Consider the following 53,701-nt stretch of genomic DNA (forward strand, 5'->3'; position numbering starts at 1 on the left):
GCTCATGACCACGTCACCACTGGCGAGGAATTGCATCGGCTGCGCGCCGGACTCCCACCACTGGATCGACGGCTTGATCTCGTCGAGCTTCTTGAAGGCGCGGTCCACGCCCTCCTTCGTCGCCAGCACCTTGTACAGGTCTTCCTTTTTGACGCCGTCAGCCAGCAGGGCGATCTCCAGGGTGTACTTGGCGCCCTTGCGCAGGGAACGCTTGCCGGGGAATTTCTGGGTGTCCCAGAAGTCCTGCCAGCCGGTCGGACCGTTGGCGAGGCGCTTGCCGTCGTAGACCATGGCCATCGACCAGACCAGCAGGCCAGCGCCGCAGTCGGAGAGGGTGCCAGGTACATAATCCTCGGCCTTGCCGAGGATCGACGGGTCCAGATGCTCGAACAGGCCTTCGTCGCAGCCGCGCAGCAGCTCCGGGCCCTCCACCTGGACGACGTCCCAGTTGACGCCGCCGGTGTCGACCATGGCCTTGATCTTGCCCATTTCGCCGTTGTACTCGCCGGCGATCACCTTCATCCCTTCCTTTTTCTCGAAGGGTTTGTAGAAGGCTTCGGTCTGTACGTCCTTGCTGATACCGCCGAAGGAGATCACGGTCAGGTCAGCGGCCATGGCGCCGGACGCCACGCCCATGAGCAGGGCTCCCAGAATCGGGTTTTTCATTTCCACCTCTTGGCATTGTTGTTGGCAGATGGTTCAAGCACGCAGGCGCCTGGTCTCTGCGGACCGGGGCACGATAACAGGGTCAGGTGCGGTAGACGGCCTCACCGTCCTCGATCAGGCGCAGCGCCGACTCCCAGGCCAGCAGGTGCAGACCGTCGGTCAACGCCTCCTCTTCCTGTACGGCAACGCGCTCGCACACGGCGTGCGGCGGATAACGCAGCTGGCGGCCGCCGGCCAGGGCCTGGACCTGCGCCTGGCAGGCGCGTTCGAGGAAGTAGATCTGGTTGAAGGCCTCGGCGATACAGCGCCCGGTAGCCAGCAGGCCGTGGTTGCGCAGGATCATCACCATATGACTGCCCAGGTCGTTGACCAGGCGCGAGCGCTCGCCCGGGTCCAGGGCGATGCCTTCGTAGTCGTGGTAACCCAGGCGGTTGTAGAACTTCAGCGCGTGCTGGCTGATCGGCAACAAGCCGTCTTCCTGGGCAGATACCGCGATGCCGGCAGCCGTGTGGGTGTGGATCACGCAGGCCACGTCTTCGCGGGCGGCGTGCACGGCGGAATGGATGTTGAAACCGGCGCGGTTGACGCTTTTCGGGCCGAAGCGCGGGTCGATGACGTCACCGGCGTGGTCGACCTTGACCAGGTCGGAGGCACGCATTTCGTGGAACAGCACGCCGTAGCGGTTGATCAGGTAGTGCCCCGGCTCGCCCGGCACCCGCGCCGAGATGTGGGTGTCGATGTGATCGGTCCAGCGGAAGTGCGCGATCAGCCGATACAGCGCGGCGAGGTCGCAGCGCGCCTGCCACTCTTCGGCGGAAATGCTCGACGGATCGATGTTGTAAGCTGTGTCACGCATGACGGGCGGTCCTTGTTGTTCTTTCAGGCGGTGCGGCAGTTTGCCGCTTCACGTGACCGAGTGTGCTGGTCACGCCCGGCCCGCACCATGCACAGGGACAACGCAGAAATTGCAGTGCTGTTATGGTCCGAGGACCTGTACAGATCGCCCATCGCTCACCCACACAAGAATCGGACCTTCGGATGCTGTTGCTCGACCCCACCTCGGACATTCCCCTGGTCACCCAGATCGTCGACGGCATCGCCCAGGCCATCGACGAGCAGCGCCTGCGCTCCGGCGCCAAGCTGCCCTCGATCCGCAAGTTCGCCCAGGCCAATGGCGTCAGCCACTTCACCGTGGTCGAGGCCTATGATCGGCTGGTGGCGCGCGGCTGCCTGAACGCGGTGCCCAATGCCGGTTTCTACGTGCGCGGCCCGGCAGTCGAGGACAGCGCCGGCGATGAGGCACCCACCGAATTCGACTTCGATGCGCACCTGCTGCTGCACAAGGTCTTCCAGCCGCTGGGCATGGAAATCCGTCCCGGTGTCGGCCTGCTGCCCGAGCACTGGCTTGACGGCGAAGGCTTGCAGCGAGGCCTGCGCAGCCTGGCGCGGGAAGAGCCGACCCAGTTCGGCAACTACGGCCACAGCAAGGGCAACCTGAAACTGCGCGGCAAGCTGGCGGACCGTCTGGCGGACGCCGGCGTCAGCGCCAGCCCCGAGCAGATCCTGCTGACCGCCGGCGCCAGCCAGGCACTGGACCTCACCGTGCGCTACCTGGTGCAACGCGGCGACCCGGTGCTGGTCGATGAGCCCGGCTACCACAACCTGTTCCTCAATCTGCGCCTGCAGGGCGCGCAGTTGCTGGGCGTGCCCCGCAGCGCCGATGGGCTGGACCTGGATCGTCTGGAGCAACTGGCCCGCGAGTACCGGCCCAAGGTCTACTTCACCCAGGCGCGCCTGCAGAGCCCCACCGGCGGCAGCCTGTCACTGGCGGCAGCACACCGCCTGCTGCAGCTGGCGGAGAAATACGATTTCCTCATCGTCGAGAACGACATCTATGCCGACCTGGACCCCGCCGGCCAACTGCTGCTCGCCAACCTCGATCAACTGGCGCGGGTGATCTACATCGGCAGCCTGTCCAAGGTCATCGCCCCGGCGCTGCGCACCGGTTTCATCGCCGCGCACCCCGAGCTGATCGAGGAACTGGTTCCGCTGAAAATGGTCAGTGGCCTGACCAGCTCGGAGCTCACCGAAACCCTGGCCCTGGACATCCTCCTGCAAGGCCGCCACCGCAAGCACGTGCGCCAGTTGCGCGACCAGCTCGGCGAAGCCCATGACAGCGTGGCGCGACGCCTGGAAGCCGCCGGCCTGGAAATCTTCCACGAACCCCGCGCTGGCCTGTTCCTCTGGGCCCGCCACCGCGCGGTGGATGACGCCACCCTGCTCGCCAGCCGCGCCAAGGAGGCGAAGATCCTGCTGTTCCCCGGCCAGTTGTTCATGCCCGATGGCCGCAGCGTGCCGTGGATGCGCTTCAACGTCGCGCACTCGCTGGATGAGCGGCTGTATGCCTTTCTCTCGAAACAAGGCTGAGGGCGGTCACAAAACTCTCGGCCACCGAGTCCAAGGAAGAAGAGCCGGAATTTCGCCGGCCACGTCAGGAGGACACCGTGAAATTCCCAGCCATCGACAACGAACACCTGCAACGCGCCCAGCGCGGCGAACCCGCCGCCCTCGATGCCTTGCTGCTGGCCCTGCAAGCGCCGGTCTACAACCTCGCCCTGCGTATGCTCGGCCGTCGTGAAGACGCCCAGGACGCCAGCCAGGAAATCCTCCTGCGCATCACCACGCACCTGGCCAGTTTCCGTGGCGACAGCCAGTTCTCCACCTGGGCCTTCCGCATCGCCAGCAACGCGCTGCTGACCGCGCGCACCAAGGTTCGCGAGACGCCCACCGTGTCGCTGGAAGCCCTGGCGGAAAAGCTCGACCTCGGCCTGCGCCTGGCCCAGGCCAACGAGCGCCCGCTGGAGCCGGCCGACAAGCTCGCCGCCGAACGCATCGCACTCGCCTGCACCCAGGGCATGCTGATGTGCCTGGAACGCGAGCAGCGCCTGGCCTACGTGCTGGACATCGCCTTTGGCCTGGATTCGGAAACCGCCGCTGCCGTGCTCGAGATCGAGCCGGCGACCTACCGCAAGCGCCTGTCGCGGGCTCGCCAGCGGCTGGATGAGTTCATGCACCAGCACTGCGGTCTGGTCAACGCCCAGGCCGCCTGCTCCTGCGAGCGCCAGGCGCTGGCATTACCGCCTGACGGCACCGATACCCGCCAGGCCAGGAGCGAGTTGCTCGCCCTCACCCGCCTCGCGGATGCGGCAGCAGTGTTCCGCGCGCACCCGGACTACCAGGTACCGCAACGGGTGATCGAAACCGTCCGCGCCGTGCTGCAGCAGCACACTGGAGGCTGGCAATGAACGCGGTCGCCGATCTGGGTTATCCCGAGGGTTTTCAGCCGCTGCAACGCCGCAACCCGCTGCTGGACCTGCTCGGTCCATTCCTGGTGCGTGGCGAAGGCGAATCGCTGGAACTGGGCCTGCTGCTGGACGAACGCCACACCAACAGCCGCGGCGGCGTGCACGGCGGCATTCTCGCCACCCTGGCCGACATCGGCATGGGCTATGCGGTGGCCTTCTCCAGCCAACCACCGCAACCGCTGGTCACCGCCAGCCTGACCCTGGACTACGTGTCCAGCGCCCAGGTCGGCGACTGGTTGAGCATCCGCCTGCTGCACAGCCGGCGCGGCAGGCAGATGGCATTCGCCAACGCGCTGCTGTCGGTAGGCGACAAGGTGGTGGCCCAGGCCAGCGCGGTGTTCGCCGTACCAGCACAACGTTGATCCTGCAGATATCGCCAGCCGCCGCGTGAGGCCGTAGACTTGCCGCCCATCAGCAACCGCCAGCAAGAGATCGACTATGGGCGCCCAGTGGAAAGCCAAACATAAAGAAGTCGCCGCCAACGCCAAGGGCCGCGTGTTCGGCAAACTGTCGAAGGAAATCATGATCGCCGCGCGAAATGGCGCCGACCCGGACATGAACCCGAAACTGCGTCTGGTCGTCGAGCAGGCCAAGAAGGCCTCGATGCCCCGCGATACCCTGGAGCGCGCCATCAAGAAAGGCGCCGGCCTGCTGGACGGCGCCGCCACCTTCGAGCGCGTGGTCTACGAAGGCTTCGCCCCGCACCGCGTACCGGTGATCGTCGAATGCCTGACTGACAACGTGAACCGCACCATCGCGGAAATCCGCGTGCTGTTCCGCAAGGGCCAGCTGGGCGCTTCCGGCTCGGTGTCCTGGGACTTCGATTACCTGGGCCTGGTCGAGGCCACCCCGGCCAGCGCTGACGCCGACCCGGAACTGGCCGCCATCGAAGCTGGCGCCCAGGACTTCGAGCCGGGCGAAGAAGAAGGCGACACCTTGTTCCTCACCGACTCCACCGACCTGGACGCCGTCTGCCGCGCCCTGCCCGAGCACGGCTTCACCGTCGCCTCGGCCAAGCTCGGCTACAAGGCGAAGAACCCGGTAAGTCTGTCCGACGCGGAACTGGAAGAAGTCGAAGCCTTCCTCGATGCCCTGGACGGCAACGACGACGTGCAGAACCTCTACGTCGGCCTGGCGTAACCCGCCGTTGCAAGGGGCTGGGCCATGCCCTGCCCCTTGCTGCCGCGTCAGTACAGCCCGGTCGCGCTCCCCGGCTCGAAGACCGGAGTCTGATTGGCGTGGATCATGTTGTAGCTCAGCATGAACGCCACGCCGCCCTCGCTGCCCAGCGCCTGGCTGACCCAGCCGATCGGGTTATTGAACAGCGAGTCGTCCGGGTTGAGCACGCCGATGGCCGCCGTGTCCGGATCGTTGTCCCAGGTGACGTCACCCCAGTGCCAGCCCAACCCCTCCACGTACTGCCGGCCGAGCAAGGCTCCGAGCGCGAAGACCGCGTCATCGGCCACCTCGCGCTGTTGCTCCTTGGCATCGCGGACGTACTGGGTGATTGCCGCGACCACCGCGTCGGGTGGCAACTCCGGTGCCAGTTGCAGTAGTACCAGGGCCTGCTGTTGCAGGTCTTCCAGTTGTTGCTCCAGTTCCGCCGACAGCGGAATGATTTCAGCCATGCTTCCTTCTCCTGAAACGGTTCTCGCGCTCTCCTGGCGAGTCCCTGTCACTGTGAAACTTTCATTCGGCAACGCTCACGCGGAGCGTCCCATCAGGACATCCTGGCTCCCTTCGGCCTTCTCCCGCAGGAAATCCCAGGTGGTGCGCATGCGCGCGATGTCCTTGAGTTCGGTCGGCATCAGCATCCAGAAGGTCCGCACGAACTCGATCTCCCCCGCCAGGACCGGCTGCAGCGACGAGTCCTCGGCTGCCGCGAACGCCGGCAGGATTGCCAGCCCGGCGCCCTCTGCCACCGCACGCTGCTGCGCCAGGATGCTGGTGCAGCGCAGCGCCATGTGCAGCGGCCGGCCGATCTCGTCGAGGTACTGCAGCTCCTTGCTGTAGAGCAGGTCGTCGACATAGCCCACCAGGGCATGGTCGCGCAGGTCATCGCGAGTTCCGATCGGCCCGCGCTCGGCGAGGTAATCCTTCGAGGCATAGAGGCGCAGCACGTAGTCGGTCAGCCGGGTAATGATGTAGGGCCCGCGACCGGGGCGCTCCAGGGTGATGACGATATCCGCCTCGTGGCGCGACAGCTGCAGCGCGCGCGGCACCGCCAGCAAGTCCACGCCCAGGTGTGGGTGACGCTGGTTCAGCTCCACCAGCTGCGAGGTCAGCAGCGTCGAGCCGTAACCCTCGGTTGCGCCGATACGTACCTTGCCGGAGAGATTGTCTTCGGTGCCGGCCAGGCGCTTCTCGATCACCTTGCAGGCACTTTCCATCGCCTCGGCCTGGGGCAGCAGTCCGTGGCCGGCCTCGGTCAGCCGATAGCCGGCGGGTTCGCGCACCAGCAGTTGGGCGCCGATGCTCTTCTCCAGCGCCTGCAGCCGGCGGGCGACAGTGGTGTGGTCCACCCCCAGGCGCCGCGCGGCGACGGTGAGCTTGCCGGCACGGGAAAGCTCGAGGAAGAAACGCAGATTGTCCCAGTCCATTGACTCACCCGTGCGCGCTATATCTGCAAAAATGCAGACCATACTTGCACATCACCGCATTGAGAACATCAAAAATGCACTGTTAGGATCGGACCACACAAGAACAAAGCCTTCAGGCTGGGAGAACCCCGATGACTGCACCTGCCGTCCCGACCGTCAAACTCTTCCTCGATGGCAAGCCCGTCGAGTCCACCACCTCCGAATGGCGCGACGTGATCAACCCTGCCACCCAGGAAGTCCTCGCCCGCGTGCCCTTCGCCACGCCCGAGGAAGTCGAGCGCGCAGTGGCCAGCGCCAAGGCTGCATTCAGGACCTGGAAGAAGACCCCCATCGGCGCCCGCGCGCGCATCTTCCTCAAGTACCAGCAACTGATCCGCGAGAACATGAAGGAACTGGCGGCTATCCTCACCGCCGAACAGGGCAAGACCCTGCCGGATGCCGAAGGCGACGTGTTCCGCGGCCTGGAAGTAGTCGAGCACGCCTCGGCCATTGGCAACCTGCAACTGGGCGAGCTGGCCAACAACGTGGCTGGCGGCGTGGATACCTTCACCATCCTGCAACCCATCGGTGTCTGCGCCGGCATCACCCCCTTCAACTTCCCGGCGATGATCCCGCTGTGGATGTTCCCGATGGCCATCGCCACCGGCAACACCTTCGTCCTCAAGCCCTCCGAGCAGGACCCGATGGTGACCATGCGCCTGGTCGAACTGGCCCATGAAGCCGGTGTGCCGCCGGGCGTGCTCAACGTCATCCATGGCGGCCCGGACGTGGTCAACGCGATCTGCGATCACCCGGACATCAAGGCAGTCTCCTTCGTCGGCTCGACCCGCGTCGGCACTCACGTCTATAACCGCGCATCCCTGGCCGGAAAGCGCGTGCAGTGCATGATGGGCGCGAAAAACCACGCGGTGGTGCTGCCCGACGCCAACAAGGAACAGACCCTCAACGCCATTGCCGGCGCAGCCTTCGGCGCCGCCGGGCAGCGCTGCATGGCGGTATCGGTGGCAATCCTGGTGGGCGAAGCCAACCAGTGGATTCCCGACTTGGTGGCCAAGGCGCAGACCCTCAAGGTCAGCGGCGGCACCGAAGCCAATACCGACGTCGGCCCGCTGGTTTCCTGCGCGGCGCTGGACCGCGTCAGCGGCCTGATCGAGCGCGGCACCCAGGAGGGCGCCAAGCTGGAGCTGGACGGTCGTAATCCGCAGGTGGCCGGCTACGGCAAGGGCAACTTCGTCGGCCCGACCGTTTTCTCCGGCGTTACTCCGCAAATGACCATCTACCGCGAGGAAATCTTCGGCCCGGTGCTCTGCGTGGTGTCGGTGAAGACCTTCGATGAGGCCATCGAGCTGATCAACGCCAACCCCAATGGCAACGGCACTGCGCTGTTCACCCGTTCCGGCGCCGCCGCCCGCCACTTCAAGGAAGAGATCGACGTCGGCCAGGTGGGCATCAACGTGCCGATCCCGGTACCGGTACCGCTGTTCTCCTTCACCGGCTCGCGCGGCTCGAAGCTGGGCGACCTGGGCCCGTACGGCAAGCAGGTGGTGCAGTTCTACACCCAGACCAAGACCGTCACCGAGCGCTGGTTCGACGAGAACGAGGTCGGCGGTGCGGTGAACACCACCATCAACCTCAAGTAAGCCCTGCCCGCCCGCCTGCCCCGAGCCGGCCCGGACTCAGCATGGATGCTGGTCCAGGTTCGGCACCACGCGGGCGGGCACCTCCTTTTGCGCCTGATCGATCGGGCGCCCCGAACAAGAAGAAGAGGACCACCCCATGCGCATCGGCTTCATCGGACTCGGCAACATGGGCGGCCCCATGGCCGCCAACCTGCTCAAGGCCGGCTTCGACCTGAGTGTCTTCGATCTCTCCTCCAAGGCCGTGGAAGCGGCCGTCACCCTTGGCGCCCGCGCCCTGGCATCCCCCGCCGAAGTGGCGCGCGACGATGTCGAGGTGATCATCACCATGCTGCCCGCCGCCGCCCACGTGAAGCAGGTTTACCTCGGCGACGACGGCCTGCTGGCCAACGTGCAGCCCGGCGTCTTGCTGATCGATTCGTCCACCATCGATCCACTGAACGCCCGCGAGGTCAGCGCCGCTGCGCACGCCCACGGCAACCCGATGCTGGACGCGCCGGTTTCCGGCGGCACCGCCGGTGCGGCAGCCGGCACCCTGACCTTCATGGTCGGCGGCGAGCAGACCGACTTCGAGCGCGCCCGCCCGGTGCTCGCGGCCATGGGCAAGAACCTCGTGCACTGTGGCGGTGCCGGCAACGGCCAGGTAGCCAAGGTGGCAAACAACCTGCTGCTGGGCATCTCGATGATCGGCGTGGCGGAAGCCATGTCGCTGGGTGTGAAGCTGGGCATGGATGCGGAGGTGCTGGCCGGTATCATCAATACCTCCAGCGGCCGCTGCTGGGCCTCGGAGGTGAACAATCCACTCACCGGCGCACCAGCCGCGCGAGGTTACAGTGGCGGCTTCGGCACCGACCTGATGCTCAAGGACCTGGGCCTGGCCAGCGAGGCGGCGCGGCAGATTCGCCATCCGGTGCTGCTTGGCGCCCTCGCGCAGCAGCTGTTCCAGACCTTCAGCAACCAGGGCAATGGCCAGTTGGACTTCTCGGCCATCGTGAAGCTCTACGAACAGAACTAAGCCGCTCTCCAGCGGGCGCTTTTCGTAGGAGCGAGCTTGCTCGCGAACCTCCTCGCTGCGGGGCTGTTCGCGAGCAAGCTCGCTCCTACAAAGGTCGCCCTCTGCAACGCGCCTTCAGGGCGCCTATCTCGGCTATCATGCGCGCTCCGCCCCACCGGATGCCGCCCGATGATCCTCCGCCCACAAACCCCGACACTCTGGGTCCTTCTGTTCTCGCTCAAGGGGTCGATCATCCCGGCCATCTGGCGCAAGGTGCTCTACACGGTGCTGCTCAGCTCGCTGGTGGTGGCCACCCACGGCACGCTCTACCACTACAAGGTGATCATCACCTCCACGCCCTTCACCCTCTGGGGGCTGACGCTGGCGATCTTCCTCGGCTTTCGCAACAACGTCGCCTACCAGCGCTTCTGGGAGGCGCGCACGCTCTGGGGCGAACTGCTGATCGTGACCCGCAACCTGGCGCGGCAGACCCGCTCGCTGCTGCCCGATCTCGATGCGCAAAGCCGCCGCCAGCTCTGCAAGCCGCTGATCGCCTTCGGCTACACGCTACGCGACCAGTTGCGCGGCACCGTGCAAGGCGCCGACGTGAAGCGCGTGCTGGGCGAGGACGCTGCAACCTTCGCCAACTGCCGCAATCCGGCCAACGCGTTGCTGGCGGAGCTGGGCCAGCGCTTCGCCGACCAGAGCCGCGCGGCGGGCGCCAGCGACATCACCCTGGCTGCCATCGACCAGCAGATGACCCGCCTGTCCTACGTGCTGGGCGGCTGCGAGCGCATCAGCAACACGCCGATCCCCTATCCCTACATCCTGATGCTGCACCGCATCGTGCACGTCTACTGCTTCCTGCTGCCCTTCTGCCTGGTGGACAGCATCGGCTGGTTCACCCCGCTGGCGGTGTGCGTACTGGCCTACACCTTCTTCGGCCTGGACGCCCTGGGCGATCAGATCGCCGATCCGTTCGATACCCAACCCAACGATCTGCCGCTGGATGCCATGAGCCGCAACCTGGAAATCACCGTGCTGGAGATCCTCGGTGATACCGACCTGCCTGAACCGCTGAAGCCAGTGGACGGCCTGCTGCTCTGATCCAGCCTTGAGGATTATTCGATGAACCACCTGAAAGACGTGCCGCTGAACAAGGCCTACCTGCTGCTCAACCACGGCCCGAGCACCCTCGTCACCAGCGAGCACGAAGGCGTCGCCAACGTCATGGCCGCTGCCTGGGTCATGCCGCTGGACTTCGATCCGCCCAAACTGATGCTGGTACTGGACCGCAACACCTGGTCACGCCATCTGGTAGAAGGCTCGGGCGCATTCGTCATCCAGCTGCCGACGCGCCAGCAGGCTGAGCTGACCCTGGCAGTGGGTTCGAGCAACGGCGGCGAAGGCGACAAGTTCGAGCAACTGGACATCCGCACCGCCCGCGCGAAGCTGGTCGAGGCGCCGATCGTCGAGGGCTGCGTGGCCTACCTGGAATGCAAGGTCATCAGCGAGCCGAACAACCAGGAGAAGTACGACCTGTTCATCGCCGAGGTGGTTGCCGCTTACGCCGATGAGCGCGCGTTCTCCAATGGCCGCTGGCATTTCCCCAGCGCCGAGTTGCGCACCATTCACTACCAGGCGGGCGGCGCCTTCTTCGCCACCGGCGAGGCGTTCCAGGTCAGTCGCGGCTGACCGGCTGCCAGGCTGCCGGCGCCGAACCCAGTTCGGAGGCCGGCAACTCCCAGTACAGTGGCGAGCCCGCGACCTGCAGTGGCGGACGCAAGCGCTGCGCATGCCCCCAGGGCGTTGTCTCGATGCCCGAAGACAGATCGGCAGCTGTCTCGGCCGCCAGCTCCGGCGAACCCACTGATGAAACTCCCGCCTCCAGCAGGCATTGCGCCGTACGTGCCAACGAGAGGCGCCAACGGCTCCCGCGGCCACTACGCCGACGTTCGGCCAATCCGCGCAATGCGGCCGCTGCAATCAGGTAGCCGGTGGCGTGATCGAGCGCCTGCACCGGCAGCGGTACCGGCTTGTCCTCGCCCCGCCAGATGCGCCCGGCTTCGGCGATGCCGCTGCTCATCTGCACCAGGCTGTCGAACCCGCGCCTTTGGCTCCAGGGGCCCGACCACCCATAGGCATTCAGGCTGACATCCACCAGGCCCGGTGCAATGCTCCGGCGAACATCGGCGCCCAATCCCAGGCGCTCCAGGGCATCGGCCCGATAGCCGTGCACCAGCACGTCGGCGCTGGCGAGCAGCGCCTGAAAGCGCTCGCGAGCTGCTGGTTGACGCAGGTCCAGCCGCGCGCAGTGCTTGCCCAGGGTGACTTCCGGGACCACGCCAGGCTCGTCCCAGTCCGGTGGGTCGATGCGCAGAACCTCAGCGCCGAATCCAGCAAGGAATCGCGTGGCGATGGGCCCCGCCAGCACGCGGGTCAGGTCCAGCACACGCAATCCGGCCAACGGGCGCTCGCGGTCGATCTCGATGTCCAGGGAAGCCGCGGACACCAGCTGAAGATCACGCAACACCAGCGGTTCGCGGGCAACCGCGATACCCTGCGGGTGCTGCTTCCAGGCATCCCAGGAGCGCATCTCGGCTGCACAGCCGCCTTCCTTCACGATAGCCAGTTCCAGTTCGCCCTTGTCCCAGTTCGCCACGGCCTCTGCGACCCGATCACGATCATTGTCTGCCCCAAGCACCCGAAGGGCGGCGGCGCGGTGATGCGGAGCATTGGTGTGCAGACGAATCCAGCCGTCGCGGGCACGGTAGTTACCGGCGATGGCATCCCACAGGTCAGGGGGCGCCCAGCCCTGGGCGCGCAAGGAGGTGGAGAACCACAAGGAGGCCAGGCGGCGATCCACGACCAACGATGCGGCGGCGCCGGGCTCAGGCTCCAGCCACTCGCCCAGCGCCAAGCCGGCGCTGGCTATGCTGGCGGCGGCCAGTTCGGTGACGAAGAAAGCCGAAGGCAGAGAGCCTTCGCTGCGAAAGGCCAGATGACTCAGGCGCTCAGCCTGGCCACCAAGGGACGTCCAAAGTCGCTCCGCAAGAACCCGCTGCATCTCTATCTCCGCCTTCTCCGTGGAGCTTCACCTTAGCCGCGCAGCGTCAGGCGGGCGAGCCGACCTTGGTCGACAGGCAATAAAAAGCCCGCAATCAAGCGGGCCTTTCGATGGGGAGCTAGTCCTTTAGCTGATTTTCATCCTCTGCCCCCAGGTGTGAAAAAAACGTGAAGAGCGGAGCCGCCGAAACATTTTGTTGGAGATCACCTGTAGTTGAGGCTGGTGCTCAGCTCGAGTAATCCAGCGCGGTCCAGACACGGCTGAGCCCGTCGCTTATCTGGCAGCTCGACAGATCTTCCGCTTCCCCCCGCGAAGACAGGCGCACGGTGGAGTCGCCCTCACCTTCGGTCAGCCACTGCAGGCGCCCGCAATTGGGCGTGTCAATCACATAGCTGGCGGCGATCGCCGAACGATCCTTCGGCAGACGGATGGCATCGCGGACCGTACCGCGCTCTTCGATGCGCTTGCCGTCGGCGACCAGCACCGCCCAGGCCTCCTTGCCCTCGATGATGAGGTAGGCGCCATTGGCGCGCGGAACGTCCGCCTGAGGCTGGGCACAGCCCGCCAGCATCGCCACACCTGCGCAAAGCATCAGTTTCTGCAGCATCGCCATCGCTCCTGTTCGTCGAGAGGTGCCCGCCAGGCCAGTGGCGGCGGGCACTTCAGGGTTTCTGTCAGACCGTGAGAGGGATACTAGGAGAAAATACTGTTCATGCATACAGTATTTTGCGAAAATTTTTTAAACCTCGACGAAAGGCCACAGTCCATTGGCTACGTCGATCACCTCGGATCACAGGGCATGGGCCTGATACCCATTGAGGAGCAAGCGATGGTGAGCATCCATCAGCTGAAATACACCGTGAACCACATGGCCATCGAGGAAGTCAGCGAGGCCGTTTCGGAACTGCTGCTGGAGGGGTTGGTCACAGAAGGCAAGACGCCCTTCAGCCGCACCCACTTCAACGTGTGCTTCGCGGAAATCGAGGCCCTGATGCAGCGCGCCGGCTATCACCGCGCGCTGGATGTGGTGGGCTACCAGGGCCAGGCCTACGCCATGTTCGATCCCAGCCGCTGGGACGCCGTGGAAGTCCTGCGCTGGCTGAAGGAGTACGTCGAGGAGTCGAAGGCGCTCAGCACCGCCTGACAGCGCGGGTCTTTTCGCAGGTCGTGGTTGCGGGAGCAGCGACTTGCGAAGGCCTACCTGGCGCACTAATGTCCCATGCACTTTTTCCCGCTTGCCGAATCAAGGACGATTCCATGAGCGACTCTTCCTCCGACGACAGCTGGCTCTGGGCCTACCGCAAACTCCGTAGCTGGGATGTAGGCCGGGTCAGCTCAGCGTTTCTCGCCACACTCTTCCACTGGCGCGGCGACACCGGGCTGTTCTATAGCCATGGCGGCCTGCGCAAGTCCCGCCTGACCCGCGACGACCTGATCGACTGATCCAGCCTACTGCTGCTGGTAATAGCCACTGCCACGCGGATAGACCGCGCCGTTGGGGTATTCGATGCTCTGGCGGATGCCGCCGCTGCCTTGATCGATGATCACCGTGCCCGAGCGCGTCTCGCCATAGCTGCGCGGCACCTGGACACCGCCATAACCGTCATTGCGCTGCCAGCTGGAGGAGCTCTCCACGCTGCCGCTCGCGCCTGGGCTGATGTAGATGCGCTGGATCGCCGGCGGCGATTGCTGCCACTGAGGCTGGCTCTGGTTGCGCTGCCGGGACTGCCCGTCCTGCGTGGAAAACTGCTGCGCGTAGAGGGGCATCGCCAGGGCACAACAGACAATGACCCCGAGGCTTCTGAGACCAATCATGACGATCTCCCGAATGAGGGAAAGGCTCCAGCTTACCAAGCCTTGTCTCTCGGCGCAGGGCAATGCGATCACGCAATACAAATCCATATGTATCAAATAGTTATGAATTCTTTGTAACGTTAAATATACGAATCTCACCCACCCAGGTGCCACCTAGCGGCCCAACCCCACGCCAGGGACTCATCCCTTGCTGGAACAACCGGATAGCGTCGACTCTTAAAGCTTTTTGTATAATATTTTATTCTTTAAAAACAATCAGATAGACAACACATATAAACCTTTACGCGAACTAATGGAGGCCTGTTGCGAAGCATTCCCAGCAGGCACCTGGCGCAGCAGCTCAACCAGTGCCTCCAGCCTTAAATACCCCCCTTGCCATTCCATTGCCACGATTGGCATTTCTTTCTCAATCAGTAAGATGCAGCGACTTTCGTAAGGAACGCCTCATGTTCGGACGCTGCCTGACCCTGCTGCTGATCCTCGCAATCCCCACCGTTGCCTCCGCTGCTGCCCCACGCACCTTCGAGGAAGCCAAGAAGGTCGGGCGCAAGCTGTACGCCCGCCAGTCGGTGGAGTTCTATTGCGGCTGCCGCTACAGCGGCACCAAGGTCGATCTGAAGAGCTGCGGCTACACCCCGCGCAAGAATGCCAACCGGGCTTCGCGCATCGAGTGGGAGCACATTGTCCCCGCCTGGGTGATCGGCCATCAGCGCCAGTGCTGGCAAAGTGGCGGGCGCAAGAACTGCTCGCGCAATGACCGGGTGTACCAGAGAGCCGAGGCCGACCTGCACAACCTGGTGCCGAGCATCGGCGAGGTCAACGGCGACCGCGCCAACTACAGCTTCGGTTGGCTGCAGCAGAAACCTTCGCAGTACGGTGCCTGCCCGATGGTGGTGGACTTCAAGGCACGCAAGGCCATGCCCCGCGCGCAGATTCGCGGCATGATCGCCCGCACCTACTTCTATATGAGCGACCGCTACGGCCTGAAGCTGTCCAAACAGGACCGCCAACTGTTCACCGCCTGGAGCAAGCAGTACCCGGTGGAAGCCTGGGAACGCCAGCGCAACCAGATGGTTGGCTGCGTGATGGGCTGGGGCAATCCTTACGTCGGCCCGATCGAGACCGACCGCTGCCCGACGCCGAAAGTGGCCAGGCGCTGAAGCCTCGCGACAGCCGCCAACGCCAGCAGTAGACTCCGACAGCCGTCCAGCTGGACGAGCCCACCTTTCTCTGTCTGGAGTAAGCAGCATGTCCCTCTCGATCTACCAGGCTTCCGTTCCCGTCTTCATCCGTATGCTCGGCAACCTCTCGGCGATTCTCGCCAAGGCTGCCGCCCATGCCGAAGCCAAGTCCATCGACCCTTCTGTCCTTATCAACGCCCGCCTCGCCCCGGACATGTTTGCCCTGGCTCGCCAGGTGCAGATCGCCACCGACTCCGCCAAGGGCGCTGGTGCGCGCCTGGCCGGCGTGGAAGTGCCGAGCTACGCCGATGACGAAACCACCTTCGCCGAGTTGCAGGCGCGCATTGCGAAGACCGTTGCGTTCCTCAAGACGCTCAAGCCCGAGCAGTTCGAAGGCGCTGAAAACCGCACCATCGAGCTGAAGCTTCGCACCCGCGAAGTCAGCTTCAAGGGCTCGGACTTCCTGCTGGGCTTCGTCAACCCGAACTTCTATTTCCATATCACTACGGCCTACGACATCCTCCGCCACAACGGCGTGGAAGTTGGCAAGATGGACTATCTGGGCGGCGTCTGATCGCTCCGGGCGCCGGGCTCCGGCGCCCTTCAACCGCGCGACAGCGGCAGCGTGGTGGTGGACTTGATCTCCGAGAGCGCCACGATGGAGTTGATCTCCTGAACCCCCGGCACCTGGGACAGCCGTTCGAAGAAGAAACGCTCGTACGCCTCCACATCTTCGGTGACGATACGCAGCATGAAGTCCACGGCCCCCATCAGGACATGGCACTCCAGCACCTCGGGAAACGCTTCCATGGCCTGGGCGAAATCCGTCAGGTGATTGCGCCCGTGGGCGTTGAGCTTCACCTGGGCAAATATCTGGGTGTTCAAGCCGATTTTCTTGCGATCCAGCAGGGTTACCTGCTTGCGGATCACACCCTCTTCCTTCAGACGCTGAATCCGTCGCCAGCACGGTGACTGGGACAGACCGATACGTTCGGCGATCTCTGCCGTGGACAGCGTCGCCTCCTCCTGCAGCAGGGCGAGGATCTTGCGGTCGTGAGCATCCAGTGAAATAGGCATAGATAATTCGTCTTGTGCAAATTTAGAGAATCATTAATGCACACCTAAACGCCTAGCGGCTAAAAACAGGCAAATAAATCCCCGGCATGGGCCGCAGAATACTCCTCACTTCTCCTGCATCGGCCTGCCGTCATGACACTCCCCGCTCTCCATCTCGTGGAACTTCCCCTGGATCAACAGGACCGCCCGGTTCCCACCGAAGCAGCTGCCGACGTGCGCTACCTGATCCGGGCTGAGATCGACGCCGATATCCTTTGCCGACTGCTGAACCAGTTCGCGCTCCAGGGCCACGTACCGGCCGAGGTCGAATCCTCACGCCGAGAGGACTGGCTGGATATCGCCCTGAGGGTCAACACCTTGCCGCGCTACCGCGCCGAGGTAATCGCCCAGCGCATGCGCGGTATGGTCAGCGTGCGTTCCGTGGATCTACACGTACAGGGCTCCGAAGCTGTCCTTTCAGCGACATAAGCTGACTCTCTGGCGTTAGCCGGCACATCCATCCGGGCTTAGAGTGCGAACCTGACCCTAGCGGTCTTTCACACACAACAACGATGAGAGATGTGCCCATGGCTCGCCCACGCCTGCTCCCCGACAACTTCACCCTGGCGCTGATCGCCACCGTGACCGTTGCCAGCCTGCTGCCTTGCGAAGGCACCGCTGCCGTGATCTTCGGCTGGATCACCAACCTGGGCATCGCGCTGCTGTTCTTCCTGCATGGTGCGAAGCTTTCGCGCCAGGCGATCGTCGCCGGCGCCACCCACTGGCGCCTGCACCTGCTGATCTTCTCCTGCACCTTCATCCTCTTCCCCCTGCTCGGCCTGGCACTCAAGCCGGCGCTGTCGCCCCTGGTAACCCCGGACCTGTACCTGGGCATGCTCTACCTCTGCGCCCTGCCCGCCACCGTACAATCCGCAATTGCCTTCACTTCGCTGGCAAGAGGCAACATCCCAGCGGCCATTTGCAGCGCATCAGCCTCCAGCCTGCTGGGCGTGTTCGTCACTCCGCTGCTCGTGCAACTGCTGATCGGCGCCCATGGCGATACCGGGATGTCGACGCTGGATGCCATCGGCAAGATCACCCTGCAACTGCTGGTGCCCTTCGTCGCCGGCCAACTGCTGCGCCCGTGGATCGGCGCCTGGGTGGAACGCCACAAGCCAGTGCTGCGCTATGTGGACCAGGGCTCGATCCTGCTGGTGGTCTACACCGCCTTCAGCGCGGCGGTCATCCAGGGGCTGTGGCATCAAGTTCCGCTACCGGCGCTGGCCGGCCTGGTCGTGGCCTGCTGCGTGCTCCTGGCACTGGCCCTGATCGCTACCAACCTGTTGGGACGCTGGCTGGGCTTCCCCCTGGAGGACCGCATCACCATCATCTTCTGCGGCTCGAAGAAGAGCCTGGCCACCGGCGTACCGATGGCCTCGGTGCTGTTCGCCAGCAGTACCGTTGGCGTGATCCTGCTGCCGCTGATGCTGTTCCACCAGATCCAGTTGATGGTCTGTGCCGTGCTTGCCCAGCGCTATTCGCAGCGCCAGGAAGAGGGTCACGCTTCGCTGGAGCGCAGTCACTGACGGCCACCTCCGTGCGAATGACGCCCACAAAAAAGCCGGTGCAGATGCACCGGCTTTTTTGTTGCAGCCCTCGCCGTCAGGCGCCGACGGGGGTCCGCATGGTGACGAATTCTTCGGCGGCCGTCGGATGGATGCCGATGGTTTCATCGAACACCCGCTTGGTCGCCCCGGCTTTCAGCGCAATGGCGATGCCCTGGAGCATCTCCCCGGCGTCCGGACCGACCATGTGGCAGCCCAGCACCTTGTCACTGTCGGCATCGACGATCAGCTTCATCAGGGTTCTCTCCTGGCACTCGGTGAGCGTCAGCTTCATCGGCCGGAAGCGGCTCTCGAAGACTTTTACCTTGTGTCCGGCGCTGCGTGCTTCGTCCTCGGTAAGACCAACGGTACCAATGTTCGGCAGGCTGAATACCGCCGTGGGGATCAGCTTGTAGTCAACCGGACGGTACTCCTCCGGGCGGAACAGCTTGCGCGCCAGCGCCATGCCTTCCGCCAGTGCCACAGGGGTCAGCTGCACGCGACCGATCACATCGCCAATGGCGTGGATCGACGGCTCGCTCGTACCATAAGCCTCATCCACCTTCACGTAGCCACGCTCATCCAGTGCCACGGAGACGTTCTCCAGGCCCAGGTTATCCAGCTGCGGGCGGCGGCCAGTGGCGTAGAACACGCAATCCGCCTCCAGCACGCGACCATCCTTGAGGGTCGCGGCCAGGGTGCCGTCGGCCTGTTTGTCGATGCGCGAGATGTCACTGTTGAATTGCAGGTCCAGCCCCTTCCTGGCCAGCTCATCGCGCAGGTGCTCACGCACGCTGCGATCAAAGCCACGCAGGAACAGATCCTTGCGGTACAGCAGGGAAGTTTGTGCGCCCAGGCCATGGAAGATGCCGGCAAACTCCACCGCAATGTAGCCACCGCCAACCACCAGCACCCGGCGCGGGAGCGACTCGAGGAAGAAGGCTTCGTTGGAGGTGATCGCGTGTTCCTTGCCGGGAATGTCCGGCACCTGCGGCCAGCCGCCAGTGGCGATGAGGATGTGCTTGGCCTTGAAGCGCTGGCCGTCGACTTCCACCGTATGCGCATCCTGAAGCTTGGCATGCCCTTCCAACAGCGTGACACCGCTGTTCACCAGGAGGTTGCGGTAGATGCCGTTGAGCCGGTGGATTTCGCGATTCTTGTTGGCGATCAGTGTCTTCCAGTCAAAGCTCGCTTCGCCCAGGGTCCAGCCAAATCCGGAGGCCTGTTCAAAGTCCTCATGGAAGTGCGCCCCATACACCAGCAGCTTCTTCGGCACGCAACCGACGTTGACACAGGTACCGCCCAGGTAGCGACTTTCCGCCACGGCCACCTTGGCGCCAAAGCCTGCGGCGAAGCGCGCGGCGCGCACACCGCCGGAACCCGCACCGATGACGAACAGGTCAAAATCGAAAGACATCATGGTTCTCCGCATGGATATGTCGGGCAGCATACCTCATGGAGCCTGACCTATCCTGCCAACTGCCGGTCCCGAAGGAGGTAATGCCATGCGCTCAACCCTGACTCACCTGGCCCTGCACGTCCCCGACCTGGAGGCGTGCGTTGCCTTCTACGAGCGATTCTGCGGCATGCGCGTTATCCACGAGCGCGAAGGCAAGGGCTCGCGCATTGTCTGGATGGCGGAGCCGGGCAAGGAGCACAGCTTCATTTTCGTCATCATGCCCGGCGGCCAGGAACGCCACCTGGCAAGCGATGACTACAGCCACTTCGGCTTCGCCGTAGACACTCACGATGAGGTCGACCGCATTGCCAGGGACGCGGAAGCTGCCGGCTGCCTGATCTGGGCGCCACGGGAAGAACCCTACCCCGTGGGTTACTACTGCGGCCTTCGCGATCCGGCCGGTAACTATGTCGAGTTCAGCTTCGGCCAGCCGCTTGGGCCAGGCTCGGAAGCAATGCCGATTCCACGCTCGATGTAGGCCGGAAATGAAAAAGCCACCCGAAGGTGGCTTTCTCTAAGAGCGGAAAAGATCCGGGATTACCAGGCCTTGCCAGTCTTGTAGAGGTGCTCGTAGCAGAAGTTGGTCGCCTCGATGTAACCCTCGGCGCTACCGCAGTCGAAACGCTTGCCCTTGAACTTGTACGCCAGCACGCAACCGTCCTGGGCCTGCTTCATCAGGGCGTCGGTGATCTGGATTTCACCACCCTTGCCCGGCTCGGTCTGCTCGATCAGGTCGAAGATGTCCGGCGTCAGGATATAGCGACCGATGATCGCCAGGTTTGACGGGGCGTCTTCGGGCTTCGGCTTCTCAACCATGGTATTTACGCGGTAGATATCGTCGCGAATCATCTCGCCCGCGATCACGCCGTACTTGTTGGTCTCTTCCGGCGGCACTTCCTGGATCGCCACGATGGAGCAGCGGAATTGGTTGTACAGCTTGACCATCTGCTTGAGGACGCTGTCGCCTTCGAGGTTCAGGCACAGGTCGTCCGCCAGCACGACGGCGAAGGGCTCGTCACCGATCAGCGGGCGACCGGTCAGGATGGCGTGGCCAAGGCCCTTCATTTCGACCTGACGGGTGTAGGAGAAGGTGCATTCGTCGATCAGGCGACGAATACCGACCAGGTACTTTTCCTTGTCGGTATTGCGAATCTGGTGCTCCAGCTCGTAGCTGATGTCGAAGTGGTCTTCGAGTGAGCGCTTGCCGCGGCCAGTGACGATACCGATTTCACCGAGACCGGCTTCCAATGCCTCTTCAACGGCATACTGGATCAGCGGCTTGTTCACCACCGGCAGCATTTCCTTGGGCATGGCCTTGGTGGCCGGGAGGAAGCGGGTACCGTAACCGGCGGCCGGGAACAGACATTTCTTGATCATGGGAGTCCTTCGAGAGGGACAGGGGTGCGAGTTGCGCGCAGTCTAATCAGGCTGCGCCCGCCTTACAATGCCCCGGATTGCAAGCTGCACGACTCTTGTGAGGACTTGCGGAACCGGTGACACGCGCATCTGACCATCAAGGCCCTGATTTAGTTCTCGAAGTTACTGGCAAATGGTCAGCACCCCGCTCTATTCCGCACCCGCTCTATGCCAAGACGCCCTGCACAACGTCACTTCTGGAAAGCCGTTGACGCACCACTCCCCATATTGAGAGTTCATCGCCCTCCTCGACTTTCAGCGTCGGAAAGCCATCACTTGCCGCTTGCAGCGCGAACGAACCGTCGATAATGGCCAGGCGACGGATCAACGCCTCACCATTGAGCGCAGCCACCACGATTTCACCGGGCGCCGCGAGCTCCGAGCGGTCGACCAGCAGCAGGTCGCAATCATGAATACCCGCCTGCGTCATGCCTTCGCCACATGCACGGACTATGTAGGTATGAAGCGACGGAGTACCGACTACTCCGCCAGGCTGCACGGTATCGCGGACTTCCAGAATGGCTTGCGGCATGAGCTTTCTCCGAACACTGTATATGCATACAGATAACAGATACTCGTAGGCCCGACAAGCCATTGAATGGAACCTCCGGGAAGAAATGCCGCTCAACCGAAAGGACAGCGCACCGATGACGGTGAACTACCCTTAGGGAGGGGTGAGGATATCGATATGAATCCAGGCACATTCGTCACGCTCATGATTTTCGGCTGGATCCTGCTGGCAGTGGTTACGCTGTGGGCCATCCTTCGCGTACCGATGCGTCGAGCCCGCCTGCAGAAGCCCAGGCACAAGGCAAAGGCCAACCCCTCGCGACACCATCCGCTCCCGCACTGAAGCTGTCGTCGTGCAAAATGCCATGACATTTGCGTCCCTCCATGCAAGCTGCATGAAGAACGAAGCGGCATTAATTCATAAGATACTGATATTTAAAGATATTTTATTTAACCCAGATTGGTATGCACCCTGCAATGAAAGGGAAGGAACAGCCCATTCACTGCCGAGGACGACACCATGCCAATCGACCGTCTGCCTGCCGCCCAATATCTCTGCCAGGTTTTCTCCGACTTCGACGTGAGCTTCACGGCTCGACCGGACGGCAATCTGATCATGACGCTGAGCAAGGATGCGGGCGAGCACATCGCCTGTCGCGTGGTGCGCCTGGAAGAGCAACGCAATGAAGAGCTGCTGACCAGCCTGGTCAGCCGTATTCGTCGCGATCTGGCGACCGAGTACGGCCCTCTGCAGGAGCACGATGCCGACCACTTCAAGGAAGAGGTTCCGCTGCAGAATTTCTACGAAGCTGCCGGGCCGCTGCGCCAACGCCGCATCGTCAAGGCCGGCGCGAAGTTACGCTCGATAGCCAATATCGGAGCCTGAATGGGCAAACAATAAAAAACCCGGCCTTGGCCGGGTTTCTTGTTTGGAGCACTCGCCTCGGTTCGGGCAGGCAACCTGCTGCGACTTGGGAGAGAAAAAGATGGTGCCCGGAGCCGGACTCGAACCGGCACGCCCAAAGGGCGAGAGATTTTAAGTCTCCTGCGTCTACCGATTTCGCCATCCGGGCGGTAGCGCGTTGCAGTATTGCCGGGATGATCCCGGAAAGGGCTGGACTATATACAGCCCCATTCCCCCTGCGCAAGTTGCTGAAACTCGCAATCCCTGCAGCGGGCTGTTAAAGAAAAAGCCCTGTAAATCTTCGATTTACAGGGCTTTTCTATTGGAGGCTGAGGTCGGAATCGAACCGGCGTTCACGGATTTGCAATCCGGTGCATAACCACTCTGCTACTCAGCCATAACACGGATGACTCAAGGCGAATCATCAAAATCTGGAGCGGGAAACGAGACTCGAACTCGCGACCCCGACCTTGGCAAGGTCGTGCTCTACCAACTGAGCTATTCCCGCATTGTCGTGTTGACGGGCGCCATTCTAACGATTTGGAAATGCCTGTCAACTCCTTGATTCAAAAAAACTTATTTCTCTTTTGGGGTGGCGTTCAGGTGCGGCCAGGCCGCCAGCAGATAATGCAGCATCGACCACAGCGTGAGGATGGCAGCAACGATCAACAGCGCATAGCCAACCAGGACCCAGAAGGTCATCAACGGTGGATTGGCCAGGAGAATCACCAGCGCCAGCATCTGTGCCGCGGTCTTCCATTTCCCCAGGTTGGACACAGCGACATGCGCCCTCGCCCCAATCTCCGCCATCCACTCGCGCAGTGCCGAGACCACGATCTCGCGGCCAATAATGATGGCCGCCGGCAACGTCAGCCACAGGTTTGCGTGCTCCTCCACCAACAATACCAATGCAGTGGCGACCATCAGCTTGTCCGCTACGGGGTCGAGGAACGCCCCAAAAGGAGTGCTCTGCCCCAGTCGACGAGCCAGGTAGCCATCCAGCCAGTCAGTGGCGGCAGCAAGGGCGAACACAGCGCTGGCAGCCAGGTGACTGGCCGGGAACGGGAGATAGAACAGCAGGATGAAGATCGGAATGAGCAGAACGCGGAGCAGTGTGAGCAGGTTCGGGATATTCATCGGGTCGGAAGGTCTGCGAGTTGAGCCGGCATTCTACTCGCTGTGCAGTGCAGCATAAATCTGCTCTGCCAGCTTTTTGCTGATACCGGGGGCCTTGGCAATTTCATCGATACTGGCTCTGCCCAGCTCCTGCAACCCGCCGAAATGCTTGAGCAGGTCGCGCCGGCGCTTGGGCCCAACGCCAGCGACGTCTTCTAATGTCGAGGTGCGTCGAGCCTTGCCCCGCCGAGCACGGTGGCCAGTGATCGCAAAGCGGTGCGCTTCATCGCGAATCTGCTGGATCAGGTGCAGCGCGGGCGAGTCGGCGGGCAAGGTGAACTCGTGCTCGGCGTCATTGAGGTACAGCGTTTCCAGGCCAGGCTTACGGGTGACGCCCTTGGCAACGCCAAGAAGCGTCAGACCCACAACCGCCAGTTCCTGGAGCACTTCCTGGGCCATCGCCAGCTGCCCCTTGCCGCCATCGACCAGAAGGATATCGGGCATCTTGCCTTCGCCCTCCTTCAGGCGACTGAAACGGCGGGTCAGCGCCTGGTGCATGGCAGCGTAATCGTCGCCGCCGGTGATGCCTTCAATATTGAAGCGACGGTAGTCCGACTTCAGTGCGCCTTCCGGGCCGAAGACCACGCAGGAAGCCACAGTTGCCTCGCCGCTGGAGTGACTGATGTCGAAGCATTCGAGCCTCTGCGGCGGCTCGGGCAGATCCAGCGCCTCGCCCAACGCATCGAAACGCGCCGCCATATGCTGGCGGTTCGCGAGGCGGGCGGCCAGTGCCTGCTCGGCATTGGTCACCGCCAACTGCTGCCAGCGCGCACGAGTGCCGCGGACTCGCGGGGTGATTTCCAGCAGTCGGCCACGGGACTCCTCGATGGCCAAAGCGAGGATCGGAAAGTCTTCATGCACGGCATTGACGATCAACTCGTTCGGCAGATCGCGCTCGTGATGACTGAGGTAGTACTGCCCGAGGAAGGCCAGCAGGACATCGCCCACCTCCTCCTCGATCGCCACCTGCGGGAAGAAGTTCTTGCTGCCCAGTACCCGCCCGCCGCGCACGCTAATCAGGTGCACGCAGGCACCGCCGGGAGTGACGATGGCCGCCACCACATCGACGTTACCTGTGCCGAACTCCATGCTCTGCTGGTCCTGCACGCGGCGCAGGATCTGCACCTGGTCGCGCAACTCCGCTGCCTTCTCGAAGTCCAGGCGCATCGCCGCCTGCTCCATGCTGGCAGACAGTTCCTCGGCCAGTACATTGCTGCGCCCTTCGAGGAACATGATCGAGTGGCGCACGTCTTCGGCGTATTCCTCCTCGCTCACCAGCCCGACACATGGGGCCTTGCAGCGCTTGATCTGGTATTGCAGGCATGGGCGCGTGCGGTTGCGGTAGTAGCTGTCCTCGCACTGGCGCACGAAAAAGGCCTTCTGCAGCAGCGCGAGGCTTTCGCGAATAGCCCCAGCGCTCGGGTATGGACCGAAGTAACGCCCCTTGGCCTTCTTCGCACCACGATGGATGGTCAGGCGCGGGAATGGGTCCTCAGTCGACAGGAAGACGTAGGGATACGACTTATCATCGCGCAGCAGAATATTGTAAGGCGGCCGCCACTCCTTGATCAGCGTCTGCTCGAGCAGCAGCGCCTCGGTCTCGTTGGCCGTGATGGTGGTCTCGACCTGGGCAATCTTCGCTACCAGGGCAGCCGTCTTCGGCGCCAGGCCGGACTTGCGGAAATAACTGGAGAGGCGCTTCTTGAGGTCCTTTGCCTTACCGACATACAGCAACTTGGCCTCGGCATCGAACATTCGATAAACGCCCGGCCGCCCACTGCAGGTGGCCAGAAAAGCCGCCGAATCGAACGGTTGCGCCATGATCAGTTGCTGGCGTCGACCATGCCGTGCCGGACAGCCAGCAACGCCAGCTCGACGTCACTGGTGATCGAGAGTTTCTCGAAGATGCGGTAGCGGTAGGTATTCACGGTCTTGGGCGACAGGCACAGCTTGTCCGAGATGCTCTGCACTTTGTGGCAGTTGGCAATCATCAACGCGATCTGAATCTCACGCTCGGACAATGTGTCGAACGGCGATGCGTTTCTTTCCGGCTCGAAGGATTTCAGCGCAAGGTTCTGGGCGATCTGTGGGCTGATATAGCGCTGGCCGGCAAAGACCTGGCGAATCGCCTGGACCATCTCGTCCAGGGCAGCGCCCTTGGTGAGGTAGCCGGCCGCGCCAGCTTGCATCAGGCGAGTCGGGAACGGGTCTTCTTCACACACCGTCACCACCACGACACGCACGTCGGGCTGGCTGCGCAGCAGTTTTCGGGTGGCTTCGAGGCCACCGATGCCGGGCATCTTCACGTCCATCAGCACTACGTCCGGCTTGAGCTCGCGCGCCAACTGCAGCCCTCGCTCGCCGGAGTCGGCCTGCCCGACGACCTGCAGGCCGTCGATATCAGCCAGCATGCGGGTAATTCCGGTGCGCACCAGATCGTGATCATCGACCACCAGCACCTTAATCACGCAGCACCCCTTGAACAGAATGGAATGACGAGCCCCCGAAAAGAGACTCCGAACAATTGCCGAACCTTAACAGAAAGCGGCTCTACGACCTAGCTTGGAAGCGGTTCGCCAAAATGCAAGCGCCAGAGAAATGCGGCGCAGCGGGATAAATGCTGACAGATGCCTGCCGGGCCGTCTAGGACGGCCGTACAGCGAACTCTCTGACAGGAACGATCGACGTCAATGGTGAGGCAGTTGATCGACAGGCCGGAGCGATCAGTCTCCACCGCCGAAGTCGCATCCACCGCCCGAGTTAGTATCGGCACCGCCGCAAACGCTGGTGTACTCGCCCCCTCGGAACGAATCGTGGCTATCTACTGCGCCAAACGTTTAGTGGGGGCTGTCATTCCGATTGACTCCGCTTGCGCGACGCCCCTTGCGCAATGTCAGCCAAGTAAGACCTGTAATCAGCAGAACGCCAAGGAAAACCAATATCCCTGCCACAGCCTGACTCCCTGACGATGGACCTCAGGCTTCGACGGCATCCAGCAGGGCCCAAGGCTTGTAGCCGGCGGTGCGCGCCGCCTTTTCCGCGTCCAGGATCGCCTCGGTGCGACTCAGCGAACGAGAACGATGCTCGAAGCGAAATGCGGGCCCGCTCTCTGCGCGCACACTGAGAACAATCAGATATCCCCGCATGGGGTTGCTGACTTCCCGAGTGGTTTTCACTTGCTTCGGAGCAACGCCCAGCGCTTCGCGCATCTGCCGCTCGAGATCTTCGACTTGGTTCATTCAGGATTTTCCGGAGGGTGGTACTTGAAGTTTAACCGAGCGCAACAACGTCCTACAGAATCATCTATCGGGACGACTGGCTTTTCTGACGTCGTTCAACTTGTGCCATTCATTCGCAATGAACACGACGCCTAACTGGAAGGAAACCCTACAAGCGATGCTTCATCGCCAGAAACGCGAAAGCCCCGCAGCGCGGGGCTTTCAACGTTGTAATAGTGGCGGAAGCGTAGAGATTCGAACTCTAGGACAGTTGCCCGTCGACGGTTTTCAAGACCGTTGCCTTAAACCACTCGGCCACGCTTCCACATGAGCGGGCGGCAATATTACCGGATCGCAACACACTGTCAAACTCTGATGATTCAGCGCGCTTTTCCCTCTGTTATGATGAACACCACTACGGTCATGGATCCGTATCCCGCTTAACAGGAGTGTCTCGACATGCAAGAACGGCAATATCTCGACTCCACAGCCGTGGAGCAGAAAGAGGTCAGCGGCGTCCTGCGCAACACCTACGGCCTGCTGGCCCTGACCCTGGCCTTCAGCGGCCTGGTGGCTTTCGCCTCGCAGCAGATGCGTCTGCCCTACCCCAGCTTCTTCGTGGTGCTGCTGGGCTTCTACGGCCTGTTCTTCCTCACCGTGAAGCTGCGCAACAGCGCCTGGGGCCTGGTCAGCACCTTCGCCCTCACCGGCTTCATGGGCTACACCCTCGGTCCGATCCTGAACATGTACCTGGGCATGGCCAATGGCGCGAGCATTATCTCCTCGGCCTTCTTCATGACCGCGCTGGTGTTCTTCGGCCTCTCCGCCTACGTACTGACTACCCGCAAGGACATGAGCTTCCTGTCCGGCTTCATCACCGCAGGCTTCTTCGTGCTGCTGGGCGCCGTACTGGTCTCGTTCTTCTTCCAGATCAGCGGCCTGCAACTGGCCATCAGCGCCGGTTTCGTGCTGTTCTCCTCGGCGATGATCCTGTTCCAGACCAGCGCGATCATCCACGGTGGCGAGCGCAACTACATCATGGCCACCATCAGCCTGTACGTATCGATCTACAACCTGTTCATCAGCCTGTTGCAGATCTTCGGCATCATGGGCAGCGACGACTGATCCTCGCGCCACCCAGAAAAAAGCCCGTCGAGACGGGCTTTTTTCATTTTCGGCGCGGCAAATATCCGCATAGCGCCGTATCATCCTGCGAAAATTCGCCTATCAGGCCCGTTCCATGAAGTTCGTCATCGCCCTTTTCTCCCCGCCGCACTCTCCGGCAGCCCGACGCGCCCTGCGCTTTGCCGAAGCTGCATTGGCCGGCGGTCATGAAATCACCCGGCTGTTCTTCTATCAGGATGGCGTGCACAGCGCTTCGGCGAACACCGTCGCCAGCCAGGATGAGCTGGACGTCGCCGCCGCCTGGACGCGCCTCGTCACCGATCACCAACTGGACGGTGTGATCTGCATTGCAGCCGCGCTGCGCCGGGGTGTCCTCAATCCAGATGAGGCCAATCGCTATTCCCGTCCCGCCGCGAACCTGCAGGCGCCCTGGGATCTTTCCGGCCTCGGCCAACTGCATGAAGCGGCGCAACTGGCGGACCGCCTGGTCTGCTTCGGAGGCAACTGATGGCCAAGTCCCTGCTGATCATCAGCCGCCAGGCACCCTGGGCCGGCCCCGCCGCTCGCGAGGCGCTGGATATCGCGCTCGCCGGCGGCGCCTTCGATCTGCCAATCTCGATGCTCTTCCTCGATGACGGCGTATTCCAGCTCGCGCCAGAACAACGTCCCGCTACGGTGGAGCAGAAGGACCTGCAGGCCAATCTGCAAGCCTTGCCACTGTTCGGCGTGGAAGCACTCTATACCAGCAGTCGCAGCCTTGCCGAGCGCGGCCTGGACGGCAACAGCCTGACGCTACCCACCCAAGCGCTGGACGATGTAGCGCTGCGCAATCTGCTGCAATCTCACGACCAGGTGATCACAATCTGATGGCTACTCTCCACCTGCTCTCGCACTCTCCTTTCAATGACGGCCGCCTCGACAGCTGCCTGCTGCTGCTGAGCGATGATGACGGCATCTTGCTGACGGGCGATGCCACCTATGCCCTGCAGCCAGGCAGCCAGCCGGCGCGAGCGTTGCAAGCGCTGCCCAACAGCAACACGTTGTTTGCGCTGCAGGAAGACCTGCAGGCGCGCGGCCTGGACGATCAGCCCGCCCGCATTGTGGCCGTGGATTACCCCGGTTTCGTCGAGCTCTGCACCCGTTTCGACAAGGTGAACGCCTGGCTATGAGCACCCTACTGGTCAACGGTCACTCCCTGCCGCTGGACAAGGACGGCTACCTCGCCGATCTGAACGACTGGAGCGACGTCGCCGCCGAGGCCCTGGCGCACAACGAGGGCATCCATCTGACACCCGAGCACTGGGAAATCCTCCTGCTCCTGCGCGAGTTCTATGGCGAATTCCAGCTCTCGCCAGCCAACCGTCCGCTGATCAAGTACGTGGCCCAGAAACTGGGCGCTGAAAAGGGCAGCAGCCTGCACCTCAACCTCCTGTTCAAGGGCACTCCGGCCAAGCTTGCCGCCAAGCTCGCCGGCCTGCCAAAGCCGACCAATTGCCTATGACCATCGCCCCGCTTGTCCTGCAGACACCCGCCGAACATCCCTTCGCCCAGTTCGTCCGCATCCTGGGCAAAGGCAAGCGCGGCGCGCGCGGCCTGACCCGCGAGGAAGCCCGCGAAGCCCTCGGCATGATCCTCGACGACAAGATCGAGGAAGCCCAGCTGGGCGCCTTCCTGATGCTGCTGCGGCACAAGGAAGAAAGCGCCGAGGAGCTGGCAGGATTCACCGAGGCTGTGCGCGAGCGCCTGCAGACGCCGAAGATCGCCGTGGACCTGGACTGGCCCAGCTATGCCGGCAAGAAGCGCCACCTGCCCTGGTACCTGCTGGCAGCAAAATGCCTGGGCGGCAGCGGCACCCGCATCCTCCTGCATGGCGCCGGCGCGCATACCGCTGGCCGGGTCTACAGCGAACAGCTTCTGGATCAGTTAGGCCTGCCACTGTGCCGCAACTGGAACTCGGTCAGTGAAGCGCTGGATGCCAAGGGCATCGCCTTTGCTCCGCTGGTGGATTGGATGCCGCGCCTGCAGCGCATGATCGACCTGCGCAACACCCTCGGCCTGCGCTCCCCGATCCACTCATCGGTACGCCTGATCAACCCACTGGGCGCCACCTGCGTGCTGCAAAGCATCTTCCACCCCGGCTACCAGGAGGTGCACCGCGAGGGCAGCCGCCTGCTCGGCGACCACGCCATCGTCATCAAGGGCGAAGGCGGCGAGATCGAGATGAACCCCGACGCCACTTCGCACCTCTACGGCTGCCATGACGGCGAGGCCTGGGACGAGGAATGGCCTGCGTTGTCGCCGCTGCGCCACGTCAAACCAGAAATGCTGGACCCGGCACATCTGGCCAACTTCTGGCGCGGAACAGCCGAGGACGCGTACGGCGAGCTGGCCGTACGCGCGACCATCGCACTCGCCTTGCGCGCCATGGGGCTGCAGCGCGACGAAGCCTTCGCGGAAGCTGATAGACGCTGGGCTGGGCGGGACAAATCGATTTAGTCGATATCTTGGATCCTGTTTTTGCGCTAAACAATCGATCCTGAGCCGATAGACTGGTCCCATCTCCCCCGTTTCTGGAGCAATCAAGATGGGACAGTTGATCGATGGCCGCTGGCATGACCAGTGGTATGACACCAGCAAAGACGGCCGCTTCCAGCGCGAGAATGCGCAGCGCCGCAATTGGGTCACCGCCGATGGCCAGCCCGGCCCGACTGGCGAGGGAGGCTTCCGAGCCGAAGCCGGCCGCTACCACCTCTACGTATCACTGGCCTGTCCCTGGGCCCACCGCACACTGATCTATCGCCAGCTCAAGGGCCTTGAGTCAGTGATCGACGTTTCGGTCGTCAGCTGGCTGATGCTGGAAAACGGCTGGACCTTCGACAAGGCCCTTGGGTCCACGGGCGACAAGCTCGACGGCCTGACCTTCCTCCATCAACGCTATACCAAGGACGATGCGAGTTACACCGGCCGCGTGACCGTTCCGGTGCTGTGGGACAAGCACGAGCAGCGCATTGTCAGTAACGAATCGGCGGAGATCATCCGCATGTTCAACGTGGCCTTCGACGGGATAACCGGCAACTCGCTGGACCTCTACCCGGAGCCGCTGCGCGCGCAGATCGACGAACTGAACGAACGCATCTACCCAGCCGTGAACAACGGCGTGTACCGCGCCGGCTTCGCCACGACACAGGACGCCTATGAAGAGGCCTTCAAGACTTTATTCAATGAACTCGACTGGCTGGAAGAGCGCCTGGGCCAGCAGCGCTATCTGGCGGGCGAATACCTGACCGAAGCCGATGTGCGCCTGTTCACCACGCTGATTCGCTTCGACGCGGTCTATCATGGCCACTTCAAGTGCAACCTGCGTCGCCTGGCGGACTATCCGAACCTGTCCGGCTGGCTGCGCGAGCTGTATCAGCTGGAGGGCGTTGCCGGAACCGTGGATTTCCAGCACATCAAGAACCACTACTACGCCAGCCACCGCACCATCAACCCGACCGGCGTAGTACCGCTCGGTCCGCTGCAGGATTTTACCGGGCCGCACGGGCGGGAGCGTTTGCCGGGCAAAGGGATTGCCCGAAAGGGCTGAAGCTGGGAGGCGAATGTGACCGCGAGCGATCATTCGCCCTCCCTCAGATCGGTTTGTCGATACCGTCGTAGACCTTCTGCAGCGCGTCCAGGCGTTCCTGGTAGCGCTGCCTGAGGCAGGCCCTGTTGGCGCCGCAGGCGCGGCGCTGCTCCAGCCAAGCGAGCTGGGAGTCACCCAGGTTGCCGCGCATGCCCATGGCGAACAGACCACGCAGCAGGCGATAGGTTGTCGCCACCTGCACATCCATCTCGGAAAGCTGGCGATCTGCGCAGATGGCGTTCTCGTCGGCCTGCCTGGCCTTCTTGCAATCAAAGCTGGCCGCCGAGGCCGGCGCAGTGAACCCCAAGGCACATACTGCGCCCAGGATCACTACGTACAGGCCTTTCATTGCTGCCCTTCGAACCACGCCAGTTTCTCACGCAACTGCACGACTTCCCCCACAATCACCAGGGTCGGCGCATGCACCTCATGCTCCGCCACCAGCTCCGGCAGGTTGGCCAAGGTGCCAGTGAACACGCGCTGATGGACCGTGGTGCCCTGCTGGACGAGCGCTGCTGGCGTGTCGGCAGAACGGCCGTGACGTACCAGCTGCTCGCAGATAACCGGCAAGCCGACCAGCCCCATGTAGAACACCAGGGTCTGCCCGGGGGCGACCAGATCGTTCCACGGCAGGTCGGTGCTGCCGTCCTTCAGATGGCCAGTCACAAAGCGGACGGACTGCGCGTAGTCCCGGTGAGTCAGCGGAATGCCTGCGTAGGCCGCACAACCGCTGGCTGCCGTGATACCCGGCACGACCTGGAACGGGATGCCATTGGCCGCCAGCTCATCAATCTCCTCACCACCACGACCGAAGATGAACGGATCGCCGCCCTTCAGGCGCAGCACACGCTTGCCCTGCTGGGCCAGCTCGACGAGTTGGCGATTGATCTCATCCTGCGGCACGGCGTGATCCGCACGGCGCTTACCGACGTAGAGCCGGTCAGCGTCACGACGGCACAGCTCGAGGATGGCCGGCGCAACGAGGCGGTCATAGAGAACCACGTCGGCCTGCTGCATCAGGCGAAGGGCGCGGAAGGTCAGCAGGTCGGGATCACCCGGGCCCGCGCCCACCAGATAGACCTCACCGCGAGACTCGGCCTGTGGCGACGCCAGCTTGTCAGCCAGCAGGCGCTCGGCTTCGCTCGGCTGGCCAGCGAGCATGCGCTCGGCGACCGGCCCCTGGAATACGTCTTCCCAAAATTTACGGCGCTGCTGCAGGTCTGGCAGGCGCTGCTTTACGCGCTCGCGGAAACGGCTAGCGAGGCCGGCGAGTTGGCCGTAGGTTGCGGGAATCCAGGTTTCCAGCTTGGCGCGCAGCAGTCTCGCCAGTACTGGCGCATCGCCCCCACTGGAAACCGCCACCACCAGCGGCGAACGGTCGACGATGGCCGGGAAGATCACGCTGCAAAGCGACGGCGCATCGACCACATTGACCGGCACGCCACGCTCGTTGGCGTCGCGCGACACCTGGGCATTGAGCGGCTCATCATCCGTCGCGGCGATGACCAGCACGCAGTCCTGCAGGTCGCCTTGGGCGTAGGGACGCAGGAGCAATTCGCCCGCGCCCTCCTCGACTAGCTCACGCAGCTCCGAATGCACTTCCGGTGCCACGACTCGCAGCACCGCGCCGGCGTCGCTCAGCAGGCGCGCCTTGCGCAGTGCGACATCACCGCCGCCGACCAGTAGCGCGCGACGTCCGCGCAGGATGTGGAACAGCGGCAGGAAGTCCATCTCAGCCGATCACCTCGATGCCCGCCATGTACGGCTTGAGCACTTCCGGTACACGGATCGAACCGTCGGCCTGCTGGTAGTTCTCCAGCACGGCGACCAGGGTGCGACCTACCGCCAGACCCGAGCCGTTGAGGGTGTGGACCAGCTCCGGCTTGCCGGTTTCCGGGTTACGGTAGCGCGCCTGCATGCGGCGGGCCTGGAAGTCACCGCAGTTGGAGCAGGAGGAAATCTCGCGGTACTTGTCCTGGCTCGGCACCCAGACTTCCAGGTCGTAGGTCTTGGCCGCGCCGAAGCCCATGTCGCCGGTGCACAGCGCCAGGGCGCGGTACGGCAGTTCCAGGGCCTGAAGAACCTTCTCGGCGTTGCCGACCAGGCTTTCCAGCGCTTCCCAGGACTTCGACGGCTCGACGATCTGCACCATCTCGACCTTGTCGAACTGGTGCTGGCGGATCATGCCACGGGTATCACGACCCGAAGCACCGGCCTCACTGCGGAAGCAGGGAGTGTGGGCGACGAACTTAAGCGGCAATTCCTTCGCATCGAGGATCTGGCCAGCAACGATGTTGGTCAGCGACACTTCGGCGGTCGGGATCAGGTACAGGTCCGCTTCGTCTTCGCGCTGGATCTTGAACAGGTCTTCCTCGAACTTCGGCAGCTGGCCAGTGCCCTGCAGCGCCGGCGCCTGGACCAGGTAAGGGGTGTAGGCCTCTTCGTAACCATGCTCGCGGGTGTGCAGATCGATCATGAACTGCGCCAGGGCACGGTGCAGACGGGCGATCGGACCGCGCATCAGGGCGAAACGGGCACCGGACAGACGCGCGGCGGTCTCGAAGTCCAACCAGCCGTGCTGCTCGCCGAGGGCGACGTGGTCCTTGATCTCGAAATCGAAGGTGCGCGGGGTACCCCAGCGACGGACTTCGACATTGTCGTCTTCATCGGCGCCGACCGGCACGGACTCGTGGGGCAGGTTCGGGATGTTCAGCAGCAGGTTGTCCAGCTCGGCCTGGATGGCGTCCAGTTCGCGCTTGCCGGACTCCAGCTCTTCGGCCATGCGATTGACCTCGGCCTTCAGCGGGGCAACGTCCTCGCCATTCTTCATGGCCTGGCCGATGGCCTTGGAGCGCGAGTTGCGCTCGGCCTGCAGGGCCTCGGTGCGGGTCTGTACGGACTTGCGCTGGCTCTCCAGCGCTTCGATGCGCGCCACGTCCAGGGTGAAGCCACGGGTGGCAAGGCGTTCGGCCACTTCCTGCGGCTGGGTACGAACCAGTTTGGAATCGAGCATGGTGTCTTCTCGTGTCTAGTGTCGGGCGGCGCTCAAGGGCGCCACTTCAGGATTTTCTGCGACGGCGGGAACTGGCCTTGTCGAGGCTGGCCAGGTGGCGCAGCTTTTCGCCGATCTTCAGTTCGAGCCCGCGCGGCACGGGTTGGTAATACTGGCGCGGTTCCATGGACTCGGGGAAGTAGTCTTCTCCGGCCGCATAGGCATCCGGCTCATCATGGGCATAGCGGTACTCGTCGCCATAGCCCAGGTTCTTCATCAGCTTGGTCGGTGCGTTGCGCAGATGCAGCGGCACTTCCAGCGAGCCGCTCTCCGCCACGTCCCGGCGCGCCGTGTTGTAGGCGTTGTAAACGGCATTGCTCTTCGGCGCGCAGGCCAGGTAAACAATAGCCTGCGCAATCGCCAGCTCACCTTCGGGACTGCCGAGGCGCTCCTGCACGTCCCAGGCGTGAAGGCACAGGGTCAGGGCGCGTGGATCGGCATTACCGATGTCCTCGCTGGCCATGCGTACCACGCGGCGGGCGATGTACAGCGGATCGCAGCCGCCATCGAGCATGCGCGAGTACCAGTACAACGCGCCATCGGGACTGGAGCCGCGCACCGACTTGTGCAGCGCGCTGATCTGGTCGTAGAAGGCCTCGCCGCCCTTGTCGAAGCGTCGGCGCGAGTCGCCCAGCAGGTTCTGTAGCAATTCGGCGCTGATCTCGCCGTTGTCTTCGGCGAGGTCCGAAGCATTCTCCAGCAGATTGAGCAGGCGCCGGCCATCGCCATCGGCGGCAGCCATGAGGATGGCGAAGCTGTCGTCGGGCAGGCTGAGATTGCGCTTGCCCAGCCCCTTCTCTTCAGTCAGCGCGCGCTCGACCAGCCGCCGCAGGGCCGCTTCGTCCAGGCTTTTCAGCACATAGACCCGGGCGCGGGACAGCAGCGCGTTATTCAGCTCGAAGGACGGATTCTCGGTAGTCGCCCCGATGAAAATCAGCGTGCCGTCTTCCACATAGGGCAGGAAGGCGTCCTGCTGGCTCTTGTTGAAGCGGTGCACCTCGTCGACAAAGAGGATGGTGCGACGGCCGTATTGCGCAGCGTGCTGCTTGGCCACTTCGACCGACTGGCGGATCTCCTTCACGCCCGAGAGCACCGCCGAGATGGTCTCGAAGTGGGCGTCGGTGACCTGGGCCAGCAGCTTCGCCAGGGTGGTCTTGCCTACTCCGGGCGGGCCCCAGAAGATCATCGAGTGCAGTGCGCCCTGCTCCAGCGCCTCGCGCAGCGGCTTGCCGCGGGCGAGCAGGTGCTCCTGGCCGACGTACTCGTCCAGGCTGGTCGCGCGCAGGCGCGCGGCCAGGGGCTGGGAAACGGGGGCGGAGCGGAACAGATCCAAGGTCTTACCTATTCATTACTCAAAGCAGGGCACTCGACGCAGTCGCGTGGCCCCGGTCACTCCTGGATGACGTCGACGCCCTTGGGCACCTCGAAGACAAACTGCTTGGCATCCATCGGCTCGTTCATCTTCACATCGAAGAACAGAATGTTGGTGCGCTGGCCGACACTGTCGATCAGCTGCATATCGTTCACCACGCCGCTGCGGAAGGAAATCCGCAGGCTGTCGAACAGGGTGTCCTTGGACTTGGGCTTGAGGGTGAAGTCGACCACGTTGCCGCCGTCTTTGGCGGTGATGTCGAAGCTCTGGCCGATCTTCGACACGTCGCCGGAGAGCAGCAGCGCCGGGGTCTGGGTCAGGCGCTGGTCGAGCTTCTGGATAGTGACCTGCTCCAGGTCCGGGTCGTACAGCCAGATTTTCTCACCGTTGGAAATCAGCAGCTGCTCGTTCGGAGCATCGGTGTGCCAGCGGAACAGACCAGGGCGCTTGAGACCCAGGGTGCCAACGGTTTCCTGCAGGCGGGTGCCACTGCCATCCAGGGTGAGCTGGGAGAAGCGAGCGGTCATTGTCTGGGCCTTGGTGAGCATCCCGCTCAGGCGCTGCGCAGCAGCTTCGTCGGCATGGGCCTGGACGCCGGCAACAGCCAGCGCAGCAACGAACAACAGGCGGATCAGACGCATCGAAATCCTCGAAGTCGAATCAATCACGGATCGGGGCCGGCGCGATGACTTCGCGCGAGCCATTGGTATTCATCGGGGTGACCACGCCGGCCATCTCCATCGCTTCGATCATCCGCGCAGCTCGGTTGTAACCGATCTTCAGCTTGCGCTGTACGGCGGAGATGGAAGCCCGGCGGCTTTCGGTTACAAAGCGCACGGCCTCGTCGTAGAGCGGATCGTCCTCGCTGCCTTCACTGCCTTCACCACCACCGCCACCTTCGAACGAACCGCCACCGCCCTCTTCGGCGCCGGCAAGGATGTCCTCGATGTAGTTAGGCGCGCCACGCAGCTTCCACGCCTCGACGACGCGGTGCACCTCATCGTCAGAGACGAAGGCGCCATGGACACGGATCGGCAGGCCGGTGCCCGGCGGTAGGTAGAGCATGTCGCCGTGGCCCAGCAGCTGCTCGGCGCCGCCCTGGTCGAGGATGGTGCGCGAGTCGATCTTGCTCGAAACCTGGAAGGCGATACGGGTCGGGATGTTCGCCTTGATCAGGCCGGTGATCACGTCCACCGACGGGCGCTGGGTCGCCAGGATCAGGTGAATGCCCGCCGCACGCGCTTTCTGGGCGATACGGGCGATCAGCTCTTCCACCTTCTTGCCGACGATCATCATCATGTCGGCGAATTCGTCGACCACCACCACGATGGTCGGCAGTGTCTGCAGCAGCGGGGCTTCGTCTTCCATGCTCTCGCGGCGGTACAGCGGGTCGGTCAGCGGGGTGCCGGCCTCCTCCGCGTCCTTCACCTTGCGGTTGAAGCCCGCCAGATTACGCACGCCCATGGCCGCCATCAGCTTGTAGCGGCGCTCCATCTCGGCGACGCTCCAACGCAGCGCGTTGGCTGCCTCCTTCATGTCGGTGACCACCGGACAGAGCAGGTGCGGAATGCCTTCGTAGATCGACAGCTCCAGCATCTTCGGGTCGATCATGATCAAGCGCGCCTCTTCGGGCGTGGACTTGAAGAGGATCGACAGCAGCATGGCATTCACGCCCACCGATTTACCGGAACCGGTGGTACCGGCCACCAGCAGGTGAGGCATCTTCGCCAGATCGGTGATGACCGGGTTGCCGCCAATATCGTGCCCCAGGGCCAGCGGCACGGTGGATTTGTGCTCGTCGTATTCCGGCGTCATCAGCACTTCGGAGAAGCGCACCATCTGCCGGTCTTCGTTGGGAATCTCGATGCCGACAGTAGTCTTGCCGGGGATGACTTCCACCACCCGCACACTGATCACGGCCAGCGAACGCGCCAGGTCCTTGGCCAGGTTGGAGATACGGCTGACCTTCACGCCAGCGGCGGGCTGGATTTCGAAACGAGTGATCACCGGGCCCGGATGCACGGACTCGACGATGACTTCGACGCCGAATTCCTTGAGCTTGATCTCCAGCAGGCGCGACATGGCCTCGAGAGATTCAGGCGAGTAGCTCTGTTTCTTTTCCGAGGCCGGGTCGAGAATCGACAGCGGCGGCAGCGTACCTTCCACGGCGGTATCGACGAACAATGGAGCCTGCTTCTCTTTCAGCACGCGCTTGCTCGGCTCGACCGGTTTGCTGGGTGGCGGCGGGACGTCGATCTTCGGCGCCACGCGCTTCTCGCGCTCCTGCACGCTCTTGACCAGCGCTTCCTCGCGCTCGATCAGGCGCTCCTTGACCTTGGCCTGCTCGCGGCGGTCGGCAACGATCGGCGCGGCAACTTCAGCCACGCGCTCGTCGACTTCACGCAGTTGGGCGACCAGTTGCTTGTGCTCGCTACGGGCGCTCCACCAGCGGTTGGTGGCGTTGTGGATCAGCTCGAAGAGGTCGAGGGTGATCTTGCCGGTGACATCCATCACCTTGAACCAGGACAGGTCGGCGAACACGGTCATGCCGAACAGGAACAGCGCAAGGAACAGCAACGTGCTGCCCTGCACGTTCAGAGCATTGATGCCCAGCTGGCCCAGGCTCTCGCCCAGGGCACCGCCAGCCGTGGCCGGCATATGGGCACCGCTGGTGTGGAAATGAATGTAGGCCAGCGCGGAACCGGACAGGACCAGGAACACCAGGCCGATCAGGCGCCAGGAGAACAACCAGCCGCTCCACTCCCAGGCCACATGGCGCTTGCGGAAGACCTGGTAGGTCTTCACTGCCAGCAGCAACGGGAACAGGTAGGCAAAGTAGCCCAGCACCATGAACAGGATGTCGGCGCTCAGCGCGCCCAGGCGGCCGGCAGCGTTCTGCACCTGCTCGACGTGACTGGAATGGCTCCAGCCCGGATCGGAGGAATCGTAGGTGAGCAGCGCCATCCACAGGTAAAGGCAGAGCGCGCCGAGCGCGATCAGGGCTCCTTCCTTCAGACGGTAGTGCAGTTGCTGACGCCAGGCGGCGGCATGGCTTGCTGTGGTGTCCTTCAAAACGCTTCTATTCCTGCGCTATGCGCGCTTCCGAGAGTCGTTGGGCCGCGAAACATGCCCATTGTACGGCTTTGGCCGGCCGATGCCAGCGACCCCGGGTGTGCCTGACTGCGCTTTTGCCGGCTTTCCGGGGTTCGGTGTAGCATAGCCCAACACCGATTTTCGGCTGCTCAATTGGAGCATGCATTCTCTTACGTGACAAAGGCTTATGGAGTCTTTTTATGAGTGAAGTCAAGCATTCGCGCCTGATCATCCTGGGCTCCGGCCCCGCGGGCTATACCGCGGCCGTGTACGCCGCGCGCGCCAACCTCAAGCCTGTTGTCATCACCGGCATCCAACCCGGCGGCCAACTCACCACCACCACCGAAGTCGACAACTGGCCCGGCGACGTTGAAGGCCTGACCGGTCCCGCCCTGATGCAGCGCATGGAGCAGCACGCCAAGCGTTTCGATACCGAGATCGTCTACGACCACATTCACACCGCCGAGTTGCAGCAGAAACCCTTCACCCTGAAGGGCGACAGCGGCACCTACACCTGCGACGCACTGATCATCGCCACCGGCGCGTCGGCCCAGTACCTGGGCATGTCTTCGGAAGAAGCCTTCATGGGCAAGGGTGTTTCCGCCTGCGCCACCTGCGACGGCTTCTTCTATCGCAACCAGGTCGTCTGCGTGGTCGGCGGCGGCAATACCGCCGTGGAAGAGGCACTGTACCTGTCCAACATCGCCAAGGAAGTCCACCTGATCCACCGTCGCGACAAGCTGCGCTCGGAGAAGATCCTGCAGGACAAGCTGTTCGAGAAAGCCAGGAACGGCAACGTACGCCTGCATTGGAACACCACCCTGGACGAAGTCCTGGGCGACAACATGGGCGTGATCGGCGTTCGCCTGAAAGATGCCGAAAGCGGCGAAACCCGCCAGTTGGACCTGTCCGGCGTATTCATCGCCATTGGCCACAAGCCCAACACCGACCTGTTCCAGGGGCAGCTGGAAATGCATGACGGCTACCTGAAGATCAAGGGCGGCGCCGAAGGCAACGCGACCCTGACCAGCATCGACGGCGTGTTCGCCGCCGGTGACGTGGCCGACCACGTCTACCGCCAGGCCATCACTTCCGCCGGCGCAGGCTGCATGGCCGCCCTGGACGCTGAAAAGTTCCTCGACGACAACTGATCGGTCCAAGGGGAGGCTCGCCCTCCCCTCCTCCCTATGCTCAAGTGGCTTTCCCGCAGCAATTTTGACTTTCCACCCCTCGACAAGGCCCTGCATGAGCCCAACGGCCTGCTGGCGGCCGGCGGAGACCTCAACCCGCAGCGCCTGATCCAGGCCTACCGCCATGGCTGCTTCCCCTGGCACCAGGACGGCCAACCGATTCTCTGGTGGTCACCGGACCCGCGCACCGTACTGTTCCCCGAAGAACTGCACATCTCGCGCAGCCTTGCCAAGCTCATCCGCCAGCGGCAGTACCAGACCACCATCGACCACGCCTTCGAACAGGTCATCCGCGGCTGCGCCGGCCCGCGCGATTATGCAGACGGCACCTGGATCACCACGCCGATGCAGGACGCCTATTGCCAGTTGCACCGACTGGGTGTCGCCCACTCGGCGGAAGCTTGGCACAGTAATGAACTGGTCGGCGGGCTTTACGGGCTGGCTATCGGCCGACTGTTCTTCGGCGAATCCATGTTCAGCCACGCTGACAATGCCTCCAAGGTCGCCTTCGTCACCCTGGTGCAGCGCCTGAAGGCCGCCGGTTTTGTGATGATCGACTGCCAGATGCCGACCCAGCACCTGCACAGCTTCGGCGCCCGCGCCATTTCCCGCCGCGAATTCGCCAGCTACCTGCGTCGTCATCTCGACGAAACACCCTCGCAGGACTGGACTTCGCAGGCGGACCCGCTCAGCCTGTCTTAAACTTGCCTGAGGGACCTCGCAGGGGTTGAAGATGACCGAGCTCGCCCGCCTGAAGTTTTACGCCACGCAACCGCATCCATGCAGCTATCTGCCCGAGGAGCAGGCCACCACCCTGTTCCTCGACCCCAGCCAGCCCATGGACGCGCAGTTGTATGCCTCGCTGTCAGAGGTGGGCTTCCGGCGCAGTGGCGAACACCTCTACCGACCGCATTGCCAGCACTGCACCGCGTGCATCCCCGCACGCATCCCGGCCGCCAGCTTCCAGCCAAACCGTCAGCAGAAGCGCATCATCAAGCGCAACGTCGACCTGGAAGTCATCCGCAAGCGCCCCGCCTTCACCGAGGAGTACTACGCCCTCTATATGCGCTACATCGAGCAGCGCCATGCCGATGGGGACATGTACCCACCCAGCCGCGACCAGTTTGCCACCTTCCTGGTGCGCGACCTGCCGTTCAGCTGTTTCTTCGAGTTCCGCCTGCAGGGCCGTCTGCTGGCGGTTGCCGTCACCGACGTGCTGCCCAATGGCCTTTCCGCGGTCTACACCTTCTATGACCCGGACGAGGAGCGCCGCAGCCTGGGCCGATTCGCCATCCTCTGGCAGATCAACGAAACCGAGCGACTCAACCTGCACGCCGTCTATCTGGGCTACTGGATCAAGAACTGCCGAAAGATGAATTACAAGACCCAGTATCGCCCGATCGAGCTGTTCGTTAACCAGCGCTGGGTGGCGTTGAACTGACGCGAAAACACCCATTGGCGTTGTGGGGCGATTTCAGGCACAATGTGTGCCTTTTTTAATGCCCTGAAACTTCAGGCAACCATAGATACCGAGGGTTCTACTGCATGTCGAAAGAAGACAGCTTCGAAATGGAAGGCACTGTCGTCGACACCCTGCCCAACACCATGTTCCGCGTGGAGTTGGAGAACGGGCACGTCGTTACCGCGCACATCTCCGGGAAGATGCGCAAGAACTACATCCGCATCCTGACCGGCGACAAAGTTCGCGTTGAACTGACGCCCTACGACCTCTCCAAGGGTCGCATCACCTACCGCGCTCGCTGATAGACGGTAGGTGCCGGTAAAACCGGCACACAGAAAAACGCCCGGCAATGCCGGGCGTTTTCGTTTCAGCCTGACTGATGCACGTCAGGCCGGCTCTGCGGCGATCACTTCGAACTCGAAGGCCAGCTCGCCATCCTTCAGGTCCACATGGGCCACACCGCCATGCTCGGCCAACTCACCGAACAGGATCTCTTCGGCCAGCGGCCGCTTGATCTTGTCCTGGATGAGTCGCGCCATCGGGCGAGCCCCCATCTGCGGGTCATAGCCCTTGTCAGCCAGCCAGCCGCGCGCCGAGTCGCTGACCTCGATCTGCACGTGCTTGTCCTCCAGCTGCGCCTGCAACTCGGTGAGGAACTTGTCGACGATGCTCTTGATGGTCTCGTGGCTCAGGCGGCCGAACTGGATGATGGTGTCCAGGCGGTTGCGGAACTCCGGCGTGAAGCTCTTCTTGATCACTTCCATCGCATCGGTGGAGTGATCCTGCTGCGTGAAGCCAATGGAGGCCCGCGCTGCGGTTTCCGCACCAGCGTTGGTAGTCATGATCAGGATGACGTTGCGGAAGTCCGCCTTGCGCCCGTTGTTGTCGGTCAGAGTGCCGTGGTCCATCACCTGCAGCAGCAGGTTGAAGACTTCCGGGTGCGCCTTCTCGATCTCATCCAGCAGCAGCACGCAGTGCGGCGTCTTGGTGATCGCCTCGGTAAGCAGGCCACCCTGGTCGAAGCCGACATAACCCGGAGGCGCGCCAATCAGACGAGAGACGGTATGCCGCTCCATGTACTCGGACATGTCGAAGCGCACCAACTCTACGCCCAGCGCCTTCGCCAGCTGGCGAGCCACCTCGGTCTTGCCCACCCCGGTCGGACCGGAGAACAGGAAGGAGCCGACTGGTTTGTCCGGCGACTTGAGACCGGCGCGTGACAGCTTGATGGCAGTGGACAGCGACTCGATGGCCGCAGCCTGGCCAAACACGGTCAGCTTCAGATCACGCTCAAGGTTGCGCAGCAGCTCTTTATCGGAGCTGGACACGTGCTTGGGCGGAATCCGCGCAATCTTCGCGACGATGTCCTCGACCTGCGGCACCTCGATGCGCTTCACGCGCTTCTCTTCCGGCTGCAGGCGCTGGTAGGCACCGGCCTCGTCGATCACGTCGATGGCCTTGTCCGGCATGTGCCGGTCATTGATATAGCGGGCAGCCAGCTCGGCGGCGGCACGCAGCGCTTCATCGCTGTACTCGATGTGGTGGTGCTGCTCGAAGCGCGGCTTCAGGCCTTTCAGGATGCCGAAGGTATCCTCGACGGACGGCTCGGTGACGTCGACCTTCTGGAAGCGACGAGCCAGCGCACGGTCCTTCTCGAAAATGCCGCGGAATTCCTGGAAGGTGGTCGAGCCGATGCAACGGATCTCACCGGACGACAGCAGCGGCTTCAGCAGGTTGGACGCATCCATCACCCCGCCCGAAGCCGCGCCGGCACCGATGATGGTGTGGATTTCGTCGATGAACAGTACTGCATGCGGGCGCTTGCGCAGTTCGTTGAGCAGCGCCTTGAAGCGCTTCTCGAAATCGCCGCGGTACTTGGTGCCCGCCAGCAGCGCACCCAGGTCCAGGGAGTAGACGACGCTGTCGGACAGCAGGTCCGGCACCTGGCCATCGACGATGCGCTTGGCCAGGCCTTCGGCAATGGCGGTCTTGCCGACACCCGCCTCACCAACCAGCAGAGGGTTGTTCTTACGGCGACGAGCCAGGATCTGCGCGACGCGCTCGACTTCCGACTCACGCCCGACAAGCGGGTCGATACGCCCCTGGCGCGCCAGGTCGTTCAGATTGCTGGCATAGGCATCCAGTGGATGACTGGAAGTGGAAGACTCGCCGCCCTCCTCGTCCTGCATTTCCTGCTCGCTGTCCTGATGCTCGGCATGCCCCGGCACCTTGGAGATGCCATGGGCGATGTAGTTGACCACGTCGATCCGCGCAACGCTCTGCTGCTTGAGCAGGAACACCGCCTGGCTTTCCTGTTCGCTGAAGATGGCGACCAGCACGTTGGCGCCGGTGACTTCGCGCTTACCGGAACTCTGCACGTGGAATACGGCACGCTGCAGGACACGCTGGAAGCCCAGGGTTGGCTGGGTTTCTCGATCCTCGTCGTGCTGGGGAATCAGCGGCGTGGTGGAATCGATGAACTCCTGCAGGTCTCGCCGCAGCTTGTCCAGATTCGCACCGCACGCTTTCAGAACCGTCGCGGCAGCTTCATTATCCAGAAGCGCCAACAGCAAGTGCTCAACGGTCATGAACTCATGCCGCTTCGCCCGCGCCTCCTTGAAGGCGAGATTGAGGGTGACTTCGAGCTCTCGATTCAACATGACTTCACCTCGCTCCCAAACATCCGCATCAACCTTCTATCTCAATTTCGCACAACAGTGGATGTTGGCTCTCCCTCGCATATTGATTGACCTGCATGGCTTTGGTTTCCGCGACATCGCGGGTAAAGGTCCCGCAGTGCGCCTTGCCCTGGGTATGCACAGTCAACATGACCTTGGTTGCCTGCTCGCGGTTCATGTTGAAGTACAGCTCGAGCACCTCAACCACGAAATCCATCGGGGTGTAATCATCGTTGAACATGATGACCCGATACATGGACGGCGCCTTCAGGGCAGGCTTGGCTTCTTCAACCGCCAGCCCCGTCCCGTCGTCTTCCAATGGATCCGGGCGGTCCTGATTGAATGTTAGTCGAATCTGGCTACTTGCATGCATGCTGGAATAAAAGCTTTGCGAGTGGGTGAATGAGTGGGCCGACCGGAGTTTGAATCGCCTCTCAGGCCCAGACGACGCCGCCTTGACTAACGGCAAAAGGGTGTTACAACCAAAGGATACCCCCGGAGGGTATCAGGAGTTCCGGACGCCAGTCTTTAGAAAAAGGCATAGCGGAATAGTAGTGGATGATACTCCAGCGATGGAGTCCTTTGCAGAGGGATATCAGCATGCTTAGCGGTAAGGTCAAGTGGTTCAACAACGCCAAGGGCTACGGTTTCATCCTGGCTGATGGCCGAGATGAGGACCTGTTTGCTCATTACTCGGCAATCCAGATGGATGGCTACAAGACACTCAAGGCCGGCCAACCCGTCAGTTTCGAGATCCTGCAAGGTCCGAAGGGGTTGCACGCGGTGAACATCCAGCCCGTCAACGCCAATGCATCCACCCCGTCCGCGCAGACTGCTCCGAGCAGCGAGGTAGAGAACCTCACGGCGGAAGCCTGATTCGTCAAGGATCAGACGAAACGAAAAAGGCCGGCAGCAAGCCGGCCTTTTTCATGGGCGGAGAACCACCCGGTTACATCTTGGCGATGATCGCGTCGCCGAACTCGGAGCACGACAGCAGCTTGGCACCGTCCATCAGTCGCTCGAAGTCGTAGGTCACGGTCTTCGCGGCGATGGCACCATTAACACCATCGATGATCAGGTCGGCCGCCTCAGGCCAGCCCATGTGGCGCAGCATCATCTCCGCGGAGAGGATCACCGAACCCGGGTTGACCTTGTCCAGACCGGCGTACTTCGGCGCGGTGCCGTGGGTCGCCTCGAACATGGCCACCGAGTCGGACAGGTTGGCGCCCGGCGCGATGCCGATGCCGCCCACTTCCGCCGCCAGGGCGTCGGAGAGGTAGTCGCCGTTCAGGTTGAGGGTGGCGATCACGTCGTACTCGGCCGGGCGCAGCAGGATCTGCTGCAGCATGGCGTCGGCGATCACATCCTTTACCACGATATTCTTGCCGGTGGCCGGGTTCTTGAACTGCATCCAGGGACCGCCGTCGAGCAACTGCGCACCGAACTCGTCGCGGGCCAGCTCATAGCCCCAGTCCTTGAAGGCGCCCTCGGTGAATTTCATGATGTTGCCCTTGTGGACGATGGTGACCGAGCTGCGGTCATTGTCCACTGCATACTGCAGGGCCTTGCGCACCAGGCGCTTGGTGCCCTCCTGGGAAACCGGCTTGATGCCGATGCCGCAGTTTTCGGTGAAGCGGATCTTCTTGACGCCCATTTCCTCGGTGAGGAACTTGATGACCTTCTGCGCCTCAGGGGTGCCAGCCTTCCACTCGACGCCAGCGTAGATGTCTTCGGAGTTCTCGCGGAAGATCACCATGTCGACGTCGCCAGGCTTTTTCACCGGGCTCGGGACACCTTCGAACCAACGCACCGGGCGCAAGCAGACATAAAGGTCGAGTTGCTGGCGCAGGGCCACGTTCAGGGAGCGAATGCCACCGCCCACCGGAGTGGTCAGCGGGCCCTTGATCGATACGACGTAGTCGCGAACGGCATCCAGGGTTTCCTGGGGCAGCCAGGTGTCCTGGTCATAGACCTGCGTGGCCTTCTCGCCGGCGTAGACTTCCATCCACGCGATCTTGCGGTCGCCCTTGTAGGCTTTCTCGACGGCAGCGTCGACGACCTTGATCATGACCGGGCTGATATCGACGCCAATGCCATCGCCCTCGATGAAGGGGATGATCGGGTTCTTCGGTACATTCAAGGACATATCGGCGTTGACGGTGATTTTGTCACCGGCCGGCACCTGGATCTTTTGGTATCCCATGCTGAACTCCGCTTTTTGATTGAAACCCTCTTGCAGCCACAGAGGGTAGCTCACAAGTCGGTAATCGAACTACATCATTCCTTAGTCTAAAAAAGGGACACGCTTCACCCTGCCTTTAGGGTGGTATACTGGCCGGCATGACTTAATGGTCATCGAGGTCCGAGCAGTCTGGGACCAGACTCTCTCCTCGCAGCGGCGCACGTCCTCACCAGGATCCCGCCGTACAACGCTCTACTGGCGCCCCAATATCCCCGCGGCAAATCTCGAAGGTCGGTCAACCACTTCGCTGACCGCAAGCGTGTACCAACGCGATTCGAGACTCTGTGCGCGCCCAGCAAAGAAGAGAGTTAGAACGAGATGTCCATCCGCTCGAAGATCACCTACACCTTCACCGACGAAGCACCCGCCCTTGCCACCTATTCGCTTCTTCCTATCGTAAAAGCCTTTGCCGCTTCCGCCGGCATCGACGTCGAGACCCGCGACATCTCTCTTTCGGGCCGTATCCTGGCCTCCTTCGCTGACAAGCTCGGCGACAAGGCGATCGAAGACGATCTGGCCTACCTGGCCGTACTGGCCACTGACTCCAAAGCCAACATCATCAAGCTGCCGAACATCTCCGCTTCGGTACCGCAGCTCAAGGGCGCCATCGCAGAACTGCAGAAGCTGGGCTACGCCGTCCCGGACTTCCCGGAAGACCCGCAGACTGATGAAGAGAAAGACACTCGCGCCCGCTACGCCAAGGTCCTGGGCAGCGCCGTGAACCCGGTCCTGCGTGAAGGCAACTCCGACCGCCGTGCCCCGGCCGCCGTGAAAGCCTACGCCCGCAAGCACCCGCACAGCATGGGCAAGTGGAGCATGGCTTCGCGCTCCCACGCCGACTACATGCGCGGCGGTGACTTCTTCTCCAGCGAGCAGTCGGTCACCATCCCGAAGGCCGGTGAAGTCCGCATCGAGTTCGTCGGCAAGGACGGCAAGGTCGAGACCAAGAAGACCCTGAAGATGCAGGACGGCGAAGTCCTCGACAGCATGTTCATGAGCTGCAGCAAACTGCGCGCCTTCTTCGAGAAGACCCTGCAGGACTGCAAGGAAACCGGTGTCATGTGGTCCCTGCACGTCAAGGCCACCATGATGAAGATCTCCCACCCGATCGTCTTCGGCCACGCTGTCACCGTCTACTACAAGGACGTGTTCGAGAAGTATGGCCAGCTGTTCGAAGAGCTGGGCGTGAACCCGAACAACGGCATCTCCAGCGTCTACGACAAGATCAAGTCGCTGCCGGCCTCGCAGCAGGAAGAAATCCTCCACGACATCCACGAGGTGTACAGCCACCGTCCGGAAATGGCGATGGTCGATTCGGTCAAGGGCATCACCAACCTGCACATCCCCAGTGACGTGATCGTCGACGCGTCCATGCCGGCCATGATCCGCAACTCGGGTCAGATGTGGGGCAAGGACGGCAAGCAGAAAGACACCAAAGCGGTCATGCCGGAAAGCACCTACGCCCGCATCTACCAGGAAATGATCAACTTCTGCAAAACCAACGGCGCGTTCGACCCGACCACCATGGGCAGCGTACCGAACGTTGGCCTGATGGCGCAGAAGGCCGAAGAATACGGCTCCCACGACAAGACCTTCGAACTGGAAGCTGACGGCGTGATGCGCGTTGTCGACGCTGACGGCAAGGTCCTGATGCAGCACGAAGTGCAAGCCGGCGACATCTGGCGCGCCTGCCAGACCAAGGACGCCCCGATCCGCGACTGGGTCAAGCTGGCCGTTACCCGCGCCCGCGCTTCCAACACCCCCGCCATCTTCTGGCTGGACCCGGAACGCGCCCACGACAACGAGCTGCGCAAGAAGGTCGAGCTGTACCTGAAAGACCACGACCTGACCGGCCTGGACATCAGCATCAAGGGCTACAACGAGGCCATCCGTACCAGCATGGAGCGTCAGCTGCGCGGCCAGGACACCATCTCGGTGACCGGCAACGTCCTGCGCGACTACCTGACCGACCTGTTCCCGATCATGGAGCTGGGCACCTCGGCCAAGATGCTGTCCATCGTTCCGCTGATGGCGGGCGGCGGCATGTACGAAACCGGCGCCGGCGGCTCGGCTCCGAAACACGTACAGCAACTGGTTGAAGAAAACTACCTGCGTTGGGACTCCCTGGGCGAGTTCCTGGCCCTGGCCGTCTCCTTCGAGGAAGAAGGCATCAAGACCGATAACGCCAAGGCCAAGGTACTCGGCAAGACCCTGGACATCGCCACCGGCAAGCTGCTCGACAACAACAAGTCGCCGTCGCGCAAAATCGGTGAGATCGACAACCGCGGCAGCCACTTCTACCTGGCCATGTACTGGGCCCAGGCCCTGGCCGAGCAGAACGACGACGCCGAGCTGAAAGCTCACTTTGCCGGCCTGGCCAAAACCCTGACCGAGAAGGAAGCAGCCATCGTCGCCGAACTGAACGGCGTACAGGGCAAGCCGGCGGAAATCGGTGGCTACTACCGTTCCGATGCGGAGCTGACCAGCAAGGTCATGCGCCCGAGCGCGACCTTCAACGCCGCGATCGACGCACTGGCGTAAACCGCTTCGTGTGACACCAGAACCCCCGGCCCTGCCGGGGGTTCTGCTTTCTGCGCTCGACAAAGTTAAACTCGCGCCCTTTTACGCCATCTTCCGAAGGGGAATACACCCATGCGCTGGCTAGCACACGTCACCGTCGCCACTATCGTCGAAGACCAGGGCCGCTTCCTGCTCGTGGAAGAAATGTCCGCTGACAAAAAACAGGTCTTCAACCAGCCCGCCGGCCACCTGGAAGCCAACGAAACCCTGCTCGAGGCCGCCGTGCGCGAAACTCTCGAAGAAACCGGCTGGGACGTAGAGCTGACTGCCGTCACCGGCATCTACCTGTACACCGCGCCGAGCAACGGCGTGACCTACCAGCGCGTCTGCTTTGCAGCCCGCCCTGTGCGCCATCACCCCGAGCGCGCACTGGACGACGGCATCCTCGGCGCCCGCTGGATGACCCGCGAAGAGCTGGCCGCACAACCCGAGCGCTGGCGCAGCCACCTGGTTCTGCGCTGTATCGACGATTATCTGGAAGGCGAGCGCTTCCCGCTCGCTCTGATCCGCGACTGAGCCGAGCCCGAGCCTCTGCCGCTCGGCTCTGGTAGAATCCCCGCCTTTACCTGCACCCGTGATGCGCCACCATGTCTGATTCCCTGAAAGCCCCACAGAACACCCGCGTCATCGTCGGCATGTCCGGCGGCGTGGACTCCTCCGTCTCCGCCCTCCTCCTCAAGGAACAGGGCTACCAGGTGGAAGGCCTGTTCATGAAGAACTGGGAAGAGGACGACGGCACCGAATATTGCACCGCCATGACCGACCTGGCCGACGCCCAGGCGGTCTGCGACCGCATCGGCATCAAGCTGCACACGGCCAACTTCGCCGCGGAATACTGGGACAACGTCTTCGAGCACTTCCTCGAGGAATACAAGGCCGGCCGCACGCCAAACCCGGACATCCTCTGCAACCGCGAAATCAAGTTCAAAGCCTTCCTCGACTATGCCGTCGCCCTGGGCGCCGACCTGATCGCCACCGGCCACTACGTGCGTCGCCGCGACATCGACGGACGCAGCGAACTGCTCAAGGGCCTGGATCCGAACAAGGACCAGAGCTACTTCCTCCATGCCGTGGGCGGCGAGCAGATCGGCAAGACCCTGTTCCCGGTCGGCGAGCTGGAGAAGCCCGAGGTCCGCGCCATCGCCGAGAAATACGGCCTGGCCACCGCGAAGAAGAAAGACTCCACCGGCATCTGCTTCATCGGCGAGCGCCGCTTCAGCGACTTCCTCAAGCAGTACCTGCCGGCCCAGCCGGGCAACATCGAGACGACCGACGGCACGGTCATCGGCAAGCACGTCGGCCTGATGTACCACACCATCGGCCAGCGCCAAGGTTTGGGCATAGGTGGCCTGAAGAATGCCGATGACAGCCCCTGGTACGTGCTGGAAAAGGACCTGGCGCGCAACGTCCTGGTCGTCGGCCAAGGCAACGATCACCCCTGGCTGTTCTCCCGCGCCCTGCACGCTTCGCACATCTATTGGGTCAACCCCATCGATCTGGACCAGCCCAAGGCCCTGCGCGCCAAGGTGCGCTACCGCCAGGCAGATCAGGATTGTGTGCTGGAGCGCACCGAGAACGGCTACCGCGCCGTCTTCGACGAGCCGCAGCGCGCCGTCACCCCCGGCCAGTCCGTGGTCTTCTATGACGGCGAAATCTGCCTCGGCGGCGGCGTCATAGAATCGGCCGAACCCGCTTTCGCTAAGGAACCTGCATGAGCGATCTGCACGACCAGATCATCGCCCTCTCCGGCGTCTTCGAAGCCGCCTCCCTGGTAGACCGCCTGGCCCGCACGGGGCAGATCCCCGAGGCGCCGCTGGGCTGCATGCTCGGCAGCCTGCTGGTGCGCGACCCGAAGACCACCCTCGATGTCTACGGGGGCGACACCGCCAACCTGCGCGAGGGCTTCCGTGCCCTGGTCAGCGCCCTGGAGCGCGACCCCAACAGCCTGCAGCGCGAACCACTGCGCTACGCCCTGTCGCTGATCGGCCTGGAACGCCAGCTGAACAAGCGCGACGACATGCTCGACATCATGGGCACCCGCCTGGACCAGATCCAGCAGCAGGTGCAGCACTTCGGCCTGGTCCACGAGAACGTCATCGCCTCCTGCGCCGGCCTCTACCAGGACACCCTGAGCACCTTCCGTCAACGTATCCAGGTGCATGGCGACATGCGCCACCTGCAGATCAACGCCAACGCCGCGCGCATCCGCGCCCTGCTGCTGGCCGGCATCCGCTCTGCGCGCCTGTGGCGACAGCTCGGCGGCAATCGCTGGCAGATGCTGTTCAGCCGGAAGAAAATGCTGAACGAACTGCGCCCCCTGCTGCGCAGCTGAAACACTTCCTTGCGGTCGCCGCAAGGGCGACCGGTTCGCGCCATTCGTGTATGATGTGCGCCCTTTTCGTTGACCGACAGCTACGAGAACGCCCCATGCAGCTTTCCTCCCTTACCGCGGTATCCCCCGTTGACGGCCGTTACGGCAGCAAAACCAGCGCCCTGCGTCCGATCTTCAGCGAGTACGGCCTGATCCGTTTCCGCGTCCTGGTGGAGGTTCGCTGGCTGCAGCGTCTCGCCGCCCATGCCGGCATCCCTGAAGTCGCCCCCTTCTCCGCCGAAGCCAACGCCCTGCTGAATCAGCTGGCCGACGACTTCCAGCTGGAGCACGCGCAGCGCATCAAGGACATCGAGCGCACCACCAACCACGACGTCAAGGCCGTGGAATACCTGCTCAAGGAACAAGCCGCCAAGCTGCCGGAGCTGGCCAAGGTCAGCGAGTTCATCCACTTCGCCTGCACCTCCGAGGACATCAACAACCTGTCCCACGCCCTGATGCTGCGCGAAGGCCGTGATACCGTGCTGCTGCCGCTTATGCGCCAGATCGCCGATTCCATCCGTGAGCTGGCGGTAAAATTCGCCGACGTGCCGATGCTCTCGCGCACCCACGGCCAGCCGGCCTCCCCGACCACTCTGGGCAAGGAACTGGCCAACGTCGTCTACCGCCTGGAGCGCCAGATCAAGCAGGTCGCTTCCGTCGAGCTGCTGGGCAAGATCAACGGCGCCGTGGGCAACTACAACGCCCACCTGTCGGCCTACCCGCAAGTGGATTGGGAAGCCAACGCCCGCGAATTCATCGAAGGTGATCTGGGCCTGAACTGGAACCCCTACACCACCCAAATCGAGCCGCACGACTACATCGCCGAGCTGTTCGACGCCGTCGCGCGCTTCAACACCATCCTCATCGATTTCGACCGCGACGTCTGGGGCTACATCTCCCTGGGCTACTTCAAGCAGAAGACCGTTGCTGGCGAGATCGGCTCCTCGACCATGCCGCACAAGGTCAACCCGATCGACTTCGAGAACTCCGAAGGCAACCTGGGGATCGCCAACGCGCTGCTGCAGCACCTGGCCAGCAAACTGCCAATCTCCCGCTGGCAGCGCGACCTGACCGACTCCACCGTGCTGCGCAACCTGGGCGTCGGCTTCGCCCATAGCGTCATCGCCTACGAAGCCAGCCTCAAGGGCATCGGCAAGCTGGAGCTGAATGCTGCACGCATCGCCGACGACCTGGACGCCTGCTGGGAAGTCCTCGCCGAGCCGGTGCAGACCGTGATGCGCCGCTACGGCATCGAGAACCCCTACGAGAAGCTCAAGGAACTGACTCGCGGCAAAGGCATCAGCGCCGAAGCCCTGCAGGTGTTCATCGAGGGCCTCGACATGCCGGCAGAAGCCAAGGCCGAGCTGAAGCAACTGACCCCAGCGAACTACATCGGTAACGCTGCCGCCCAGGCCAAGCGCATCTGAGATTCGCCCTGACTTTGCACGCCCGGCTGTGCCGGGCGTTTTTGTTTCAAGGACTTAACCATGAATCCTGCTATTCCTCTTCAGCTTTTGGGCGGCATCAGCGCCGAAGAATTCCTCCGCGATTACTGGCAGAAAAAGCCTCTGCTGGTACGCCAGGCCATCCCCGACTTCAAGAGCCCGCTGGACCCTGACGAACTGGCCGGCCTCGCCCTGGAAGAGATGATCGAGTCGCGCATCGTCCTCGAACACGGCGACAGCCCGTGGGAACTGCGCCGCGGCCCGTTCCAGGAAGACACCTTCAGCCAGATGCCCGAGCGCGACTGGACCCTGCTGGTCCAGGCCGTCGACCAGTTCATCCCGGAAGTCGCCGAACTACTGGAACACTTCAAGTTCCTCCCCAGCTGGCGTATTGATGACGTAATGATCAGCTACGCCGCACCGGGTGGCGGCGTCGGCCCGCACTTCGACAACTACGACGTGTTCCTGCTGCAGGGCCACGGCCGTCGCCGCTGGAAAGTCGGCCAGACCTGCGACGCCACCAGCCCGATGCTGCCCCACGCCGACCTGCGCATCCTCGCGGAATTCGAGGAGAACGCCGACTGGGTCCTGGAACCCGGCGACATGCTCTACCTGCCGCCGCGCGTGGCCCACTATGGCATCGCCGAAGACGACTGCATGACCTACTCGGTCGGCTTCCGCGCACCCAGCGCCGCCGAAGTGCTGACCCACTTCACCGACTTCCTCGCCCAGTTCCTCTCCGACGAGGAGCGCTACAGCGACGCCGGCATGGCCGCAATGAAAGGCGACTCCGACCAG

Annotated in this window: 58 protein-coding genes and 4 tRNA genes (2 of these 62 running past the window's edge); 34 read left to right on the forward strand and 28 right to left on the reverse strand. The window is 62.9% G+C overall.

Features of this window, described 5'->3' with window-relative positions:
• Together ACKI1H_RS21045 and ACKI1H_RS21050 are read right to left on the reverse strand one after the other, a co-directional pair.
• Nucleotides 1-666, reverse strand: partial view of an ABC transporter substrate-binding protein gene (locus ACKI1H_RS21045; protein ID WP_440466208.1) — the 5' portion only. 363 nt of this gene lie to the left of the window's left edge; 666 of the gene's 1,029 nt are visible here — the first part of the coding sequence; the start codon lies at nt 664-666; the stop codon falls past the left edge of the window.
• 82 nt (nt 667-748) lie between these two features.
• Entirely contained in the window at nt 749-1,522 is a 774-nt protein-coding gene (locus tag ACKI1H_RS21050) for a class II aldolase/adducin family protein (RefSeq protein WP_440466209.1), read from the reverse strand.
• Nucleotides 1,523-1,704: 182 nt separating this feature from the next.
• On the opposite strand from ACKI1H_RS21050, the gene ACKI1H_RS21055 reads away from it, so the two are divergent.
• From ACKI1H_RS21055 to ACKI1H_RS21070, 4 genes are all read left to right on the forward strand, one after another.
• The gene (locus ACKI1H_RS21055) at nt 1,705-3,093 is read left to right on the forward strand and encodes an aminotransferase-like domain-containing protein (RefSeq protein ID WP_138524897.1); all 1,389 of its coding nucleotides are present in this window, start codon (nt 1,705-1,707) and stop codon (nt 3,091-3,093) included.
• A 77-nt stretch (nt 3,094-3,170) separates the two neighbouring features.
• The gene (locus ACKI1H_RS21060) at nt 3,171-3,971 is read left to right on the forward strand and encodes an RNA polymerase sigma factor (RefSeq protein ID WP_440466210.1); all 801 of its coding nucleotides are present in this window, start codon (nt 3,171-3,173) and stop codon (nt 3,969-3,971) included.
• Nucleotides 3,968-4,393 (forward strand): PaaI family thioesterase, encoded by a 426-nt coding sequence (locus ACKI1H_RS21065; protein WP_440466211.1) that lies wholly within the window; start codon nt 3,968-3,970, stop codon nt 4,391-4,393. Before ACKI1H_RS21060 ends, ACKI1H_RS21065 begins: the two co-directional genes overlap by 4 nt.
• Nucleotides 4,394-4,469: 76 nt before the next feature.
• Complete coding sequence (locus tag ACKI1H_RS21070) at nt 4,470-5,171, forward strand: YebC/PmpR family DNA-binding transcriptional regulator (protein WP_138524903.1); 702 nt, start codon at nt 4,470-4,472, stop codon at nt 5,169-5,171.
• 47 nt (nt 5,172-5,218) lie between these two features.
• Here the strand turns inward: ACKI1H_RS21070 and ACKI1H_RS21075 are convergent, their stop codons facing one another.
• The gene (locus ACKI1H_RS21075; RefSeq protein WP_138524905.1) at nt 5,219-5,659 is read right to left on the reverse strand and encodes a hypothetical protein; all 441 of its coding nucleotides are present in this window, start codon (nt 5,657-5,659) and stop codon (nt 5,219-5,221) included.
• A 75-nt stretch (nt 5,660-5,734) separates the two neighbouring features.
• Nucleotides 5,735-6,631 carry a LysR family transcriptional regulator gene (locus ACKI1H_RS21080; RefSeq protein ID WP_440466212.1) on the reverse strand — a complete coding sequence of 299 codons (897 nt, stop codon included), beginning with the start codon at nt 6,629-6,631 and terminating at the stop codon, nt 5,735-5,737.
• 131 nt (nt 6,632-6,762) lie between these two features.
• Between ACKI1H_RS21080 and ACKI1H_RS21085 the strand changes: the two genes are divergently transcribed.
• From ACKI1H_RS21085 to ACKI1H_RS21100, 4 genes are all read left to right on the forward strand, one after another.
• On the forward strand, nt 6,763-8,271 hold the full coding sequence (locus ACKI1H_RS21085; RefSeq protein ID WP_138524909.1) for a CoA-acylating methylmalonate-semialdehyde dehydrogenase: 1,509 nt from the start codon (nt 6,763-6,765) through the stop codon (nt 8,269-8,271).
• Between the two features lie 136 nt (nt 8,272-8,407).
• The gene (mmsB, locus tag ACKI1H_RS21090; RefSeq protein ID WP_440466213.1) at nt 8,408-9,283 is read left to right on the forward strand and encodes a 3-hydroxyisobutyrate dehydrogenase; all 876 of its coding nucleotides are present in this window, start codon (nt 8,408-8,410) and stop codon (nt 9,281-9,283) included.
• 168 nt (nt 9,284-9,451) lie between these two features.
• Nucleotides 9,452-10,369 carry a bestrophin family protein gene (locus ACKI1H_RS21095; RefSeq protein ID WP_138524913.1) on the forward strand — a complete coding sequence of 306 codons (918 nt, stop codon included), beginning with the start codon at nt 9,452-9,454 and terminating at the stop codon, nt 10,367-10,369.
• A 21-nt stretch (nt 10,370-10,390) separates the two neighbouring features.
• On the forward strand, nt 10,391-10,957 hold the full coding sequence (locus ACKI1H_RS21100) for a flavin reductase family protein (protein ID WP_440466214.1): 567 nt from the start codon (nt 10,391-10,393) through the stop codon (nt 10,955-10,957).
• Here ACKI1H_RS21100 and ACKI1H_RS21105 read toward each other — a convergent pair.
• Both ACKI1H_RS21105 and ACKI1H_RS21110 read right to left on the reverse strand, forming a co-directional pair.
• A complete protein-coding gene (locus tag ACKI1H_RS21105) occupies nt 10,944-12,329 on the reverse strand; it encodes a CoA transferase (protein WP_440466215.1) in 1,386 nt (461 codons plus the stop codon). The two genes, ACKI1H_RS21100 and ACKI1H_RS21105, sit on opposite strands and share 14 nt — an antisense overlap.
• Nucleotides 12,330-12,555: 226 nt before the next feature.
• Nucleotides 12,556-12,936 carry a hypothetical protein gene (locus tag ACKI1H_RS21110; RefSeq protein ID WP_138524919.1) on the reverse strand — a complete coding sequence of 127 codons (381 nt, stop codon included), beginning with the start codon at nt 12,934-12,936 and terminating at the stop codon, nt 12,556-12,558.
• A 222-nt stretch (nt 12,937-13,158) separates the two neighbouring features.
• Between ACKI1H_RS21110 and ACKI1H_RS21115 the strand changes: the two genes are divergently transcribed.
• Together ACKI1H_RS21115 and ACKI1H_RS21120 are read left to right on the forward strand one after the other, a co-directional pair.
• Nucleotides 13,159-13,473 (forward strand): transcriptional regulator, encoded by a 315-nt coding sequence (locus ACKI1H_RS21115; protein WP_440466216.1) that lies wholly within the window; start codon nt 13,159-13,161, stop codon nt 13,471-13,473.
• 113 nt (nt 13,474-13,586) lie between these two features.
• On the forward strand, nt 13,587-13,772 hold the full coding sequence (locus ACKI1H_RS21120) for a hypothetical protein (protein ID WP_045217600.1): 186 nt from the start codon (nt 13,587-13,589) through the stop codon (nt 13,770-13,772).
• Nucleotides 13,773-13,778: 6 nt separating this feature from the next.
• Here ACKI1H_RS21120 and ACKI1H_RS21125 read toward each other — a convergent pair whose 3' ends face one another.
• Nucleotides 13,779-14,144: a hypothetical protein gene (locus tag ACKI1H_RS21125; protein ID WP_138524923.1), complete on the reverse strand. Its 366-nt coding sequence runs from the start codon at nt 14,142-14,144 to the stop codon at nt 13,779-13,781.
• Between the two features lie 446 nt (nt 14,145-14,590).
• Here ACKI1H_RS21125 and ACKI1H_RS21130 point away from each other — a divergent pair, with 446 nt between their 5' ends.
• Together ACKI1H_RS21130 and ACKI1H_RS21135 are read left to right on the forward strand one after the other, a co-directional pair.
• Nucleotides 14,591-15,304, forward strand: a complete 714-nt coding sequence (locus ACKI1H_RS21130) for an endonuclease (RefSeq protein ID WP_440466217.1) — start codon at nt 14,591-14,593, stop codon at nt 15,302-15,304.
• A gap of 88 nt (nt 15,305-15,392) precedes the next feature.
• Nucleotides 15,393-15,899 carry a DUF1993 domain-containing protein gene (locus ACKI1H_RS21135; protein WP_440466218.1) on the forward strand — a complete coding sequence of 169 codons (507 nt, stop codon included), beginning with the start codon at nt 15,393-15,395 and terminating at the stop codon, nt 15,897-15,899.
• 29 nt (nt 15,900-15,928) lie between these two features.
• Here the strand turns inward: ACKI1H_RS21135 and ACKI1H_RS21140 are convergent, their stop codons facing one another.
• Nucleotides 15,929-16,402, reverse strand: a complete 474-nt coding sequence (locus tag ACKI1H_RS21140) for an Lrp/AsnC family transcriptional regulator (RefSeq protein WP_138524928.1) — start codon at nt 16,400-16,402, stop codon at nt 15,929-15,931.
• 156 nt (nt 16,403-16,558) lie between these two features.
• On the opposite strand from ACKI1H_RS21140, the gene ACKI1H_RS21145 reads away from it, so the two are divergent.
• Together ACKI1H_RS21145 and ACKI1H_RS21150 are read left to right on the forward strand one after the other, a co-directional pair.
• Complete coding sequence (locus ACKI1H_RS21145) at nt 16,559-16,870, forward strand: hypothetical protein (protein ID WP_440466219.1); 312 nt, start codon at nt 16,559-16,561, stop codon at nt 16,868-16,870.
• A gap of 98 nt (nt 16,871-16,968) precedes the next feature.
• On the forward strand, nt 16,969-17,967 hold the full coding sequence (locus ACKI1H_RS21150) for a bile acid:sodium symporter family protein (protein ID WP_440466220.1): 999 nt from the start codon (nt 16,969-16,971) through the stop codon (nt 17,965-17,967).
• A gap of 76 nt (nt 17,968-18,043) precedes the next feature.
• Here the strand turns inward: ACKI1H_RS21150 and gorA are convergent, their stop codons facing one another.
• A complete protein-coding gene (gorA, locus tag ACKI1H_RS21155; protein WP_440466221.1) occupies nt 18,044-19,402 on the reverse strand; it encodes a glutathione-disulfide reductase in 1,359 nt (452 codons plus the stop codon).
• Nucleotides 19,403-19,490: 88 nt separating this feature from the next.
• Between gorA and ACKI1H_RS21160 the strand changes: the two genes are divergently transcribed.
• Entirely contained in the window at nt 19,491-19,922 is a 432-nt protein-coding gene (locus tag ACKI1H_RS21160; protein WP_440466222.1) for a VOC family protein, read from the forward strand.
• Between the two features lie 59 nt (nt 19,923-19,981).
• On the opposite strand, the gene galU is transcribed toward ACKI1H_RS21160, so the two are convergent.
• Entirely contained in the window at nt 19,982-20,821 is an 840-nt protein-coding gene (galU, locus tag ACKI1H_RS21165) for a UTP--glucose-1-phosphate uridylyltransferase GalU (RefSeq protein ID WP_024767166.1), read from the reverse strand.
• A gap of 205 nt (nt 20,822-21,026) precedes the next feature.
• Nucleotides 21,027-21,392, reverse strand: coding sequence for a LexA family protein (locus ACKI1H_RS21170; RefSeq protein WP_171049514.1), 366 nt, complete (start codon nt 21,390-21,392; stop codon nt 21,027-21,029).
• A gap of 498 nt (nt 21,393-21,890) precedes the next feature.
• On the opposite strand from ACKI1H_RS21170, the gene ACKI1H_RS21175 reads away from it, so the two are divergent.
• Nucleotides 21,891-22,256: a DUF3509 domain-containing protein gene (locus ACKI1H_RS21175; protein ID WP_138524942.1), complete on the forward strand. Its 366-nt coding sequence runs from the start codon at nt 21,891-21,893 to the stop codon at nt 22,254-22,256.
• A gap of 101 nt (nt 22,257-22,357) precedes the next feature.
• Here ACKI1H_RS21175 and ACKI1H_RS21180 read toward each other — a convergent pair.
• The 8 genes from ACKI1H_RS21180 to ACKI1H_RS21215 all read right to left on the reverse strand — a co-directional run bounded on the left by ACKI1H_RS21180 (nt 22,358) and on the right by ACKI1H_RS21215 (nt 26,993).
• Nucleotides 22,358-22,443 (reverse strand) — tRNA-Leu (locus ACKI1H_RS21180).
• A 154-nt stretch (nt 22,444-22,597) separates the two neighbouring features.
• Nucleotides 22,598-22,671 (reverse strand) — tRNA-Cys (locus tag ACKI1H_RS21185).
• 35 nt (nt 22,672-22,706) lie between these two features.
• A tRNA-Gly gene (locus tag ACKI1H_RS21190) sits at nt 22,707-22,782 on the reverse strand.
• A 68-nt stretch (nt 22,783-22,850) separates the two neighbouring features.
• Nucleotides 22,851-23,411, reverse strand: a complete 561-nt coding sequence (gene pgsA, locus ACKI1H_RS21195; RefSeq protein ID WP_138526912.1) for a CDP-diacylglycerol--glycerol-3-phosphate 3-phosphatidyltransferase — start codon at nt 23,409-23,411, stop codon at nt 22,851-22,853.
• 33 nt (nt 23,412-23,444) lie between these two features.
• On the reverse strand, nt 23,445-25,271 hold the full coding sequence (uvrC, locus tag ACKI1H_RS21200) for an excinuclease ABC subunit UvrC (protein ID WP_138526911.1): 1,827 nt from the start codon (nt 25,269-25,271) through the stop codon (nt 23,445-23,447).
• Nucleotides 25,272-25,273: 2 nt separating this feature from the next.
• A complete protein-coding gene (gacA, locus tag ACKI1H_RS21205) occupies nt 25,274-25,918 on the reverse strand; it encodes a response regulator transcription factor GacA (protein ID WP_017517075.1) in 645 nt (214 codons plus the stop codon).
• A 507-nt stretch (nt 25,919-26,425) separates the two neighbouring features.
• Nucleotides 26,426-26,689 (reverse strand): hypothetical protein, encoded by a 264-nt coding sequence (locus tag ACKI1H_RS21210; RefSeq protein WP_246084973.1) that lies wholly within the window; start codon nt 26,687-26,689, stop codon nt 26,426-26,428.
• 216 nt (nt 26,690-26,905) lie between these two features.
• Nucleotides 26,906-26,993, reverse strand: a tRNA-Ser gene (locus ACKI1H_RS21215).
• A 134-nt stretch (nt 26,994-27,127) separates the two neighbouring features.
• Here ACKI1H_RS21215 and ACKI1H_RS21220 point away from each other — a divergent pair.
• The 7 genes from ACKI1H_RS21220 (at nt 27,128) to ACKI1H_RS21250 (ending at nt 31,379) form a co-directional block, all read left to right on the forward strand.
• Complete coding sequence (locus ACKI1H_RS21220) at nt 27,128-27,793, forward strand: Bax inhibitor-1/YccA family protein (protein WP_401040482.1); 666 nt, start codon at nt 27,128-27,130, stop codon at nt 27,791-27,793.
• Between the two features lie 115 nt (nt 27,794-27,908).
• The gene (gene tusD, locus ACKI1H_RS21225) at nt 27,909-28,301 is read left to right on the forward strand and encodes a sulfurtransferase complex subunit TusD (protein ID WP_440466223.1); all 393 of its coding nucleotides are present in this window, start codon (nt 27,909-27,911) and stop codon (nt 28,299-28,301) included.
• Nucleotides 28,301-28,660, forward strand: coding sequence for a sulfurtransferase complex subunit TusC (tusC, locus tag ACKI1H_RS21230; RefSeq protein WP_440466224.1), 360 nt, complete (start codon nt 28,301-28,303; stop codon nt 28,658-28,660). Before tusD ends, tusC begins: the two co-directional genes overlap by 1 nt.
• Nucleotides 28,660-28,962, forward strand: a complete 303-nt coding sequence (gene tusB, locus ACKI1H_RS21235; RefSeq protein WP_440466225.1) for a sulfurtransferase complex subunit TusB — start codon at nt 28,660-28,662, stop codon at nt 28,960-28,962. The genes tusC and tusB overlap by 1 nt, the downstream gene beginning before the upstream one ends.
• Nucleotides 28,959-29,294, forward strand: coding sequence for a TusE/DsrC/DsvC family sulfur relay protein (locus ACKI1H_RS21240; protein ID WP_440466226.1), 336 nt, complete (start codon nt 28,959-28,961; stop codon nt 29,292-29,294). Before tusB ends, ACKI1H_RS21240 begins: the two co-directional genes overlap by 4 nt.
• On the forward strand, nt 29,291-30,289 hold the full coding sequence (locus tag ACKI1H_RS21245) for a glycosyl transferase family protein (protein WP_440466227.1): 999 nt from the start codon (nt 29,291-29,293) through the stop codon (nt 30,287-30,289). Before ACKI1H_RS21240 ends, ACKI1H_RS21245 begins: the two co-directional genes overlap by 4 nt.
• Nucleotides 30,290-30,377: 88 nt before the next feature.
• Nucleotides 30,378-31,379 carry a glutathione S-transferase family protein gene (locus ACKI1H_RS21250; RefSeq protein WP_440466228.1) on the forward strand — a complete coding sequence of 334 codons (1,002 nt, stop codon included), beginning with the start codon at nt 30,378-30,380 and terminating at the stop codon, nt 31,377-31,379.
• A gap of 43 nt (nt 31,380-31,422) precedes the next feature.
• Here the strand turns inward: ACKI1H_RS21250 and ACKI1H_RS21255 are convergent, their stop codons facing one another.
• From ACKI1H_RS21255 to ftsK, 6 genes are read right to left on the reverse strand one after another with little or no spacing between them, the layout of a single operon-like run.
• Nucleotides 31,423-31,767, reverse strand: coding sequence for a lysozyme inhibitor LprI family protein (locus tag ACKI1H_RS21255; RefSeq protein ID WP_440466229.1), 345 nt, complete (start codon nt 31,765-31,767; stop codon nt 31,423-31,425).
• On the reverse strand, nt 31,764-33,149 hold the full coding sequence (gene cysG, locus ACKI1H_RS21260) for a siroheme synthase CysG (RefSeq protein ID WP_440466230.1): 1,386 nt from the start codon (nt 33,147-33,149) through the stop codon (nt 31,764-31,766). Before cysG ends, ACKI1H_RS21255 begins: the two co-directional genes overlap by 4 nt.
• A 1-nt stretch (nt 33,150) precedes the next feature.
• Nucleotides 33,151-34,431, reverse strand: a complete 1,281-nt coding sequence (gene serS, locus ACKI1H_RS21265) for a serine--tRNA ligase (protein WP_440466231.1) — start codon at nt 34,429-34,431, stop codon at nt 33,151-33,153.
• A gap of 46 nt (nt 34,432-34,477) precedes the next feature.
• Nucleotides 34,478-35,803 carry a replication-associated recombination protein A gene (locus tag ACKI1H_RS21270; RefSeq protein ID WP_081520470.1) on the reverse strand — a complete coding sequence of 442 codons (1,326 nt, stop codon included), beginning with the start codon at nt 35,801-35,803 and terminating at the stop codon, nt 34,478-34,480.
• A 56-nt stretch (nt 35,804-35,859) separates the two neighbouring features.
• A complete protein-coding gene (gene lolA, locus ACKI1H_RS21275; RefSeq protein WP_440466232.1) occupies nt 35,860-36,483 on the reverse strand; it encodes an outer membrane lipoprotein chaperone LolA in 624 nt (207 codons plus the stop codon).
• Between the two features lie 19 nt (nt 36,484-36,502).
• A complete protein-coding gene (ftsK, locus tag ACKI1H_RS21280; protein WP_138526524.1) occupies nt 36,503-38,914 on the reverse strand; it encodes a DNA translocase FtsK in 2,412 nt (803 codons plus the stop codon).
• Between the two features lie 221 nt (nt 38,915-39,135).
• On the opposite strand from ftsK, the gene trxB reads away from it, so the two are divergent.
• The 4 genes from trxB to infA all read left to right on the forward strand — a co-directional run bounded on the left by trxB (nt 39,136) and on the right by infA (nt 41,889).
• Nucleotides 39,136-40,086: a thioredoxin-disulfide reductase gene (trxB, locus tag ACKI1H_RS21285; RefSeq protein ID WP_440466233.1), complete on the forward strand. Its 951-nt coding sequence runs from the start codon at nt 39,136-39,138 to the stop codon at nt 40,084-40,086.
• Between the two features lie 36 nt (nt 40,087-40,122).
• Entirely contained in the window at nt 40,123-40,827 is a 705-nt protein-coding gene (aat, locus tag ACKI1H_RS21290) for a leucyl/phenylalanyl-tRNA--protein transferase (protein ID WP_440466234.1), read from the forward strand.
• Nucleotides 40,828-40,858: 31 nt separating this feature from the next.
• Entirely contained in the window at nt 40,859-41,566 is a 708-nt protein-coding gene (locus tag ACKI1H_RS21295) for an arginyltransferase (RefSeq protein ID WP_440466235.1), read from the forward strand.
• Between the two features lie 104 nt (nt 41,567-41,670).
• On the forward strand, nt 41,671-41,889 hold the full coding sequence (gene infA / locus ACKI1H_RS21300; protein ID WP_002553999.1) for a translation initiation factor IF-1: 219 nt from the start codon (nt 41,671-41,673) through the stop codon (nt 41,887-41,889).
• An 84-nt stretch (nt 41,890-41,973) separates the two neighbouring features.
• Here infA and clpA read toward each other — a convergent pair whose 3' ends face one another.
• A complete protein-coding gene (gene clpA, locus ACKI1H_RS21305; RefSeq protein ID WP_081520476.1) occupies nt 41,974-44,247 on the reverse strand; it encodes an ATP-dependent Clp protease ATP-binding subunit ClpA in 2,274 nt (757 codons plus the stop codon).
• Between the two features lie 28 nt (nt 44,248-44,275).
• Entirely contained in the window at nt 44,276-44,638 is a 363-nt protein-coding gene (clpS, locus tag ACKI1H_RS21310; protein WP_138526520.1) for an ATP-dependent Clp protease adapter ClpS, read from the reverse strand.
• Between the two features lie 227 nt (nt 44,639-44,865).
• Between clpS and cspD the strand changes: the two genes are divergently transcribed.
• Nucleotides 44,866-45,141 carry a cold shock domain-containing protein CspD gene (gene cspD, locus ACKI1H_RS21315; RefSeq protein WP_045214920.1) on the forward strand — a complete coding sequence of 92 codons (276 nt, stop codon included), beginning with the start codon at nt 44,866-44,868 and terminating at the stop codon, nt 45,139-45,141.
• A 73-nt stretch (nt 45,142-45,214) separates the two neighbouring features.
• Here the strand turns inward: cspD and icd are convergent, their stop codons facing one another.
• Nucleotides 45,215-46,468 carry an NADP-dependent isocitrate dehydrogenase gene (gene icd / locus ACKI1H_RS21320; protein ID WP_138526519.1) on the reverse strand — a complete coding sequence of 418 codons (1,254 nt, stop codon included), beginning with the start codon at nt 46,466-46,468 and terminating at the stop codon, nt 45,215-45,217.
• A gap of 357 nt (nt 46,469-46,825) precedes the next feature.
• Here icd and ACKI1H_RS21325 point away from each other — a divergent pair, with 357 nt between their 5' ends.
• The 6 genes from ACKI1H_RS21325 to ACKI1H_RS21350 all read left to right on the forward strand — a co-directional run.
• Complete coding sequence (locus tag ACKI1H_RS21325) at nt 46,826-49,048, forward strand: NADP-dependent isocitrate dehydrogenase (protein WP_138526518.1); 2,223 nt, start codon at nt 46,826-46,828, stop codon at nt 49,046-49,048.
• A 111-nt stretch (nt 49,049-49,159) separates the two neighbouring features.
• Complete coding sequence (locus ACKI1H_RS21330; RefSeq protein ID WP_138526517.1) at nt 49,160-49,603, forward strand: NUDIX hydrolase; 444 nt, start codon at nt 49,160-49,162, stop codon at nt 49,601-49,603.
• A 71-nt stretch (nt 49,604-49,674) separates the two neighbouring features.
• Nucleotides 49,675-50,802, forward strand: coding sequence for a tRNA 2-thiouridine(34) synthase MnmA (gene mnmA / locus ACKI1H_RS21335; RefSeq protein WP_171049566.1), 1,128 nt, complete (start codon nt 49,675-49,677; stop codon nt 50,800-50,802).
• A complete protein-coding gene (gene hflD, locus ACKI1H_RS21340; RefSeq protein WP_440466236.1) occupies nt 50,799-51,419 on the forward strand; it encodes a high frequency lysogenization protein HflD in 621 nt (206 codons plus the stop codon). Before mnmA ends, hflD begins: the two co-directional genes overlap by 4 nt.
• Nucleotides 51,420-51,514: 95 nt before the next feature.
• Nucleotides 51,515-52,885: an adenylosuccinate lyase gene (purB, locus tag ACKI1H_RS21345; RefSeq protein ID WP_138526515.1), complete on the forward strand. Its 1,371-nt coding sequence runs from the start codon at nt 51,515-51,517 to the stop codon at nt 52,883-52,885.
• 60 nt (nt 52,886-52,945) lie between these two features.
• Nucleotides 52,946-53,701, forward strand: the 5' portion of a protein-coding gene (locus ACKI1H_RS21350) for a ribosomal protein uL16 3-hydroxylase (protein ID WP_440466237.1). The gene runs 420 nt beyond the window's last position; 756 of the gene's 1,176 nt are visible here — the first part of the coding sequence; its start codon is at nt 52,946-52,948; the stop codon falls past the right edge of the window.

This window comes from Pseudomonas sp. YH-1, assembly GCF_051990045.1.
Lineage (GTDB): Bacteria > Pseudomonadota > Gammaproteobacteria > Pseudomonadales > Pseudomonadaceae > Pseudomonas > Pseudomonas nicosulfuronedens.

What these genes read in the sequence shown, in the direction of transcription:
- infA (WP_002553999.1), top strand. Translation starts at nt 41,671, where the DNA reads ATGTCGAAAGAAGACAGCTTCGAAATGGAAGGCACTGTCGTCGACACC.
- ACKI1H_RS21240 (WP_440466226.1), top strand. Translation starts at nt 28,959, where the DNA reads ATGAGCACCCTACTGGTCAACGGTCACTCCCTGCCGCTGGACAAGGAC.
- clpA (WP_081520476.1), bottom strand. Translation starts at nt 44,247, where the DNA reads ATGTTGAATCGAGAGCTCGAAGTCACCCTCAATCTCGCCTTCAAGGAG.
- ACKI1H_RS21075 (WP_138524905.1), bottom strand. Translation starts at nt 5,659, where the DNA reads ATGGCTGAAATCATTCCGCTGTCGGCGGAACTGGAGCAACAACTGGAA.
- ACKI1H_RS21220 (WP_401040482.1), top strand. Translation starts at nt 27,128, where the DNA reads ATGCAAGAACGGCAATATCTCGACTCCACAGCCGTGGAGCAGAAAGAG.
- ACKI1H_RS21125 (WP_138524923.1), bottom strand. Translation starts at nt 14,144, where the DNA reads ATGATTGGTCTCAGAAGCCTCGGGGTCATTGTCTGTTGTGCCCTGGCG.
- ACKI1H_RS21085 (WP_138524909.1), top strand. Translation starts at nt 6,763, where the DNA reads ATGACTGCACCTGCCGTCCCGACCGTCAAACTCTTCCTCGATGGCAAG.
- tusC (WP_440466224.1), top strand. Translation starts at nt 28,301, where the DNA reads ATGGCCAAGTCCCTGCTGATCATCAGCCGCCAGGCACCCTGGGCCGGC.
- ACKI1H_RS21245 (WP_440466227.1), top strand. Translation starts at nt 29,291, where the DNA reads ATGACCATCGCCCCGCTTGTCCTGCAGACACCCGCCGAACATCCCTTC.
- ACKI1H_RS21080 (WP_440466212.1), bottom strand. Translation starts at nt 6,631, where the DNA reads ATGGACTGGGACAATCTGCGTTTCTTCCTCGAGCTTTCCCGTGCCGGC.
- galU (WP_024767166.1), bottom strand. Translation starts at nt 20,821, where the DNA reads ATGATCAAGAAATGTCTGTTCCCGGCCGCCGGTTACGGTACCCGCTTC.
- purB (WP_138526515.1), top strand. Translation starts at nt 51,515, where the DNA reads ATGCAGCTTTCCTCCCTTACCGCGGTATCCCCCGTTGACGGCCGTTAC.
- cspD (WP_045214920.1), top strand. Translation starts at nt 44,866, where the DNA reads ATGCTTAGCGGTAAGGTCAAGTGGTTCAACAACGCCAAGGGCTACGGT.
- tusD (WP_440466223.1), top strand. Translation starts at nt 27,909, where the DNA reads ATGAAGTTCGTCATCGCCCTTTTCTCCCCGCCGCACTCTCCGGCAGCC.
- serS (WP_440466231.1), bottom strand. Translation starts at nt 34,431, where the DNA reads ATGCTCGATTCCAAACTGGTTCGTACCCAGCCGCAGGAAGTGGCCGAA.
- ACKI1H_RS21150 (WP_440466220.1), top strand. Translation starts at nt 16,969, where the DNA reads ATGGCTCGCCCACGCCTGCTCCCCGACAACTTCACCCTGGCGCTGATC.
- uvrC (WP_138526911.1), bottom strand. Translation starts at nt 25,271, where the DNA reads ATGGCGCAACCGTTCGATTCGGCGGCTTTTCTGGCCACCTGCAGTGGG.
- icd (WP_138526519.1), bottom strand. Translation starts at nt 46,468, where the DNA reads ATGGGATACCAAAAGATCCAGGTGCCGGCCGGTGACAAAATCACCGTC.
- gorA (WP_440466221.1), bottom strand. Translation starts at nt 19,402, where the DNA reads ATGTCTTTCGATTTTGACCTGTTCGTCATCGGTGCGGGTTCCGGCGGT.
- tusB (WP_440466225.1), top strand. Translation starts at nt 28,660, where the DNA reads ATGGCTACTCTCCACCTGCTCTCGCACTCTCCTTTCAATGACGGCCGC.
- pgsA (WP_138526912.1), bottom strand. Translation starts at nt 23,411, where the DNA reads ATGAATATCCCGAACCTGCTCACACTGCTCCGCGTTCTGCTCATTCCG.
- mnmA (WP_171049566.1), top strand. Translation starts at nt 49,675, where the DNA reads ATGTCTGATTCCCTGAAAGCCCCACAGAACACCCGCGTCATCGTCGGC.
- aat (WP_440466234.1), top strand. Translation starts at nt 40,123, where the DNA reads ATGCTCAAGTGGCTTTCCCGCAGCAATTTTGACTTTCCACCCCTCGAC.
- lolA (WP_440466232.1), bottom strand. Translation starts at nt 36,483, where the DNA reads ATGCGTCTGATCCGCCTGTTGTTCGTTGCTGCGCTGGCTGTTGCCGGC.
- ACKI1H_RS21070 (WP_138524903.1), top strand. Translation starts at nt 4,470, where the DNA reads ATGGGCGCCCAGTGGAAAGCCAAACATAAAGAAGTCGCCGCCAACGCC.
- ACKI1H_RS21110 (WP_138524919.1), bottom strand. Translation starts at nt 12,936, where the DNA reads ATGCTGCAGAAACTGATGCTTTGCGCAGGTGTGGCGATGCTGGCGGGC.
- ACKI1H_RS21065 (WP_440466211.1), top strand. Translation starts at nt 3,968, where the DNA reads ATGAACGCGGTCGCCGATCTGGGTTATCCCGAGGGTTTTCAGCCGCTG.
- ACKI1H_RS21050 (WP_440466209.1), bottom strand. Translation starts at nt 1,522, where the DNA reads ATGCGTGACACAGCTTACAACATCGATCCGTCGAGCATTTCCGCCGAA.
- clpS (WP_138526520.1), bottom strand. Translation starts at nt 44,638, where the DNA reads ATGCATGCAAGTAGCCAGATTCGACTAACATTCAATCAGGACCGCCCG.
- ACKI1H_RS21255 (WP_440466229.1), bottom strand. Translation starts at nt 31,767, where the DNA reads ATGAAAGGCCTGTACGTAGTGATCCTGGGCGCAGTATGTGCCTTGGGG.
- ACKI1H_RS21170 (WP_171049514.1), bottom strand. Translation starts at nt 21,392, where the DNA reads ATGCCGCAAGCCATTCTGGAAGTCCGCGATACCGTGCAGCCTGGCGGA.
- ACKI1H_RS21130 (WP_440466217.1), top strand. Translation starts at nt 14,591, where the DNA reads ATGTTCGGACGCTGCCTGACCCTGCTGCTGATCCTCGCAATCCCCACC.
- ACKI1H_RS21105 (WP_440466215.1), bottom strand. Translation starts at nt 12,329, where the DNA reads ATGCAGCGGGTTCTTGCGGAGCGACTTTGGACGTCCCTTGGTGGCCAG.
- ACKI1H_RS21160 (WP_440466222.1), top strand. Translation starts at nt 19,491, where the DNA reads ATGCGCTCAACCCTGACTCACCTGGCCCTGCACGTCCCCGACCTGGAG.
- hflD (WP_440466236.1), top strand. Translation starts at nt 50,799, where the DNA reads ATGAGCGATCTGCACGACCAGATCATCGCCCTCTCCGGCGTCTTCGAA.
- ACKI1H_RS21120 (WP_045217600.1), top strand. Translation starts at nt 13,587, where the DNA reads ATGAGCGACTCTTCCTCCGACGACAGCTGGCTCTGGGCCTACCGCAAA.
- ACKI1H_RS21210 (WP_246084973.1), bottom strand. Translation starts at nt 26,689, where the DNA reads ATGAACCAAGTCGAAGATCTCGAGCGGCAGATGCGCGAAGCGCTGGGC.
- ACKI1H_RS21100 (WP_440466214.1), top strand. Translation starts at nt 10,391, where the DNA reads ATGAACCACCTGAAAGACGTGCCGCTGAACAAGGCCTACCTGCTGCTC.
- ACKI1H_RS21330 (WP_138526517.1), top strand. Translation starts at nt 49,160, where the DNA reads ATGCGCTGGCTAGCACACGTCACCGTCGCCACTATCGTCGAAGACCAG.
- ACKI1H_RS21095 (WP_138524913.1), top strand. Translation starts at nt 9,452, where the DNA reads ATGATCCTCCGCCCACAAACCCCGACACTCTGGGTCCTTCTGTTCTCG.
- ACKI1H_RS21175 (WP_138524942.1), top strand. Translation starts at nt 21,891, where the DNA reads ATGCCAATCGACCGTCTGCCTGCCGCCCAATATCTCTGCCAGGTTTTC.
- trxB (WP_440466233.1), top strand. Translation starts at nt 39,136, where the DNA reads ATGAGTGAAGTCAAGCATTCGCGCCTGATCATCCTGGGCTCCGGCCCC.
- ACKI1H_RS21055 (WP_138524897.1), top strand. Translation starts at nt 1,705, where the DNA reads ATGCTGTTGCTCGACCCCACCTCGGACATTCCCCTGGTCACCCAGATC.
- ACKI1H_RS21250 (WP_440466228.1), top strand. Translation starts at nt 30,378, where the DNA reads ATGGGACAGTTGATCGATGGCCGCTGGCATGACCAGTGGTATGACACC.
- cysG (WP_440466230.1), bottom strand. Translation starts at nt 33,149, where the DNA reads ATGGACTTCCTGCCGCTGTTCCACATCCTGCGCGGACGTCGCGCGCTA.
- ACKI1H_RS21325 (WP_138526518.1), top strand. Translation starts at nt 46,826, where the DNA reads ATGTCCATCCGCTCGAAGATCACCTACACCTTCACCGACGAAGCACCC.
- ACKI1H_RS21135 (WP_440466218.1), top strand. Translation starts at nt 15,393, where the DNA reads ATGTCCCTCTCGATCTACCAGGCTTCCGTTCCCGTCTTCATCCGTATG.
- ACKI1H_RS21295 (WP_440466235.1), top strand. Translation starts at nt 40,859, where the DNA reads ATGACCGAGCTCGCCCGCCTGAAGTTTTACGCCACGCAACCGCATCCA.
- ACKI1H_RS21115 (WP_440466216.1), top strand. Translation starts at nt 13,159, where the DNA reads ATGGTGAGCATCCATCAGCTGAAATACACCGTGAACCACATGGCCATC.
- mmsB (WP_440466213.1), top strand. Translation starts at nt 8,408, where the DNA reads ATGCGCATCGGCTTCATCGGACTCGGCAACATGGGCGGCCCCATGGCC.
- ACKI1H_RS21140 (WP_138524928.1), bottom strand. Translation starts at nt 16,402, where the DNA reads ATGCCTATTTCACTGGATGCTCACGACCGCAAGATCCTCGCCCTGCTG.